53 protein-coding genes (2 of these 53 only partly in view) are annotated in these 57,237 nt (G+C 61.9%); 31 read left to right on the forward strand and 22 right to left on the reverse strand.

All coding sequences use genetic code 11. The features are described from left to right. Nucleotides 1-172: the start of a zinc-binding dehydrogenase gene (locus PQR40_RS00985; protein WP_408508233.1), read on the reverse strand. 248 nt of this gene lie to the left of the window's left edge; 172 of the gene's 420 nt are visible here — the first part of the coding sequence; the start codon lies at nt 170-172; the stop codon falls past the left edge of the window. 39 nt (nt 173-211) lie between these two features. On the opposite strand from PQR40_RS00985, the gene PQR40_RS00990 reads away from it, so the two are divergent. From PQR40_RS00990 to PQR40_RS01040, 11 genes are all read left to right on the forward strand, one after another. Continuing rightward, on the forward strand, nt 212-751 hold the full coding sequence (locus tag PQR40_RS00990) for a LysR substrate-binding domain-containing protein (protein WP_408508234.1): 540 nt from the start codon (nt 212-214) through the stop codon (nt 749-751). Nucleotides 752-1,083: 332 nt separating this feature from the next. Further along, nucleotides 1,084-3,333, forward strand: coding sequence for a TonB-dependent receptor (locus PQR40_RS00995; protein WP_408508235.1), 2,250 nt, complete (start codon nt 1,084-1,086; stop codon nt 3,331-3,333). A 10-nt stretch (nt 3,334-3,343) separates the two neighbouring features. Continuing rightward, a complete protein-coding gene (locus PQR40_RS01000) occupies nt 3,344-4,099 on the forward strand; it encodes a tetratricopeptide repeat protein (protein WP_408508336.1) in 756 nt (251 codons plus the stop codon). After that, nucleotides 4,096-4,779, forward strand: coding sequence for a Fe2+-dependent dioxygenase (locus PQR40_RS01005; RefSeq protein ID WP_408393871.1), 684 nt, complete (start codon nt 4,096-4,098; stop codon nt 4,777-4,779). The genes PQR40_RS01000 and PQR40_RS01005 overlap by 4 nt, the downstream gene beginning before the upstream one ends. Nucleotides 4,780-5,177: 398 nt before the next feature. Continuing rightward, on the forward strand, nt 5,178-5,927 hold the full coding sequence (locus PQR40_RS01010; protein ID WP_408393873.1) for a 2Fe-2S iron-sulfur cluster-binding protein: 750 nt from the start codon (nt 5,178-5,180) through the stop codon (nt 5,925-5,927). Nucleotides 5,928-5,940: 13 nt separating this feature from the next. Then, the gene (locus tag PQR40_RS01015; protein ID WP_408339927.1) at nt 5,941-6,942 is read left to right on the forward strand and encodes an FAD binding domain-containing protein; all 1,002 of its coding nucleotides are present in this window, start codon (nt 5,941-5,943) and stop codon (nt 6,940-6,942) included. Then, nucleotides 6,939-9,161, forward strand: a complete 2,223-nt coding sequence (locus PQR40_RS01020) for a xanthine dehydrogenase family protein molybdopterin-binding subunit (RefSeq protein ID WP_408508236.1) — start codon at nt 6,939-6,941, stop codon at nt 9,159-9,161. The genes PQR40_RS01015 and PQR40_RS01020 overlap by 4 nt, the downstream gene beginning before the upstream one ends. 162 nt (nt 9,162-9,323) lie before the next feature. Beyond that, the gene (locus PQR40_RS01025; RefSeq protein ID WP_408237205.1) at nt 9,324-9,911 is read left to right on the forward strand and encodes a nucleotidyltransferase family protein; all 588 of its coding nucleotides are present in this window, start codon (nt 9,324-9,326) and stop codon (nt 9,909-9,911) included. A 143-nt stretch (nt 9,912-10,054) separates the two neighbouring features. Further along, nucleotides 10,055-11,635, forward strand: a complete 1,581-nt coding sequence (locus PQR40_RS01030) for a UdgX family uracil-DNA binding protein (protein WP_408508237.1) — start codon at nt 10,055-10,057, stop codon at nt 11,633-11,635. Between the two features lie 185 nt (nt 11,636-11,820). Beyond that, entirely contained in the window at nt 11,821-12,525 is a 705-nt protein-coding gene (locus PQR40_RS01035; protein ID WP_408237211.1) for a PIG-L deacetylase family protein, read from the forward strand. Nucleotides 12,526-12,750: 225 nt separating this feature from the next. Next, nucleotides 12,751-12,891: a hypothetical protein gene (locus tag PQR40_RS01040; protein WP_408508339.1), complete on the forward strand. Its 141-nt coding sequence runs from the start codon at nt 12,751-12,753 to the stop codon at nt 12,889-12,891. A 42-nt stretch (nt 12,892-12,933) separates the two neighbouring features. On the opposite strand, the gene PQR40_RS01045 is transcribed toward PQR40_RS01040, so the two are convergent. The 3 genes from PQR40_RS01045 to aepX are packed head-to-tail and all read right to left on the reverse strand — an operon-like array spanning nt 12,934 to nt 16,898. Next, entirely contained in the window at nt 12,934-14,001 is a 1,068-nt protein-coding gene (locus tag PQR40_RS01045) for a 2-aminoethylphosphonate aminotransferase (protein ID WP_408508238.1), read from the reverse strand. 12 nt (nt 14,002-14,013) lie between these two features. After that, entirely contained in the window at nt 14,014-15,180 is a 1,167-nt protein-coding gene (aepY, locus tag PQR40_RS01050) for a phosphonopyruvate decarboxylase (RefSeq protein WP_408508239.1), read from the reverse strand. After that, nucleotides 15,177-16,898: a phosphoenolpyruvate mutase gene (gene aepX / locus PQR40_RS01055; protein ID WP_408508240.1), complete on the reverse strand. Its 1,722-nt coding sequence runs from the start codon at nt 16,896-16,898 to the stop codon at nt 15,177-15,179. The genes aepY and aepX overlap by 4 nt, the downstream gene beginning before the upstream one ends. An 89-nt stretch (nt 16,899-16,987) precedes the next feature. Between aepX and PQR40_RS01060 the strand changes: the two genes are divergently transcribed. The 4 genes from PQR40_RS01060 to PQR40_RS01075 all read left to right on the forward strand — a co-directional run bounded on the left by PQR40_RS01060 (nt 16,988) and on the right by PQR40_RS01075 (nt 22,241). Next, nucleotides 16,988-17,377 (forward strand): hypothetical protein, encoded by a 390-nt coding sequence (locus PQR40_RS01060; RefSeq protein WP_408508241.1) that lies wholly within the window; start codon nt 16,988-16,990, stop codon nt 17,375-17,377. Nucleotides 17,378-18,272: 895 nt separating this feature from the next. Further along, nucleotides 18,273-19,814, forward strand: a complete 1,542-nt coding sequence (locus PQR40_RS01065) for a methyl-accepting chemotaxis protein (protein ID WP_408237226.1) — start codon at nt 18,273-18,275, stop codon at nt 19,812-19,814. A gap of 540 nt (nt 19,815-20,354) precedes the next feature. After that, on the forward strand, nt 20,355-22,103 hold the full coding sequence (locus tag PQR40_RS01070; protein ID WP_408237229.1) for a peptidoglycan D,D-transpeptidase FtsI family protein: 1,749 nt from the start codon (nt 20,355-20,357) through the stop codon (nt 22,101-22,103). Nucleotides 22,104-22,109: 6 nt separating this feature from the next. Then, nucleotides 22,110-22,241, forward strand: coding sequence for a hypothetical protein (locus tag PQR40_RS01075; protein WP_408237232.1), 132 nt, complete (start codon nt 22,110-22,112; stop codon nt 22,239-22,241). A 59-nt stretch (nt 22,242-22,300) separates the two neighbouring features. Here PQR40_RS01075 and PQR40_RS01080 read toward each other — a convergent pair whose 3' ends face one another. Beyond that, nucleotides 22,301-23,416 (reverse strand): GGDEF domain-containing protein, encoded by a 1,116-nt coding sequence (locus PQR40_RS01080; RefSeq protein WP_408237235.1) that lies wholly within the window; start codon nt 23,414-23,416, stop codon nt 22,301-22,303. Nucleotides 23,417-23,729: 313 nt separating this feature from the next. Between PQR40_RS01080 and PQR40_RS01085 the strand changes: the two genes are divergently transcribed. After that, the gene (locus PQR40_RS01085; protein WP_120347438.1) at nt 23,730-23,987 is read left to right on the forward strand and encodes a DUF2866 domain-containing protein; all 258 of its coding nucleotides are present in this window, start codon (nt 23,730-23,732) and stop codon (nt 23,985-23,987) included. 22 nt (nt 23,988-24,009) lie between these two features. On the opposite strand, the gene PQR40_RS01090 is transcribed toward PQR40_RS01085, so the two are convergent. Continuing rightward, the gene (locus PQR40_RS01090) at nt 24,010-24,648 is read right to left on the reverse strand and encodes a glutathione binding-like protein (RefSeq protein WP_408237239.1); all 639 of its coding nucleotides are present in this window, start codon (nt 24,646-24,648) and stop codon (nt 24,010-24,012) included. A gap of 65 nt (nt 24,649-24,713) precedes the next feature. On the opposite strand from PQR40_RS01090, the gene PQR40_RS01095 reads away from it, so the two are divergent. Next, nucleotides 24,714-25,394, forward strand: a complete 681-nt coding sequence (locus PQR40_RS01095) for a TetR/AcrR family transcriptional regulator (protein WP_408237242.1) — start codon at nt 24,714-24,716, stop codon at nt 25,392-25,394. 336 nt (nt 25,395-25,730) lie between these two features. Then, nucleotides 25,731-26,099, forward strand: coding sequence for a hypothetical protein (locus tag PQR40_RS01100; RefSeq protein WP_408237244.1), 369 nt, complete (start codon nt 25,731-25,733; stop codon nt 26,097-26,099). A 64-nt stretch (nt 26,100-26,163) separates the two neighbouring features. Here the strand turns inward: PQR40_RS01100 and PQR40_RS01105 are convergent, their stop codons facing one another. Further along, nucleotides 26,164-26,790 (reverse strand): LysE family translocator, encoded by a 627-nt coding sequence (locus PQR40_RS01105; RefSeq protein ID WP_408237247.1) that lies wholly within the window; start codon nt 26,788-26,790, stop codon nt 26,164-26,166. Between the two features lie 157 nt (nt 26,791-26,947). Here PQR40_RS01105 and PQR40_RS01110 point away from each other — a divergent pair, with 157 nt between their 5' ends. From PQR40_RS01110 to PQR40_RS01125, 4 genes are all read left to right on the forward strand, one after another. Then, on the forward strand, nt 26,948-27,532 hold the full coding sequence (locus tag PQR40_RS01110; protein ID WP_408340529.1) for an IMPACT family protein: 585 nt from the start codon (nt 26,948-26,950) through the stop codon (nt 27,530-27,532). A 213-nt stretch (nt 27,533-27,745) separates the two neighbouring features. Beyond that, on the forward strand, nt 27,746-28,252 hold the full coding sequence (locus PQR40_RS01115) for a hypothetical protein (RefSeq protein ID WP_408237306.1): 507 nt from the start codon (nt 27,746-27,748) through the stop codon (nt 28,250-28,252). A 148-nt stretch (nt 28,253-28,400) separates the two neighbouring features. Further along, nucleotides 28,401-29,021: a LysE family translocator gene (locus PQR40_RS01120; RefSeq protein WP_408508242.1), complete on the forward strand. Its 621-nt coding sequence runs from the start codon at nt 28,401-28,403 to the stop codon at nt 29,019-29,021. A 266-nt stretch (nt 29,022-29,287) separates the two neighbouring features. Then, a complete protein-coding gene (locus tag PQR40_RS01125) occupies nt 29,288-30,265 on the forward strand; it encodes a 2-dehydropantoate 2-reductase (protein ID WP_408237256.1) in 978 nt (325 codons plus the stop codon). An 89-nt stretch (nt 30,266-30,354) separates the two neighbouring features. Here PQR40_RS01125 and PQR40_RS01130 read toward each other — a convergent pair whose 3' ends face one another. The 3 genes from PQR40_RS01130 to oxlT are packed head-to-tail and all read right to left on the reverse strand — an operon-like array spanning nt 30,355 to nt 34,111. Further along, entirely contained in the window at nt 30,355-31,806 is a 1,452-nt protein-coding gene (locus PQR40_RS01130; protein ID WP_408237308.1) for an aldehyde dehydrogenase family protein, read from the reverse strand. Further along, complete coding sequence (locus PQR40_RS01135) at nt 31,796-32,740, reverse strand: LysR family transcriptional regulator (protein ID WP_408237259.1); 945 nt, start codon at nt 32,738-32,740, stop codon at nt 31,796-31,798. The genes PQR40_RS01130 and PQR40_RS01135 overlap by 11 nt, the downstream gene beginning before the upstream one ends. A 30-nt stretch (nt 32,741-32,770) precedes the next feature. Continuing rightward, nucleotides 32,771-34,111: an oxalate/formate MFS antiporter gene (gene oxlT, locus PQR40_RS01140; protein WP_408340525.1), complete on the reverse strand. Its 1,341-nt coding sequence runs from the start codon at nt 34,109-34,111 to the stop codon at nt 32,771-32,773. 385 nt (nt 34,112-34,496) lie between these two features. Between oxlT and PQR40_RS01145 the strand changes: the two genes are divergently transcribed. Together PQR40_RS01145 and PQR40_RS01150 are read left to right on the forward strand one after the other, a co-directional pair. Then, nucleotides 34,497-35,444 carry a LysR family transcriptional regulator gene (locus PQR40_RS01145; protein ID WP_408237265.1) on the forward strand — a complete coding sequence of 316 codons (948 nt, stop codon included), beginning with the start codon at nt 34,497-34,499 and terminating at the stop codon, nt 35,442-35,444. 96 nt (nt 35,445-35,540) lie between these two features. Then, complete coding sequence (locus tag PQR40_RS01150; protein WP_408508243.1) at nt 35,541-35,846, forward strand: HAD family hydrolase; 306 nt, start codon at nt 35,541-35,543, stop codon at nt 35,844-35,846. A gap of 59 nt (nt 35,847-35,905) precedes the next feature. On the opposite strand, the gene PQR40_RS01155 is transcribed toward PQR40_RS01150, so the two are convergent. The 5 genes from PQR40_RS01155 to PQR40_RS01175 all read right to left on the reverse strand — a co-directional run bounded on the left by PQR40_RS01155 (nt 35,906) and on the right by PQR40_RS01175 (nt 40,111). Next, nucleotides 35,906-36,577 carry an NAD(P)(+) transhydrogenase (Re/Si-specific) subunit beta gene (locus PQR40_RS01155; protein WP_408508244.1) on the reverse strand — a complete coding sequence of 224 codons (672 nt, stop codon included), beginning with the start codon at nt 36,575-36,577 and terminating at the stop codon, nt 35,906-35,908. Further along, nucleotides 36,574-37,359 carry a fumarylacetoacetate hydrolase family protein gene (locus tag PQR40_RS01160; protein ID WP_408237274.1) on the reverse strand — a complete coding sequence of 262 codons (786 nt, stop codon included), beginning with the start codon at nt 37,357-37,359 and terminating at the stop codon, nt 36,574-36,576. The genes PQR40_RS01155 and PQR40_RS01160 overlap by 4 nt, the downstream gene beginning before the upstream one ends. A gap of 31 nt (nt 37,360-37,390) precedes the next feature. Next, entirely contained in the window at nt 37,391-38,638 is a 1,248-nt protein-coding gene (frc, locus tag PQR40_RS01165; protein ID WP_408237277.1) for a formyl-CoA transferase, read from the reverse strand. A 551-nt stretch (nt 38,639-39,189) separates the two neighbouring features. Further along, on the reverse strand, nt 39,190-39,909 hold the full coding sequence (locus PQR40_RS01170) for a GntR family transcriptional regulator (RefSeq protein ID WP_408340519.1): 720 nt from the start codon (nt 39,907-39,909) through the stop codon (nt 39,190-39,192). Next, nucleotides 39,887-40,111: a hypothetical protein gene (locus tag PQR40_RS01175; protein ID WP_408508245.1), complete on the reverse strand. Its 225-nt coding sequence runs from the start codon at nt 40,109-40,111 to the stop codon at nt 39,887-39,889. The genes PQR40_RS01170 and PQR40_RS01175 overlap by 23 nt, the downstream gene beginning before the upstream one ends. A gap of 365 nt (nt 40,112-40,476) precedes the next feature. Between PQR40_RS01175 and shiA the strand changes: the two genes are divergently transcribed. From shiA to PQR40_RS01190, 3 genes are all read left to right on the forward strand, one after another. Continuing rightward, nucleotides 40,477-41,805 carry a shikimate transporter gene (gene shiA, locus PQR40_RS01180; RefSeq protein WP_408237286.1) on the forward strand — a complete coding sequence of 443 codons (1,329 nt, stop codon included), beginning with the start codon at nt 40,477-40,479 and terminating at the stop codon, nt 41,803-41,805. 418 nt (nt 41,806-42,223) lie between these two features. Beyond that, nucleotides 42,224-43,627, forward strand: a complete 1,404-nt coding sequence (locus PQR40_RS01185) for an L-lactate MFS transporter (protein WP_408237289.1) — start codon at nt 42,224-42,226, stop codon at nt 43,625-43,627. Between the two features lie 10 nt (nt 43,628-43,637). Further along, nucleotides 43,638-43,766 carry an MFS transporter small subunit gene (locus PQR40_RS01190; RefSeq protein WP_408392432.1) on the forward strand — a complete coding sequence of 43 codons (129 nt, stop codon included), beginning with the start codon at nt 43,638-43,640 and terminating at the stop codon, nt 43,764-43,766. Nucleotides 43,767-43,864: 98 nt separating this feature from the next. Here the strand turns inward: PQR40_RS01190 and PQR40_RS01195 are convergent, their stop codons facing one another. The 3 genes from PQR40_RS01195 to PQR40_RS01205 form a co-directional block, all read right to left on the reverse strand. Further along, complete coding sequence (locus PQR40_RS01195; protein WP_408340513.1) at nt 43,865-46,684, reverse strand: YadA-like family protein; 2,820 nt, start codon at nt 46,682-46,684, stop codon at nt 43,865-43,867. A gap of 758 nt (nt 46,685-47,442) precedes the next feature. Then, nucleotides 47,443-47,868, reverse strand: coding sequence for a DUF3830 family protein (locus PQR40_RS01200; RefSeq protein WP_054042606.1), 426 nt, complete (start codon nt 47,866-47,868; stop codon nt 47,443-47,445). 589 nt (nt 47,869-48,457) lie between these two features. Next, the gene (locus PQR40_RS01205) at nt 48,458-49,369 is read right to left on the reverse strand and encodes a helix-turn-helix domain-containing protein (protein ID WP_408228063.1); all 912 of its coding nucleotides are present in this window, start codon (nt 49,367-49,369) and stop codon (nt 48,458-48,460) included. A 184-nt stretch (nt 49,370-49,553) separates the two neighbouring features. Between PQR40_RS01205 and PQR40_RS01210 the strand changes: the two genes are divergently transcribed. Continuing rightward, the gene (locus PQR40_RS01210; protein ID WP_408340511.1) at nt 49,554-50,555 is read left to right on the forward strand and encodes a helix-turn-helix transcriptional regulator; all 1,002 of its coding nucleotides are present in this window, start codon (nt 49,554-49,556) and stop codon (nt 50,553-50,555) included. Nucleotides 50,556-50,639: 84 nt separating this feature from the next. Here the strand turns inward: PQR40_RS01210 and PQR40_RS01215 are convergent, their stop codons facing one another. The 4 genes from PQR40_RS01215 to PQR40_RS01230 all read right to left on the reverse strand — a co-directional run bounded on the left by PQR40_RS01215 (nt 50,640) and on the right by PQR40_RS01230 (nt 53,294). Next, on the reverse strand, nt 50,640-51,161 hold the full coding sequence (locus tag PQR40_RS01215; protein ID WP_408508246.1) for an LbetaH domain-containing protein: 522 nt from the start codon (nt 51,159-51,161) through the stop codon (nt 50,640-50,642). Nucleotides 51,162-51,178: 17 nt separating this feature from the next. Then, entirely contained in the window at nt 51,179-51,571 is a 393-nt protein-coding gene (locus PQR40_RS01220) for a nuclear transport factor 2 family protein (protein WP_408228054.1), read from the reverse strand. Between the two features lie 8 nt (nt 51,572-51,579). After that, nucleotides 51,580-52,365, reverse strand: a complete 786-nt coding sequence (locus PQR40_RS01225; protein WP_408228051.1) for an SDR family NAD(P)-dependent oxidoreductase — start codon at nt 52,363-52,365, stop codon at nt 51,580-51,582. A gap of 104 nt (nt 52,366-52,469) precedes the next feature. Beyond that, nucleotides 52,470-53,294, reverse strand: coding sequence for an alpha/beta fold hydrolase (locus PQR40_RS01230; RefSeq protein WP_408340535.1), 825 nt, complete (start codon nt 53,292-53,294; stop codon nt 52,470-52,472). A 243-nt stretch (nt 53,295-53,537) separates the two neighbouring features. Here PQR40_RS01230 and PQR40_RS01235 point away from each other — a divergent pair, with 243 nt between their 5' ends. From PQR40_RS01235 to PQR40_RS01245, 3 genes are all read left to right on the forward strand, one after another. Beyond that, entirely contained in the window at nt 53,538-54,422 is an 885-nt protein-coding gene (locus tag PQR40_RS01235) for an SDR family oxidoreductase (RefSeq protein ID WP_408340507.1), read from the forward strand. A gap of 129 nt (nt 54,423-54,551) precedes the next feature. Continuing rightward, the gene (locus PQR40_RS01240) at nt 54,552-56,141 is read left to right on the forward strand and encodes a DUF1302 domain-containing protein (RefSeq protein ID WP_408508247.1); all 1,590 of its coding nucleotides are present in this window, start codon (nt 54,552-54,554) and stop codon (nt 56,139-56,141) included. Nucleotides 56,142-56,241: 100 nt separating this feature from the next. Further along, a protein-coding gene (locus tag PQR40_RS01245; protein WP_408508248.1) for a DUF1329 domain-containing protein crosses the window boundary here: on the forward strand, nt 56,242-57,237 show its 5' portion. It continues 396 nt past the right edge of the window; the window shows 996 of its 1,392 coding nt (coding positions 1-996); its start codon is at nt 56,242-56,244; its stop codon lies off the right edge, out of view.

Below are 57,237 nucleotides of genomic sequence, written 5' to 3' on the forward strand. Positions count from 1 at the left end.
CTTGCATGCTGCCCATCAGCACGAGCCGCCCGCCGCGGCGCAGGCTGCGCAATGCGACGAGGGTCGCGTTCGCGTCGGTGGCCTGCCCGACCATGTCGAACGCGAGGTCCGCGCCGCCACCGCTTGCGGTGCGAATCGCCGCAGTATCTTGCGCGGCGTCGCCGCTCAGCACGACGGGCACCACACGCCCGCACCCCTGCTCGACCAACGCTTGCAGCGGTTCCAGGCGCGCGTGGCGTTTGTGATCGGCGACCAGCCCACCGCCGCGTCACGGCTCGAAAGCGGCGAAATCGACCTGCTGCTAGGTTCCGACCGGATGATTCCGCCGTCGATGAAAGCCCGCAAGCTCTACGACGAGCATTTCGTGTTCGTGCAGCGCAAGGGCCACCTGCGCGGCACTGCGCCACTCGATCTCGACACCTACTGCGCGCTCGACCACGTACTCGTGTCGACCAGCGGCGGCAGCTTTCACGGCTTCATGGATGAGCATCTCGACGAACTCGGCCGCGAGCGACGCGTCGCGCTGTCGGTCCAGCACTTCACACTGGTGCCTGATCTGTTGTCGAACACCGACTATGTTTCCACACTGCCGTCGCGCTTCGCGGCCCGCTACGTCGATCGGCTCGATATCTTCGCGCTGCCGTTCGACGCGCGCGGCTTCACGTTGTACGCGGGATGGCATCCGCGTAACCAGGCCGATCCGGCGCTGGTGTGGCTGCGGGAGACGCTGGCCGGGTTGGCGGCACAGTAAGAAATCAAGGCGGATACAGTCCGCCCTTCAATCAGAAGCGGCGTATCACGTACAACAAAAGCCGCTCGCGCGACGGACGTAAATTCGTCGCCATGTCTCCGCAGTCGCCAAACCCACGCCTTCCCCGCCCATCCTCGTCGATCACCCTGCCAACTTCATGCGGCGGCTCATGGTTCAAATCTCACATTCTGAATTTTTATGATGAGAACGCTTCTCAATTACAAGCATATTGCATAGAATGCTCGCCGAAAACACTTTGTAATAAATATGGAATGTTCGGGTAAGGAATGCATTGCTCACCCGGGCACCAGCACTCAACGATGGGGATAAAAATGAAGTTGCGGTCCGACGAACCGAAGCTCGGCAAAATCAGCACGACCCTGTGCGGCATGTTGGCGGCCGGTCCCGCTCTCGCGCAGGGCACGGCCGTCACGGCGCCGCCCGACAAGGAGAGCCAGCTTGCGCCGATCGCCGTACAAGGCCAGGCGGACGACGGCTTCAAGACCGATCATTCGGCCTCGGTCAAATTCACCGCCCCGCTGGTCGATACGCCGAAGTCCGTGACCGTGATTCCGCAGGAGTTGATCAGGAGCACCGGTGCGTCGACACTGACCGAAGCGCTGCGCACGGTGCCGGGCATTACCTTCGGTGCCGGCGAAGGCGGCAATCCGCTCGGCGACCGGCCCTTCATTCGCGGCTACGACGCGCAGGGCAGCACCTTCGTCGACGGCATGCGTGACATCGGCGCGACCACCCGTGAAGTGTTCAATATCGAAAGCGTCGAGGTGACCAAGGGTTCGGACGGCGCCTATGGCGGCCGCGGCGGCGCCGGCGGCAGCATCAACCTGATCACCAAGACCCCGCATCTGGGCAATTCCGCCGACGGCAGCGCGGGCCTCGGCACCGACCGCTACCGCCGCTTCACCGCGGACGGCAACTGGCAAATGGCCGATCACGCGGCGTTCCGCCTGAACGTGATGAGCCACAACAACGACGTGGCCGGCCGCGACGCAGTCAACAACGAGCGCTGGGGCATCGCGCCGTCGTTCACCTACGGCCTCGGCACGCCGACCCGCGTCACGGCGAGCTACTACCATCTCTCGACCGACGACCTGCCCGACAGTGGTATTCCGTACTTCTACACGACCACCAACAAGCCGGCCAACGTCGACACGATCTATCCGGCCAACGTGGATCGTCACAACTTTTACGGCCTGATCGACCGCGATTTCCGCAAGACGACCTCGGACGTCGGCACGGTGCGCATCGAACACGACATCAACAGCAACCTGACGATCCGCAACACCACGCGTTATACGAAGTCCACCCAGGACTACATCTGGACCCAGCCGGACGACAGCCAGGGCAACGTCGTCAACGGTATGGTGTGGCGCCGCGCGAATACGCGTGCCAGCGACGTCTACAGCCTCGCGAACCAGACCGAACTGTTCGGCGAGTTCAGGACCGGGTTCCTGAAGCACAGCTTCACCACCGGCCTCGAACTGTCGCGCGAAACCAGCGTGAACGATTCGTACGCCGTGGCTGCGGCCACCGGCGCGATCTGCAAAACCAGGGGCATCGGCGCGGCGTCGGGTTATAACTGCACCAGCCTGTGGTCGCCGAATCCGAACGATCCGTGGGCCGGTTCGGTTAGTAAAGCGAATGATCCGAGCGAGCAGCGCACCACTACCAAATCGCTGTACGCATTCGATACGATCGAACTCACGAAACGTTGGCAGGCCAACGTCGGATTGCGCGTCGACGATTACTCGACCGATTTCCGCAACACGGTTGCCAACGGCGGCAAGCGCACCTCGCGCGACGACACGCTGTTCAACTACCAGTTCGGCCTCGTCTTCAAACCGGCTTCCAATGGCAGCGTGTATGCATCGATCGCGACGTCGTCGACGCCGGCCGGCGCCCTGCTCGGCCAGGGCAGCGAAACGCAATCGCTAACGCCGGGCCGTGGCGGTGTCGGTGCGAACGCGGATCAGCTTGCGCCGGAAAAGAACCGCAGCGTCGAACTCGGCACCAAGTGGAATGTGCTGAACAACCACCTCTCGCTGACGGGCGCGCTGTTCCAGATCGACACGACCAACGCCCGCGTCACGCTGCCGAACAACGAATACGCGATGGTCGGCAACAAGCGCGTACAAGGTTTCGAATTCGGCGTGGCCGGGCAATTGACGAACAAGTGGCAGGTGTTCGGCGGTTACACGTATATGAAGAGCCAGTTGCGCGACAACGGCAAGACCACCTCGGACAACGGCCATCAGTTCCCGAACACGCCGAAGAACAGCATCAGCCTGTGGACCAACTACGACGTGCTGCCGAAGTTCACGATCGGCGGCGGCGCGTTCTACATGTCGCAGGTGTACGGCGACACGGCGAATCTGCGTGCAGTGCCCTCGTACTGGCGCTTCGACGGCATGGCGACGTACCGGATCAACAAGAAGGTCGATCTGCAACTGAACGTGCAGAACATCTTCAACCGGACGTACTACGATCAGGCCTATCCCGCGCACTACGCGTCGATCGCAGCCGGCCGTTCCGCCTTTCTGACGCTCAACGCGCATTACTAGGCACGGCATGATGGAACAGGTGACGCTGAAGGCGCTGGCGAACGTCTCGCATGACGAGCTCGCCGCGATTCTCTCCGGGCCGCCCGCTCAGGCCGCCGCGTGGGTAGCAGCGGCCGCGCATAACGGCATCGTCGAAGCGCAGGCGGTATATGGCCAGTATCTGCTCGACGGTCACGGCGTGGAACGCAATGCTGAAGAAGCGGTGACGTGGTTCAAGCACGCGGCCCGGCGGGATCATCCGATGGCGATGAACATGCTGGGCCGATGCTACGAACACGGCTGGGGAACCATCGCGTGCGCGCCAGTGGCAGTCTACTGGTACCGGCTCGCGGCGCAGGCGGGACTCGATTGGGGCATGTATAACTATGCGTCCGCATTGGCGCTCGGCAATGGTCTGGAGTGCGATCGCGCGCAGGCACTGCAATGGTTCCGGCGCGCCGCCGAAATGGGTCACGTAAAGTCGCTCAACTTTATCGGCAGCTTTTACGAAGACGGCTGGGAAGTCGAAGCCGACCTAAGCATCGCGCTCGACTATTACCATCGCGCGGCAGTGGGCGGTGACTTCCGCGGCCAGTTCAACTATGCGCGGCTACTGGCCGGTCGCGGTGAGATCGAAGCCGCGCTGACATGGTTGCGGCGTGTGCCGCACACGGCAACAACCGCGTTCGTTGCGAAGATGCAGGCGTGGCTTGCCGCTTCGCCGGTCAGCGCATTTCGTGCGCTGGCTAAAGGCATCTATGCAGATATGCGTGCGGACATCACATGATGCTGCATCTGCAAGGCGTACTCAGCAAACAACAGGTCGCGCAATGCCGCGAAATCCTCGACGCGGCCCAATGGATCGACGGCAATGCGACTTCCGGCGCACAGTCCGCGCAGGCCAAGCGCAACCAGCAGTTGCCCGAAGGCTCCCCCGCCGCGCGCGCGGTGGGCGATGCGATTCAGGACGCACTCGGCTGCAATCCGCGTTTCTTTTCCGCCGCATTGCCGCTGAAAGTCTTTCCACCGCTCTTTAACCGCTACGCAGGCGGCGACGGTTTCGGCACGCATGTGGACAACGCGATCCGCCAGTTGCGTGGCACCGACTTCCGTATCCGCAGCGATCTATCGGCCACGCTATTTCTCGCTGAGCCGGATACCTACGACGGCGGCGAACTCTGCGTCGAAGACACCTACGGTGTGCATCGCTCGAAGCTGCCGGCCGGCGACATGGTGCTCTACCCCGCTTCGAGCCTGCATCACGTGAGTCCCGTCACGCGTGGCGTGCGGGTCGCGTCTTTCTTCTGGATCCAGAGCATGGTGCGCGACGACGGCGAACGCGCCATGCTGTTTCAACTCGACAACGACGTGCAACGTCTGGCTGCCGAAAAAGGTTCGAACGACGCAACCGTAGTAAGTCTCACCGGCATCTATCACAATCTGCTGCGCCGCTGGGCCGACGCCTGATTGAGCGGACTCCTCGTCCCGCACAAAACAGTCTTTCTTTTTGCACCCAGAAAGAAGGCACGTCCGTGTATTTACTTTCCAGTTAGTTAAGCGCAACGTGCGTGGTTGGTGCGCGACACTGCATTTTTAGCGGCGCTTCCACGCTTCGATCCGGTTCACCATGGCTCACTAGCGGGTTATGGCGGAAGCAACTGCGCCGCGCCGACATACCGTCGCATTCGCGACGGCACCGAAATTGCTGAGTGATGAGTTAGACCGCGACGCTTCGGATGCCGACATACGGGTATCCGAAGCATCGGATACCCGCACGTCGGTTACCCGCATGTCGGTTACCCGCACGTCGGATAGCCGCATCTCGCCAGCCTGCATTGACCTTTCAATGGAGCCAGCAGACCGTCATGTCCACGACAAACAAACGTCAGGATTCGGGCGACGAGCCCGCCGCCACGCCACCCCAACCGTCTCGCCGCCGCTTTCTGCAATCGGCTGCCGCTGCTGCCACAGTCGGGGTGGCGCCGCATTTGCGCGCGCAAACACAAACTCCGGCCGCGCCGCCGCCCGCCGAAGTCCGTGCACCTGTGCCGGGCCGCCCGGTCACGCTGACCGTCAACGGCCGCGCTTACACGCTGCAACTCGAGCCGCGCGTGACCTTGCTCGATGCGCTGCGCGAATACGCGGGCCTGATGGGTACGAAGAAAGGCTGTGACCGTGGACAATGCGGCGCATGCACGGTGATCGCCGACGGCCGCCGCATCAATTCCTGCCTGACGCTCGCCGTGATGCATGAAGGCGAGACCATCACGACGGTTGAAGGACTCGCCAGCAACGGCGTGCTGAGTCCGATGCAACGAGCCTTCATCGAACACGATGCGTTCCAGTGCGGCTACTGTACGCCCGGGCAGTTGTGTTCCGCGACTGCCCTGCTCAACGAATTCCGTAACGGCACGGCCAGCACCGTGACCGCCGATGTCCGCAGCCGTCCGCCGCAACTTTCCGACGACGAGATCCGCGAACGCATGAGCGGCAACATCTGCCGCTGCGGTGCGTACGCGAATATCGTCGCGGCGGTGCGCGCCGTGCATGAGGGCAGCGGGCAGAACAGCGCAAGCGCCAGCCGCAACGGCGGCGATAACAGCGTCAACGCCTGACGGAGCGACCAGCATGGATGCGATCTCTTACGAACGCGCTAGCGATGTCGCCGGTGCCGTGCGCGCGGCGCAGCAACCGGGTGCAGTGTTCATCGGCGGCGGCACGAATCTGCTCGACCTGATGAAAGGCGGCGTGGCGCGGCCGATGCGCCTGATCGATATCACGCACATCAGCGGGCTCGATACGGTCACCACGCTACCGAACGGCGGCATCCGCATCGGCGCTCTGGTGCGCAATAGCGATGCGGCCAATCATGCGCTGGTGCGCGAGCAGTATCCGCTGCTGTCGCAGGCATTCCTGGCGGGCGCCTCGTCGCAACTGCGCAATATGGCGACGGTGGGGGGCAATCTGTTGCAACGCACCCGCTGCGGCTACTTTTACGACACCGCCTTCACACAGTGCAACAAGCGCATACCCGGCAGCGGTTGTGCGGCGCTCGAAGGCCACAATCGCACGCACGCGATTCTCGGTGCGAGTCCGCAATGCATCGCCGTGAATCCATCGGATATGAGCGTGGCGCTTGCCGCGCTCGACGCCGTCGTGCGCGTAAATGGCCCCGCAGGCGAACGGACCATTCCGTTTGCTGACTTTCATCGGCTCCCCGGTGACCGGCCCGATGTCGATACGACATTGCAGGCGGGTGAGTTGATTACCGCTGTCGATTTACCGCCACCTTTGTTCAGCACGCACGCCCACTACCTGAAAGTACGTGACCGCGCCAGTTACGCATTTGCGCTGGTCTCGGTGGCCGCCGCTTTGCAGATGGACGGCAACCACGTGACAACCGCGCGCATCGCATTAGGCGGCGTCGCGCACAAACCGTGGCGCGCGAGCGCCGCCGAGCAGATGCTCAATGGCCAGCCGCTCACGCAGGCGACGCTGCATAACGCTGCTGCCGCCGCGCTACGCGATGCCAGACCACAGCACGACAATCGTTTCAAGGTGCAGCTCGCGCAACGCGCGATTGTGCGCGCAGTGAACCAGGCCGCGGGCCGCACCGGAGGTGTCGCATGAATCTGATCGGTCAACCGCTCGACCGCATCGACGGTCTGCTGAAAGTCACCGGCGAAGCGCGCTATGCCGGCGAGTTTCCCGAAGCACGGCTCGCGCATGCGGTGCTCGTCACGAGCACGATTGCGCGTGGCACGATTGCATCGATCGATGCGAGCCGTTCGCAGGCGCTGCCCGGCGTGCTGCTGGTGATGACGTACCAGAACGCGCCGCGCCTGCCGAACGGCGGCAAACCCGCGTTGGCGCCGCCGGCCGGCCGCCGTTTGTCACTGCTGCAGGACAACCAGATTAACTACAACAACGAGCCGGTCGCGGTGGTGGTCGCCGATACGCTCGAACATGCCACCGATGCAGCGCGCCAACTGCGCATCACCTATCAAGGCACGGCCGCGACACTCGACTTCACGCTGGCCAAGCCGAACGGACACGCGCCGGACAAACCGCAGGGCCGCACAACCGACACGCAGCGCGGCAGCTTCGAAGACGGCATGCGCAGCGGCGCGGTACACATCGATGCTGTTTACACGACGCCAATGGAACACCACAACCCCATGGAGCCCCACGCGACGATGGCGCGCTGGGACGGTCCGCAACTCACGCTCTATGACTCGACGCAAGGCGTCAGCAACGCGGCGCAGGCGGTCGCCAGGACATTCGGCATGCCGGCCGGCGATGTACGCGTAATCTCGCCGTTTATCGGCGGCGGCTTCGGCTGCAAGGGCTCATCGTGGTCGCATGTGGCCTTGTGCGCGATGGCGGCGAAACAGACCGGGCGTCCGGTGCGGCTCGTCCTGGAGCGGCCGCAGATGTTCGGCCCGGTTGGCGGACGTCCGCGTACCGAGCAACATTTCGTCCTCGCCGCGCGCCACGACGGTACGTTGACCGCGATGCGCCACGACAGCATCTCGAACACGTCGATGATCGAAGACTGGACCGAGACCTGCTGCATGGTCACCCGCATGCTGTACGCGGTGCCCAATCAGGTCACCACGCACCGTATCGTGCCGCTCAATGTCGGCACGCCGACCTTCATGCGCGCACCCGGCGAGGCAACCGGCTCGTTCGCGATCGAATCGGCGATGGACGAACTCGCGGTCGCGTTGAAAATGGACCCGCTCGCGCTGCGCATCAAGAACTACGCCGACGCCGATCCGCAGGAAAACAAGCCCTGGTCGAGCAAGTCGCTGCGCGAGTGTTATCAGATCGGCGCCGAGAAATTCGGCTGGTCGCGACGCACACCCACGCCGCGTTCGATGCGCGCCGGCAACACCTTGATCGGCATGGGCATGGCGACGGCGACCTATCCGGCCAATCGCAGCGAAGCCGCGGCCATCGCGCGGATTCTGCCGGACGGCACCGCGATGGTTGCCTCCGGCACCCAGGACCTCGGGACCGGCACCTACACGGTGATGACCCAGGTGGCTGCCGATGCACTCGGCTTCGCACCGGAAAATATCCACTTCGCGCTCGGTGATTCGTCGCTGCCGAAAGCGCCGGGGTCAGGCGGCTCGCAATCGGCGGCCAGCGTCTCGCCGGCCGTGCGCGATGCCGCGATTCAGGCGCGCAATCAGTTGATCGCGCTAGCGCTTGCCGACGCGGCCTCACCGGTGCACGGCATCGCACTCGACGACATCACGGTGGAAAACGGCTGGGTCATGAGCCGCTCGCAACCCACGAAGCGCGATCCGGCGGCGGCGATCATCGCGCGCTCAGGCGGCAAGCCGATCGAAGCCACCGTGACGGTCAAACCGGGTGACGAGAAGCAGAAGTACTCGCTCCATTCGTTCGGCGCGGTGTTCGCCGAAGTCCACGTCGATGCGGACCTCGGCACGATCCGCGTGGCACGCGTGGTCGGTGTGTATGACGTGGGACGCGTGCTGAATCAGAAGACCGCGCACAGCCAGTTGATGGGTGGCATCGTATGGGGCGTGGGGGCGGCGCTCCAGGAGGAAACTTCGCTCGATACACGCTATGGGCGCTTCACCAACGCGAATCTCGCCGAGTATCACGTGCCGGTGAATGCCGATATCGGCTCGCTCGATATCACCTTCATCGATCGGCCCGATCCGTATATCAACTCGCTCGGCGTACGCGGCATCGGCGAGATCGGCATCACCGGCGTGTCGGCGGCGATTGCGAATGCGGTGTATCACGCGACCGGCGTACGCGTGCGCGATCTGCCGGTGACGCTCGATAAGGTGATGGAGACGATGCAGGTATGAGGTGGAGTCGGGGCCCTGCGCATGCACGGCCCTGGTGCCTACGCACTCCCTCGCGACCTGTCTGATCGAGCATGACGGCACACGCCGGCTTATGTATTGCCGCTTGCCTGACGATGCGTTGCAACGCACAATCGGTCTCATTCTGTCTACCGGTGCCCGTCCATGGCCTATGCCTCGCTCGCCACTGGCGTGTTGCTCGCCGCCGGCTTCGGCTCACGCTTCGACCCGGACGGCCGGCATAACAAACTGCTCGCGCACATGCCCGACGGTACGCCGGTCGCGCACGAAGCCGCGCATCGACTGCTGCGGGTTGTCAGCCGCGTGCTGGCCGTCGTGCGACCGGGTTCGGACGCGCTCGCCCGTCTCCTGAACGACGCCGGTTGCGACGTGGTGTTCACCGCCAATGCCGAACGTGGCATGGGCGCAAGCCTCGCCGCCGGCATCGAAGCCAGCGACGATGCCGAGGGCTGGCTCGTCGCGCTCGCCGACATGCCACGCATTGCCACTACGACGATCGAAGCAGTCGCGCGTTCGCTCGACGGCGGCGCTTCAATCGTCGCGCCGTTTTATCAGGGACAGCGCGGCCACCCGGTCGGCTTCGGCGTCGAACATCGGGACGCACTGATAACGCTCGACGGCGACACCGGCGCGCGCTCGCTGCTGATGTCGCAGCATGTGGTGCGGCTGGACGTCGACGACCCCGGGATTCTGCGCGACGTGGATACGCCTGACGATCTGCGCAACGTTTAGCTTGAGCGCAAGCTCGGCGCCTGCCAACCGGCGGGCTTGATCCAGGCTGGCGTTTGGGCGCATACTGTATATCCATACAGTACTATGGACGCATGGATTGGCGCATGGCGGCACCGCGCTGCGTGCATCCACGGCGCGTCAGCATGAAACGCATTCCGATTGAACCGTCTTTCGCCGCATGGCGGCGCGCCGCGCGAGCGCTGCTGCGGCAAGGTGTCGAGCCGTCGCAGATCGTGTGGCTTGAGTCCGGGAATGAAGCACCGGCCGAAAGTGATGGGGATCGCCATGGTTCGGGGCAAATTGCGCAATCTTCGGCAACGTCCGTAGCTGAAAGGATCTCCAGCACGATCGCTGTCGAGGTGCCTGTCGACGTACCAAACACGGAGCCCGCTTGCACTGGGCCAGGTGTCTCAGCCGCGCCCGCGATTCGGCGCGAACTGCTCTCCTGGCTCAACACCGCTGCATGCTTCCGCGCGCCGGACCGCTGGGCGCTGCTGTACCGCGTCCTGTGGCGCTGGACACGCGCCGAGCGCAACGTCCTCGATCTCGACGACCCCGACGGCGCGTTGCTCGATCAACGCATCAAGGCGGTCGAACACGAAACCGCCGATCTGCTGCTACTCACGCGGTTCAGACGGCGTGATCCGTCGATGGGGCTACCCGAGTTCGTCGGCTGGTACGAGCCGCATCATGACCTGCTGGAGCGCGCCGCCGCGCTATTCGCCACGCCCATGGGCGATTCCACGTGGATGCTCGCCACACCGTACGGAGCGGCGTTCTGGAATGGCATGCTGCTGCGCATCGACCGGCCGCCAGCGGAGGAACATCAGCAGACCACGCTGGCGCTACCAGAAAGCGCCATGACCGGCGAAGCCCTCACCAGCATGCCCACGGAAGCGCTCTGGCTCGCGTATTACGCCAGCGCCTTCAATGATCAGCCCTCTCCCGTGCCATTGCGTTACTGGAGAACACCGCCCGCGGGTCCACCGTTGCCCGCACACCTCGCGCGCGCGCGCAGCCGTCTCGGCGCGCAAAGCACCGCCGTTACCGTCCCGCCCGCGCCACCGGTCGAATATTCAGCGGTGACGCCCCCCTTACGGGAGCCCACAGGCCCGCTCGCCACCTGCCGCCGTTGCGCGTTGTGGCGCAATGCGAAGCAGGCGGTTGCGGGCGCCGGGCCCGCCCATGCGGCGATCATGGTGGTCGGCGAACAGCCAGGCGAGTACGAGAACCAGCAGGGCGAGCCCTTCACCGGCCCGGCCGGTCAACTGCTGGACGCCGTGCTTGCGCGCGCCGGTCTGAAACGGGAGGCGCTGTATCTGACCTACGCCGTCAAGCATTACAAATGGGAAACGCTCGACCAGGAGCGCATCCATCGAACGCCCGCGCGGCGCGAAGTCGAGGCTTGCCAGTACTGGCTGGAAAAAGAACTGACGCGGATAGCGCCGCGTGTGGTGGTCACGCTAGGCGCAACCGCGCTGAAAGCGCTGACCGGGGCGCACGTCAGTCTGTCCGAATACCTCGGCCAAACCATCGCTCATGACGGGCGCCTGATCGTACCGGCCTGGCATCCGTCGTATGCGCTACGAACGGCCGACACCAGGTTGCGCGACGATATCGTGGCGACCATTGCGACGGCATTCGGCAGCGCGGCAGCGCTGGCGGTCGACAGCGCACCCATTAAAGGTGAGCAGGTTCGGGATATGCCAAATGCACAAAGGTGAGCTTCTGCGGGAAGCCCCCACAGAATCAGCCCAGTCGGGCATGCGGCTTGCGGCGGCCACAACGTTTACACAAGCCGCGCCGATTCCGCCTAAGCTGATGTGACGCCGCACATCCAGCAAGCTTGTCTCGCGCAATATTGAAGCTTCGAATGCGGCCCCGCGCGCTTCGAAACCACCACACATCCATGAGCGAAACCAGCCCACGCCTTTTTATCGTCTCGCCCCATTTCGACGACGCCGTCTTCAGTTGCGGCGCATTACTCGCCGCCCATCCTGACGCCGCGGTCTGCACGGTGTTTGCCGCGCCCCCCGAGCAGGAGATGCATACTGAATGGGATGAAAAGTCAGGTTTCACGAGCGCCCATCAGGCCATCCACGCCCGCACGCGCGAAGACAACCTCGCGCTGGAGGTGCTCGACGCGATTCCGCTGCGCATGCCGTTTCGCGACGGCCAATACATGGACTCGCCGTCGATCAGCAAATTGGCGGCGGTGCTTGAAGAGACCATCTACCGCACGACCGCGAACACGCTGCTAATGCCGCTCGGCCTGTATCACGACGATCACGTAAGGGTGTTCGAAGCCTGCTGCGAAATCCTGCCGCGCCTGTCGCATCTCACGTGGTTCGCCTATGAGGAAGCGATTCACCGCCGCACGCCAGGTGTCGTGCAGGCGCGGCTCGCCGACCTCGCGCAACGCGGCATCGTCGCAACGCCGGCCTATCCGAGCGTAGGCCATACGATTGATCTCCAGCGCCGCACCCAGCTCAAACGCGAAGCGGTCAACGCCTACGAAAGTCAGCTGCGCGCTTTCGGTGCGGGCATTTATGACGATGTTTTCGCCGCCGAACGTTACTGGCAATTGAGCGTGGGCCGCCGCACGCGAAAGTAAGGACCGCGCCGCGTGCCGGATCGCCTACGCTTGAAGAGAATGACCGGGGCTTATGCGCATTCGACCGGCTGGACCGCCTGCTTTTCAGCTCGCTGTTCAGCCGGCGTCCCGGGCCACTTTCCGGCCCGCTTCGAAAGCCGCTTCCAAGCCCGCTTTCAGGCCCGCTTTCAGGCCCTCTTCCAGGCCCTCTTCCCAACTAAAAGAGGTGATGCAATGAGCTACGACATGCATACCAGTCCGATTCCCGACCCGAACGCCGATCCGAACCGCGACCCGGAAAGCGATTCACTGGTGCCCCCATCGCCCGGCCATCACACCGAGGAGCCGCAGCGGCCCGATGGGCCACCGGACAAAGACCCGGTGTGACGCCGTGCCGGTTGTTACCGGGCGCGTGCGTGAACGCGCGCTTTAGCGCGTCAGCTCGCTAAAGCCTTGCAAGAGACGGTCGATGTCGGCGGCGTGGATATTGCCCATCGTCGAGATACGGAATAGCTCGGCCGACAACCCGCCTTGACCGGCATAGATGACGAAACCGCGCGTTTTCAGCGCGTCGTGCAGTTGCGGATACGCCACGCCATCCGGCAAGCGGTACGCGCGCAGCACCACCGACGACTGCTCCGGCGGCAACGCACTGCCCACGCCCCGCTCGGCCAGGCCCGCGCGAGCCTGCTCGGCGAGCGCTGCATAACGTGCGTGGCGCGCCTGCCAACCGCCTTCGTCGGCGAGTTCGCGCAATGCTTCGACCAGCGCGTAGTACGCATGGACCGACGGCGTGAACGGCGTATTGCGCTGATCCTGCAAACGCGCGAGGCGCCCGAGGTCCAGGTAATACGTGCGGCTCGCCGCCTGTTCGAGCGCCGCGCGCCGCACCAGCACGAACGACGCGCCCGGCACGCCGTGCAGACACTTGTTCGCGGTCGCCGCCACGGCGTCGAGACTGGCGTCGGCGAAATCGATCGCTTCCGCGCCGAAGCTGCTGACGCCATCCACCAGCAGACGCAGACCGCGTTCGCGGCACAACGCCCCGAGCGCTTGCAGATCGTTCAGACGCCCCGTCGTGGTTTCGTGATGAATCACGGCGACGTGGGTGAACCCTTTGTCCGCGTCGAGGCGCTCGGCGATTTTCGCGAGATCCGGCGCCTGCATCCAGTCGTGTTTCAACGACTCGTGCGCGATGCCGTATTGCGCGGCAATCTGCGAAATACGCTCGCCGTACACGCCGTTTTCCACGACCAGCAGCTTGCCGTGTTGCGGCACCAGCGCGGCGGTCATGCTTTCAACAGCAGCTGTGCCGGAACCGGTCATCAGCACCGCTTGCCATTCGCCTGCGTCGAGACCATACAGTTCGACCAGACGTGTGCGCGCCTCTTCCTGCAAGTCGAAAAACTCGCTTTCACGATGGCACAAATCCGTTTGCAACAGGCTATTGCGGACACGTTCGGTGAGCGTCACCGGGCCGGGGTTGAGCAGCAACATGAGTGACACTCCTTAAACGGCGCCGATGTGGCGCATCAGGCGCGTCTTCACATCGGGCGGGGTGATAGTGGGACGCGGGAGGCCATCGGGCGTACCGCGGCGAATCGCCAGGCGCGCGAAGCGCGGGCCATGGGGCGACGGTGCTGTTTCGAACAGCTCGTCGATCACGTTGAGGTCGTCGCTTTCAACCGCCGACGCATAACCACAAGCCGCGGCGACACCCGCAAACGACACCTGCGACGATACCGTCGCCTGACCACCGGTCGAATCGTGCGCGCCGTTATCGAGCAGCACGTGCGTGAGATTCGACGGACCGTACGCACCGAGCGTCGCGAACGCGCCCATGCGCATCAGCGCGGCGCCGTCGCCGTCGAGCGCGACCACGTGCAGGTCAGGACGCGCGAGGGCAAGCCCCAACGCAAACGGCGTCACGCAACCCATCGAGCCGACCATGTACAACTGATTGGGACGGTCGTCGATGGCATAGAGTTCGCGGCCGCAAAATCCGGTCGACGCGAGCACAACCGTCGATTCGAGCGGCGTATGCGCAATGACCTTCTGCAGCGCGTCGTGACGTGAAGCCAGTTCATTTTCGGCCACGTTCCCGAATTGCGAACGCGACACAACCGGCACGCGGCGAGCGCCCGCATGGCCTTCTTTCAACTCGTACGGCGCCACGCTGCCCTTTTGCATCACGAGCGCGTACGGGCGGCCGGTTTCATCCATGTGCGCAATGGCGCGATCCAGCGCCGGGCCGATCGCGTTGGCTTCGGTCGGGAAGGTCTCCCACGGAATCTCCATCGTATCGAGCATCGCGGGCGTGACCGGGCCCATCAGCGCGTGCTGCGGTTCGTCCGCGACGCCGGGTTGCCCGCGCCACGTCACGATCAGCAATTGCGGCAGACGGAAAGTCCACGTGAGCGAGGTCAACGGGCTCACCGCATTGCCGAGGCCGGAGTTCTGCATCATGGTGATGCCACGCCGGCCGTTCTGCGCGCCGAGCGTGACACCCGCGATCAGCGCGACCGCATCGCCTTCGTTGGCCGCCGAGACGTAATGCAGCGACTCGTCCTGCAACACGTAGTTGATGAACGGCGTCAGATACGAGCACGGCACGCCTGCATACCAGTCGAAGCCACGCTCGCGAGCCGCCTCGACGAACTGTACTGCCTCGATCATTGCGCGGCTCCGCTGGCTTCGTTCGTCTTGCCGCCGACCGCTGCCGCGAACGGCGCTTGCGCATGCGCGAAATCGCCTGCACGGCGGAAGTCTTCGAGATCGTTCACGCCGCGCCAGTGGCCATGCACGTATTGCACTTCGATCGCTTCACCCGCTTCGATCAGCGCATTCAGCAGCGCGGGCATGTCGAGCGAATCGAAATCCGGGCGCGCCTGCAATTTGCTGAGTACCGCTTGCAGACGCTCACGGCCCTCTCCACGTACATTCAGCAGACCGACCCAGCGACCGTGCGGCGTTTGCGAAGCGATGGCGGAGCTTGCTTCCTGCCCGCTCGACACGTGACGCAGTGTGACCTTGCTGCCGAACAGGCCGCGATCGTCACCCGCCGAGCACCACGCGAAGTCGCGCACGCTGGCGTTTTCCGCATCGGTCAGCGACGAATCGACCACCACGCTGAACGCCGCTTCGCTCTCGACCAGGTCGCGCAGGATGTAGCTGCGGAACAGCAGATCGCCGTACGAGATGACGGTGTCGCCTGCAAGCTTGTCGGCTGCGCAGGCGAGCGACGCCAGCTCGCCGGTTTGCGCATGACGTTCGTTGACGACCAGCTTGATACCCGCCGTATCGATCGCATCGGCGCGATAACCGCCGACCACGGTGATGTCATTGACGCTCTGTTTTTTGAACGCGTCGACGAGCCAGCGCAACAGCGGCTTGCCCGCGATCGGCAGCATGACTTTCGGACGATCTTCGGTGACGGCTTCGAGCCCTTTGCCGCGGCTTGCCGCGAGCACGACGGCCGCACCGGCCGCGCGTCCACTCGACAGATAGCGGTCTTCGGCTTCCGAGTATTCGTCGGCGTCTTGCAGACGGAAGATTTCGTTGACTGCGGCGATGCTGTCTTCGACGTTGACGAGCGTTTCGCTCGAGTGAATTTCCTTGGCGACGGCCTGCATGGCCGAGGTCGCTGCGCGAATCAGATGATTCGCCCAGATGACCGTGCTGATGCCGGCTTCGCGGAACACTTCGGTGGGCGTGCTGTAGTACTTGGTCGGCACGATGACGAGCGGTCCGCGGCCAGCCCATTCGCGCGCGAACTCGAGGATTTCGTCGGGACGCGAGAGCTTGCTGTGAATCAGGATCGCATCGGCGCCCGCTTGCCGATAGGCTTCCGCGCGACGCAGCGCTTCGTCCATGCCCCAGCCGGCGATGAGTGCTTCGACGCGTGCGACGATCGAGAAGTTTTCATCCGACTGCGAGTCTTTACCGGCTTTGATCTTGCCGCAGAACTCGTCCATATCCGCGAGCGGCTGGGCTTCGCCATTGATGAAGCTATTCGTTTTCGGGAATTGTTTGTCTTCGATACAGACGCCGGCGATGCCGCGTTGTTCGAGTTTGCGCACGAGACGGCGCACGTTGTTGAAGTTGCCGTAGCCGGTATCGCCATCGAGGAGGATGGGCAGATCGCTGGCATCGGCCATGAATTCGAGGTTATCGACGACTTGCGTCCAGCTGGCTTCGTTGTTGTCGCGCACGCCGAATTGGGCGGATATCGCGAGACCCGAACCCCAGATCGCCTTGAAGCCAGCTTCGCGGACGATACGGGCGGAGAGGCCGTTGTGGGCCTCCATCATGAATTCGAGTTCGGTGCTGACGAGCATCTGACGCAGACGCGCGCTGCGGGACGCGGAGATGAATGCGGGTTCGCGGGCGTTCATTTTCTTTACTCCTGGTGGCGGGCTTATTGGTGCTCTTTTTTGCCCGGCTGGCGACTGGAAAATGGCGACTATAGCTGAAATCGTTTTTATTGGTTGTCCGGGTTGTATTCGGTTTTTATGATGTTGTTGTTAAGTGGGGAAATGTGCTGTTTTTTGCTTTTTATACAATGTGGTTGTGGGTTGGATTTTTTTGGCGTTGTGTGGAGGAATGTGATTTTGGCCCTGCGGGGCTTGGGTTTGTGGGTTTTTTTGTTATCTGGTTTGGGTTTTATATTTGGGTGTGGTTATTCGATTTATGGATTAATTTCGTTAATGGTCTATTAGTGTTGCCCCTGTGCGGGGCGGCACTTACTTTCTTTGCCGCCGCAAAGAAAGATAAGCAAAGAAAGCGGCTCACCCCGCCAGCTTATAAGCGGGTCCCTCGCACAGTTGCGGTAGTGGTGCATCTGGAATCTGTGCTCTCGCACACTCCGCGTTAATGACACAGCACTCGTCAGCTCCCACTCCGCACTACGTGCGTCGCGGATGGGTTTGCATGGGAAACCATCGGCTTCGTTTGGAGGCGGTGGGGGCCATCGGCTCCGCCGCGGCGAGGCACCTAAATTTCAAATGACAAGTTCCGCCAGTGAATGAAAGCACGAACTCGCAGGCCGAATTAAACGCCGGATATAGCTGTAGCTGTAGCTGTAGCTGTAGCTGTAGCTGTAGCTGTAGCTGTAGCTGTAGCTGTAGCTGTAGCTGTAGCTGTGGCTGTGGCTGTGGCTGTGGCTGTGGCTGTGGCTGTGGAAACACTATTGCGAGCCACGGTACTGAGCAAAACGCGGGTGAGAAAACGTAGTAGTTGGTTTTAAGAACTACGCTTCGGCGCGCGCAGCGCCGTCGGACGTATGACGCCCTTGTCACTCACGCCGAATGTGCGAGGGCACCGACTCCAGATGCACCACTACCGCGACTGTGCGAGGGACCCGCTTAAGAATTAGCGGTTTGAGCCGCTTTCTTTGCTTATCTTTCTTTGCGGCGGCAAAGAAAGTAAGTGCCTGCCCCGCACAGGGGCGAACGCTAATAGACCAATAACAATTCAAGGAAAGGCCAAAGAAGCCAGATCAAGGAAAGACCAAAACCGCAGGCAAACAGACAAACAGACAGACAAACAAAGCGCCGCGCCGGCAAAAAAACCAGCCAAACCAAAACCCCAATTAATCAGACAAAAAGAAACAGCGGGTTTCCCCTCCCCTGCAGAGCAAAGAACAACAAGCCGTAAACACAGTAAGCGAAAAGCCAACCGCTGCAAGCGAAAGAGCAAAAGAGCAAAAGAGCAACACCCCTGACCGACCACCTCGCGAAAGCGAAAGCAAAAAAGCAAACCCCATTGCTATGACTCTGAACAAAAAACTAGCCTCAATGATCGCAGTCCTCTGGACCGGCCTGATCCTGATCGGCGGCTTCGGCGCATGGCAAAACCGCGCGTCGATGATCTCGGACCGTCGCGATCAACTCACCTCGCTGATTGATCAGGCCAATCACATCGTCAATCGCTACTACACCCTCGCGCAACAGCACACGATCACCGAAGACGAAGCCAAAAAACAGGCGCTCGAAACACTCGCCGCCATGCGTTACGGCAAAGACGGCTACATCTCCGTCAACGACTCGCAACCGGTCATGCTGATGCATCCGATCAAGAAAGAAATGGTCGGCAAGAACATGGCGCAGTTCGCCGACCCGGCCGGCAACCATCTGTTCGTCGATATCGTCAACGCAGGCAATCACGACGGCGGCGGTTTCGTCGACTATCTGTGGGCCAAGCCGGGCAGCGACAAACCCGTGGCGAAAACCAGCTTCGCGAGCCACTTCGCGCCGTGGGACTGGTATCTCGTCACCGGCATGTACATGGACGACGTGCAGCACGCGTTCTACGCCAATCTGCTGCGCTGGCTCGTCATCACGGTAACGCTCGGCGCGATCGCCACAGCCGTCATGCTGCTGGTGTTACGCAGCATCCACCGCACGCTCGGGGGCGATCTCGAAGTCGCCGTCGAAGCCGCGCAACTCATGGCGCGCGGCAATCTCGCCACGCGCGTGCCGGTGCACACGAACGACACCGGCAGTCTGCTGCACGCCCTCCACACCATGCAGGCCGGTCTCGTCGATACGGTTTCGCGCGTGCGGCTCGGCACCGAAAACATCAATATCGGCGCAACCGAAATCGCCGCCGGCAACACGGATCTGTCGCAGCGCACCGAGGAGCAGGCCGCGGCGCTCGTCGAAACGGCGTCGAGCATGGATCAGATGACGGTCAACGTGAAGCAGAACGCGGACAGCGCACTGCAAGCGGCACAACTCGCCGGTCAGGCCGCGGACGTGGCCACGCGCGGCAGCCGCGTGGTCGACGACGTGGTCCGCACCATGGGCGAAATCACCAGCAGCTCACGGCAGATCGGCGACATCATCGGCGTGATCGACGGCATCGCGTTCCAGACCAACATCCTCGCGCTCAATGCCGCCGTCGAAGCAGCCCGCGCGGGCGAACAGGGGCGCGGCTTCGCGGTGGTCGCAGCAGAGGTGCGTAGTCTCGCGCAGCGCTCGGCCACGGCCGCGAAGGAAATCAAGGCGTTGATCGAGACATCCACCCATACTGTCGAAGCGGGCGCATCGCTGGTCGCCAATGCCGGTTCGACCATGGGCGAGATCGTGCAGTCCGTGCGACGCGTCAACGAAATCCTGGAAGAGATCAGCAACGCGTCGCGGGAACAGAGCGCGGGTATCGAACAGGTCAATCGCGCAGTCGGCGAAATGGATCAGGTCACGCAGCAAAATGCCGCGCTCGTCGAAGAAGCCGCCGCTGCAGCCCATTCGTTAAAGGACCAGGTGGGCGTGCTTCGCGAGGCAATCTCGAGCTTCGCTTTGCCGGCCTGAGTCCGCCGGCGCTTTTCTGACGGCGGGACGTCAGGGGAAGAGAGGCAAAAAAGAAGGCGCTCGACAGGCAGGGAGCGCCTCTTTAACACGCCGCGTCGGAGTCGACGCATCAATCGAACGAACCAGCCGCGCGGATTTTTCAAGTCCGCGCGGCTTTTTTGTGGCCGTCTGCGTCTGCGTCTGCGTCTGCGTCTGTGCCTGTGCCTGTGCCTGCGTCTGTGCCTGCCGTCTGCGTCTGCAGCGGCAGCACGGTGCGCGACGTGCTGCCCCGCCACTCTCCGCTTGCATGGCCCTCGCATCAAGATTACGTTCTGTTTACAATCTGGGCAGCGCCAGCTTCGCGGTGCACATACCGGCCATGCGGTTTCATCGGCAACTCAAGGTATTCACCGCCGCCGATCCGGGCGGCGCAAGCTAATCCCGCTGCACGCCACGCGCGTGTGGCTTTCACTCGAGGAGCACGCTCAACAGTCACGCGCAACAAGCCGCCGGCATTGCCGGTTTCAGCTCGCCACGCACCACTGTTCGTTACCCGTACTCATGATCCAAAAGAAGAAATCGCAGTCGCACGATCCATACGCGCCCGTCGCGAAGAACCAGTTGCTGACCGCGCGCCTGCCGATGTGGCGCTCGAAACTTGTCGTCCTGCTGGTGTTTGGCGCGTTCGCGTCGCTGGCGGGGCGCGCGTTCTGGGTGCAGGTGGTCAATCAGGATTTCTACGTCGATCAGGGGCAAAAACGCTATCAGCGCACCATCGAACTGGATGCAACGCGCGGGCGCATCGTCGACCGCAATGGCTCGCTGCTCGCCGTCAGTCTCGCGACTTACGAGATCTGGGCCTCCCCAAAGCTGCTCGATGAAGGCGCGTTCGCGCCGCTTTCGAAGCTGCTCGACCTGCCGCTAGCAGAACTGCGCCGGCGTCTGAACGGCGACAAAACCTTCGTGCTGCTCAAGCGTCAGGTGGATGCCGACACCGCCGATCACCTCAATAAACTGGGCCTCGCCGGCATCACGCAGATCGCGGATTCGAAGCGCTTTTACCCAGAAGGAGAATCGGCGGCGCACGTGGTCGGCTTCACGGATATCGAGGACAACGGCCAGGAAGGCGTCGAACTCGCCGCCAACGAGCAGCTACTCGGCGTGCCGGGCCAGCGCGAAGTGATCCGCGACCGCCTGGGCCGGGTGGTGTCCGAAACCCGGCCGCTCGTGCCCGCGCAGAACGGCGACACCATTCATCTAACGATCGACCGCCGCATTCAGCAACTCGCCTACGCGCAACTGAAGGACGCCATTGCCAAACATCACGCCGAAGCCGGCAGCGTGGTCGTGCTCGATGCGCGCAACGGCGAGATTCTCGCGCTCGCCAACTATCCGAGCTTCGATCCGAACGACCGCGCCCGTCTCACCGGGCGGCAACTGCGCAATCGCGCGGTAGTCGACACCTTCGAGCCGGGCTCGACGATCAAGCCGGTGGTCGTCGCATTGTCGATCGACGAAGGCAAGGTGCGGCCGCAAAGCGTCATCAATACCGCGCCAGGCTGGTACAAGATCGGCCCGGCCGTGATTCACGACACGTCGAATCACGGCGCGATGACTGTTGCCGAAGCCGTGCAGAAGTCGAGCAATATCGCGCTCGCCAAGCTCGCACTGAATCTGCCCGCCGAAACGATCTGGAACAAGTATCAGGAATACGGGCTCGGGTTGCGACCCGAACTGACCTTTCCGGGTGTCGCGTCGGGCAAGGTGCGCCCGTACAAACGCTGGCGTCCGATCGAACAGGCCACCATGGCGTACGGCTACGGCCTGTCGACTTCGCTGCTGCAAATGGCGCAGGTGTACACGGCCTACGCAGGCGACGGCACCCTGCATCCCGTGAGTTTGTTGCACAAAGACAGAGATGCGGACGGGAATGCCGGTGCGGGTGGCGCGGCACAGGCCACCCGCAAAGGCCATGCGGTCACGACACCCGCCACCGCGCGCGCGATCCGCTCGATGCTCGAAATGGCCACCGGCCCTGGCGGCACAGGGCGTGCAGCAGCGGTGGAAGGCTACCGGATCGGCGGCAAAACCGGCACAGCGCGCAAGCAGGTCGGCGCGACTTACGCGAAAAACCGTTACCGCGCCCTGTTCGTCGGCATGGCGCCAATGAGCGACCCGCGGCTGATCGTCGCCGTCATGATCGACGACCCGGCCGGCAAGGCGTTCTATGGAGGGACGGTAGCCGGCCCGGTGTTCGGTGCGGTGACGGGTGGCGCACTGCAATTACTCGGGGTGCCGCCGGATGCGTGAGAGGCCGTGGCGGGGGCGCCGAAAGAGATCGTCGACCGGCAACTGGCGCTGTTCGAAAAGGTCGATCCGAGTTACGCGGAAGGTGTGAAGAAAGAACTCGGCAAGACGCCGCCGGTTTCGGAAACGGCGCTGCCTTAAACACCTGCAATGCGCCCTGCCGGTTGCGCATGCCACTGGTTGGGCGAGGCCGGTAAGCGTTAGCGTGACACCTTATCGCTGTCCGCTTTCGCCAGCGCCTCGATGCGGTTGCGGCCATTGCGTTTGGCCTGGTACATCGCCCGATCGGCTTCTTCCATTATCGCGTGGCCATTCGCGGCCGCCTCGGCCGGCGCACCGGTAATGGTGCGCGCCGCCACGCCGATCGATACGGTCAACGCAATGCGTTCGCCGTGATCGTCCTGCAAATCCAGCCTTTCGACAGCCAGCCGCACGCGCTCGGCGACCGTCAATGCATCAGAGCGATCGCCTTGCAGCAGCGCGGTGAACTCTTCGCCGCCGTAGCGCGCCACGGTGTCGCCCAACCGTACCTGCTGTCGCACGCAGGCCGCCACCGCCGCGAGGGCCCGGTCACCGGTCCGATGTCCGTAGGTGTCGTTGATGCGCTTGAAGCTGTCGATATCGATGAAAAGACACGCCACCGGCACGCCATAACGGACGGCGCGCATGATCTCCTCACGCAAGCGTTCGTCGAAGTAGCGGCGATTGGCGAGGCCGGTCAGCGAATCGGTCATGCCGAGTTGCTTGAGCCGCTCGCGATGCGCGACATTGTCGAGACTCGCCGTGACGATGCTCGCGAACCGCTCAAGAATGTCCGTGGCCATGCCTTCGCCGAAACGCACCGGGTCGTCGCTGCACAGGCACAGATAGCCGCTGACGGTGTCGCCGGCGGCCAGCGGCAGCAAGATCGCGCTCGCCGGCGTGTCGGCATCGCCGAAGAATGCGCGGCGCGCCGTTTCATCCAGCTCGCCCGGTTTGCCCAGCCATGGCCGTCCCTCGTCGCACAGACCAAGGCCTGCGAGGCCGCCTTCGCGTGAGGTTTTCAGATTGGGCTGGTCGAGCGCATGCAAGGCGCTCTGCTCGAGGAGTTCGAGCAACATGGGCGCGCGGTCATCGAGCCACAACGTCACGCTCGCCAGCGAGAATTCCTGCGGCAGATGACTGAACAGCGTGTCGAGAAACGACGGAAAACTCTGCGCGCCGATCAACCTCAACTCGACGTTCTGGAAGCGGCGCAGCGTACGTTCGTTGTGCTGCACGGTATCGACGAGCGAGCGAAGCCGGTCTGAAAGCGGCGTTTGAGCGAGATTCGTCACGTTATCAATGATGCAGGCCCGGAAGCGAAGCGGGGGCGGCGGCCCCAACCGCTGTAATAACGGCCAATTCCGCGAGGTCTTGAGGGTTGGATCAACGCGTACGCAAAAACAGCGCTTGAGCGGCGCGATCGGGCAGAGGGATCGAGCGTGGAAATTTTGAGCGCGATCTTAAGTTTGGCTTAATTCTTACCTGTAACTATGGCGCACAACATCCCCTGTTGAGCCGCCAGAACATCGGCGGCGCTTTTTTATCGAGGGATGTCGCCGAGGCACCGATAGATGGACAGCATGCCTGCGAAGAAGGAGTCAAACGATGGTGGAAGACACGGTATTCGAGCATTTGCGCGCGATGCCCGGCAACGAATGGGTGCGCCAGATCCACTCGTGCAAGGTCTCAGACCCCTTGCAACCCCCTTGGGGACGCTCGTACAGACTCGTTGAATGGACCATGAAGCACAACCCCGAATCGAGTCGCCGCGTGGTGCCAGCCGAAAGCACGCCACTCGAAATCGCACAGGCAGTGGTGTCGCACATTCCGGGGCGCCGCTTCTGCCAGCACAGCGACGACTAATCGCTTAGCTGGCAACCTCCCCTCAGTTTTTTGCGCGCCTCGCCACTTCTTCCTGAAACAGCGCGACTTCTTCCGCAGCGGCTTTTGCGACACTCGGGCGCTGCATCAAGCGCTTGTAGTAATCGGCAACTGCCGGCCATTGCGATAGATCGACGCCGCCAAACGACGCCCAGTTCAGCACGGTGACCAGATAGGCGTCGCCCACGCTGAACGCGTCGAGCAGAAACTCGTTTTGCGCCAGATGATCTTGCAGAACACCCAGCCGCAACGCGGCCTTCTCGCGCGCGTAGCGCTTCACGTCTTCCGGCGCGCGCGCATCGAGTAGCGGCACGAACACCGCCTTGTGCAACTCCGTACTGATAAAACCCAACCATTGTTGCAGCCGCGCGCGCTGTGCCGTGCCCGCGGCGGGCGCAAGCCGTGCAGCCGGAAAATGATCGGCTACATACGGCAGGATCGCGGTGTTTTCACTCAACAGCCAGCCTTCATCCGTGCGCAGCACCGGCACCTGCCCGAGCGGACTGATCGGATAAAAGTCCGAGCCGTCCGACAACTGTTTCGACTTCGTATCGACCTGAATGTACCCAGCCTGCGCCCCCGCCTCATACAGGGAAATTCGGGTGGCCAGTGAGCACGCTAGCGGAGAGAAGTACAGATCCATGGGGAATCCTCTGTCGTTGGAGTTTTTGTACTATATTGCATATAAATCACTTACGCCATATTTTTATGCCGACCAGTACAAAAAAAGAAGTGCGCCCCCGTGGACGTCCGCGTGCCTATGATTCCGACCAGGCGCTCGCCGATGCAAGAAACGTGTTCTGGCGCAGCGGCTATGCGGGCACCTCGCTGGATCAACTGAGCGCCGCGACCGGCATGAACCGCCCAAGCCTGTACGGCGCATTCGGCGATAAACATGCGTTGTATCTGACCACGCTCGAACGTTATATCGAGGCCGGCCGACTCGCGATGGTTGATGCGCTCGGCGAGGACCTGCCATTGCCGCAAGCACTGCTGCGCGTTTATGACGGCGCGCTCGCGTGGTACCTGCCCGCCGACGGCGATCCGCTCGGCTGCTTCATGATCGGCACTGCCGCGGTCGAGGCAGTAGATGACACCGAGGTTCGCGCAGCCCTTGCCGAGGGACTGCGCACCTATGACAAGGCCTTCGAGAAACGCTTCAAGCTCGCGCAGGCTGCGGGCGAACTGAGCGCCGAAGCGCAACCACCCCTCCTCGCGAAGATCGCGTCGGCGATTTTGCACAGCCTCGCGTTGCGCGCCCGCGCAGGCGATTCGCGCGCGTCGCTGCGGGCGACGGCGGTTGCGGGCGTGACATTGATATGCGGCAGTGCGGGCGAATCACCTGTGCCGGCAACGGGCAAAACCGCAGTGAAGAGACGTGGACGCTAGGCGGAAGGTGTTTCGCCCACGTCGTTCAGTTTGCGCCCGGATCATAGGCAGCCGGATAGCCGCGCCTTTGCAATGCTTGACAGTCACGGGGAACGGTTATGCCTATGATGGGCGCTTCCGCCCGACACATTATGGTTTCGACATGAGCTATCCGTACGACATACTGACCGCTGCCTGTCTTTTCATCATTGTGGTCTCCACCTCCATCATGCTCGCGCTCACCTGAGCGTTGTAACGCCCTATTGCAGGGGTTGCGCGCCGCACAACACGCGTTACGCACTTTCGTAAAAAAGACGGGATATACTGTACATATATACAGTATTTTTCGTCTGAGCAATGCGCCTTCCTCCCTTCAACCCTCCCACGCTCGCCGAACTGCGCACCTGGTGGCGCACGCGTGACGAGCAGGCCATCCAGCGGCTCATCCTCGAGATCCAACGCCAGCGGCTCACGTTGCTGGAATTGCGCCACCTGATCGACAGCGGTGTCCAGCAGGCGCGCGCAGCCGACCGCACGCTAGTCGAACGCGGCGAGCCATTAATGACATTACGCATACGGATCGCGCAGGAAGTGCTGCGCGTCGGTGACATCGACGATACCCGGCTAATGAGCCGCGCCGAACAGGAGAAGCTCGCCGTGCGAACAGAGGGTCAGATGGAATACGCACGCGAGGGCCGCTTGAGGCGGCAGCGCCGGAATATCTAGTGCGAGCGTGGCTGCACATTTGCGCGCGCCCGAACGAAACGGCGCGCGGCGGCAAGCAGATTCGTTAGCGCGTTTGCGTGGCGACGCGCAGACCGAGCGAAATGAACAGCACGCCGATGATCTTGTTTTGCCAGCGGCTCAGCCATGTCAGGCGCTTGACGAGCTTGCCCAGCGGACGAATGGTCAGCACGATCAGCGTTGTATAAAGCGCGCTCATGCCGACGAAGATCAGCCCGAGCGTCGCGAACTGCAGGAATGAGGAGCCATGCTCAGGGCGAACGAACTGCGGCAGGAACGCGAGGAAAAACAGCGCGGTCTTGGGGTTCAACACTTCGGCAGGAATCGCCTGAAAAAAGGCCTTGGAAGCGGATACCTGCGCGACTGCCGGCAAATGCGCGCCCCCTTGCTTTTCGCGCAAGGCGCGAATGCCCAGATAGATGAGATACGCGGCGCCAACGAATTTCACCGCATTGAAAGCGAGTGCCGAAGTCATCAGCAGCGCCGACAGGCCGACCGATGCGCCTAACGTATGGATGAAATCGCCAACTGCGACGCCAAGACCGGTGAGAATGCCGGCCTTGCGGCCGCCGTGCACCGTGCGAGTCAAAACCAGCAGCACGGCCGGCCCCGGAATCAGAAAGAGCCCCAGTACAACTGCAACGAACGTTCCTAGCGTAGAAAAATCGAACATGTGGTCTCCTTGGTGGCGCTCCCGCTTCAGCAGAGGGGCACGCGTTCAGCGGACGATTGTAGACGAATATCCATCGACGATCCGTTACCATGGCGGGCACAAGGCCGCATAAGATTCACATGCGGTCTGCATCTTTCCATCCATCGAAGTCTTTGCCTTGCCCACCTATACCTTGCCCGCGCCGCTGTCCGCGGAACTCGAGATTCGCAAGAGCCGTTTCATCGCGCATGCGATACCGGTCGCCGACCGCGACGCGGCGATGACCGAGTTGCGTCGTCTGCGCGACGAGCATCCAGGCGCAACGCATGTGTGCTGGGCGCTGCTGGCAGGTGGCCAGTCAGGCATGTCCGACGACGGCGAACCGTCCGGAACCGCGGGCCGGCCCATTCTCGAAGTCCTGCGGCATCATGATCTGGACGGCGTGCTGGCAGCCGTCGTGCGGTACTACGGTGGTGTAAAGCTGGGTGCCGGCGGCCTGGTGCGGGCGTATACCGATGCGATTGCATCGGCTCTACTGGATGCGCCCCGCGTAGAGAGGATTGCTCAGGTTACGCTGATCGTCGAAGTGAGTTACGCCGACGAAGCGAAAGTGCGCAGATGGATCGAGGCTGAAGGTTATGCACTCATGGACAGTGCCTACGGGATGCTGGTGAAAATGACTGTCCGGCTGCCCGTCAACGCGGTGGACGATGCCCGGCTAGCCCTGGTGGATATGACTCAGGGCAAAGCCGGTTTTTTTTGATCGTTTACCTTCCCGCCTCACTGTTACCATGCTGCTCTGTCCCGGGATGACTCAACCTAAAAGGCAACTCCTCTGACCCCGACTGCCGCTTCTTCCAGCACAGCGTCCGAGTCGCCGCCACAGAGTCAGTCTCTGCGGCCATCGCTCGGCCCCACGCGTGCAGCCCTGCGATCGACTGTACTCAAGGGTTGCGGCGTCGTCGCACTGCCGTTGATGCTGTCCGCCTGCTCGTGGTCGTGGTTCGGTCTGAATAATCCACCGCGCGCCGCGGCCGCGCATTCAACCGGCTGGCTCAGCATCGCCCCTGCCCGTGATTTCGTCTACATGCCGGCTCGCAACGGCCAGGTTTCGCCGAACCGGATCGAAAATACGGCGATGACCGGCATCGTGCTAAAGAACGATATCAACGAGGCCGTGCGCAACGGCATCGCCAGCAGTTTGCGGATCGCCGGTTTTCATCTCACCGGGGGCCGGAAGGTTCTGAGCGGCAGCATCGAGCAGTTCACGGTAGACGACTCGCGCTCGCCAACATTCTGGACACTGAAAATGCGCTATGTCGTGACCGATGCCGCGACCCAGAATGTTGTGTTCTCAACCATCAAGACGGTCCGGCAGAAATCGCCTAAATTCACCAGCAATACCATCGCCATCGAAGACACCGTCAGGCTGAGCGTCGATGCGTTGATCAGCGACCCAGGCTTCGTTAAATCAGTAAATTGAGCATGTGAACTGAATCGGCGCGATCCGCCGATTCGCTACAATCGGGAGATAGCGGAAAAAGCAGAATCAGGGCTTTAATGCCGCTTGCGCATCGCGCACACCCGATTCGATTCGCTGCCGTCCCGTCTCCCTCTCCGTGCGAGCCGTCATGTCTATCACCGCCTGGCTGTTCTTCCTGCCCGCCTGCTTCGCGATCAACCTCGCGCCCGGCCCGAACAATCTTCTCTCGATCAACGTCGCCGCACGTCACGGCTTCATGACGGCGTTCGTCGGCGGCACCGGCCGGCTTGTCGCGTTCGCGGCGATGCTGGTGTTGGCGGCGACAGGCCTCGCCGTCGTGCTGCACGCATCCGAGTGGTTCTTTCTTGCGATCAAACTGGCCGGCGCCGCGTATCTGATCTGGCTTGCCATCCAATTGTGGCGCAGTGACGCTCGGGCCATCGACACGACTCAGCAGGACGACGCGTCGCTCTGGCGGATTGCGCGGCGGGAATGTCTCGTGGCGGCAGGTAATCCGAAGGCGATCCTTGTTTTTACCGCATTTTTGCCGCAGTTTGTCGATATCGCCAAACCGATGCTGCCGCAGTTCGCCGTGCTCGGCGCGAGCTTTCTGGTACTCGAATGGGTGGCGATCGCGCTTTATTCCTGGGCTGGCATGCACCTCGGCAAGTGGCTGGTTCGCGCCAAGGTTCGCCGGTGGTTCAATCGCTGCTGCGGCGCGTTTCTGGCGACGATCGGCGTGAGCTTTCTGCTGGTTCGGCGGACATAAACCTCTGCTCAAAACCAAAAATATCAAGCTGGCCGAACGGTCCCGCTGGTCACGCCTCGGTTTTGTACTACACCCTCTGCTGCCGTTGAAATCTGCAAGGTAATCGGCCGTTAACGCACATATAAACGATAGCTAATGCATGACAGCATAAACTTTAACTGTCAGTAATCGTCCGGCGCCCCTATGCTCGAAGAATGACCCGGCGCCGCGGTAAGACGATTGGCGGCTACGGGCAAGAGACTTCTCATAGTCACAGGGGCGGCATCATGAAGATCTGTATCTTCGGAGCAGGAGCAATTGGCGGTTTGATGGGCGTGCAACTGGCACGTGCCGGCGCGGATGTGAGTTTCGTCGCGCGCGGCGCGCATCTCGCCGCGATGCGCGAACACGGCGCACGCCTGATCATGGACGGCCAAACGTACAGCGCGCCGGTACGCTGTACGTCCGATCCGCGCGAACTCGGCGTGCAGGACTTTGTGATCATCACACTGAAAGCGCACTCGCTACCCGGCGTGGTCGATGCGATGCAGCCGCTCCTCGGCAAACACACGGCCATCGTCACTGGCGTCAACGGCATTCCCTATTGGTACTTTTATCAGCACGGCGGAAAATTCGCCGGCACGCGCCTCGCCAGCATCGACCCAGACGGCAGCCAATGGACGAAGCTCGGGCCCGAACGCGCGATCGGTTGCGTGTTGTATCCCGCCGCGGAGATCGTCGAGCCGGGCGTCATCAAGCACGTGTACGGCAAAAAATTCCCGATCGGCGAGCCGAGCGGCGAACGCACGCCACGCATTCAACAGTTGCACGAGATCATGCAAGCGGCAGGTTTCGACGCACCGATCCGCGACAATATCCGTGACGAAATCTGGCTCAAGCTGTGGGGAAATCTGTGCTTCAATCCGATCAGCGCATTGACCCACGCCACGCTCGATGTCCTCACCAGCGACCCCGGCACGCGTGCGGTGTCACGCACGATGATGCTCGAAGCCAAGCGGATAGCGGATCAGTTCGGCGTGCATTTTCGCGTCGATGTGGAAAAACGTATTGACGGTGCGGGCGCGGTCGGCGCGCATAAGACCTCGACGCTGGTCGATCTGGAAAACCGCCGTCCGATGGAGATCGATCCGCTATTGACGGTGGTACAGGAGATGGGTCGTCTCGTCGCCGAACCCACGCCGACTATCGACGTTGTGCTCGCGCTGGTCAAGCTGCGCGAACGGATGGCATTGCAGGACGATTAAGCACCCGTTCGCACTGCGACCCGTCTCACAAGCTTCCGTTCAGGAAAGGAAAGGATCGAACGCCATGCGTTCGATCCTTTTTTACATCGTTATTGATCGATTGCCAGCCACACCGCCTTCGGTTCCGTGAAGTTTTCAATCGCCACGTCACCGTGTTCGCGACCAAAACCGGAATCGCCTGAGCCACCCCAAGGCAAGCGCACATCGGTATAGCCGTAGGTATTGATCCATACGGTGCCCGCTCTCAGATCGCGCGCGACCCGATGTACGCGACCGATATCCGCGCTCCATACGCCGGCCGCGAGGCTATACAACGTGCCATTGGCAATACGGATCGCATCGGCTTCGTCGTTGAAACGGATCACAGTCGCCACCGGCCCGAAGATCTCCTCCTGCGAAATGCGCATTTCATGCTCGACATTGGCGAACACCGTCGGTTCGACGAAGAAACCCCGCTCGCCCACTCGCGCGCCACCGGTCACGAGCGACGCCCCTTCGGACCGACCCGTCTCGACATAGCCGAGCACGGTCTTCATCTGCGCGGCGGAGATAAGCGGTCCCATCGAGGTTTCGCGCGCCGCCGGGTCGCCAACCTTGATCGCCTTCGCACGCGCCGCGAGACGCTCGACAACTTCGTCGTAGACGTCGCGATGAGCCAGAATGCGCGAGCCCGCCGAACATACCTGGCCGGTATTGAAGAAGATACCCGACGCCGCGGCTCGCACCGCATTGTCGAGATTCGCATCCGGGAAGATCAGGTTCGCCGATTTGCCGCCAAGCTCCAGCGTAACGCGCTTGAAGTTGCTGGCCGCGCCTTGCAGAATGCCGCGCCCCACAGAAGGCGAGCCCGTGAAAGTCACTTTGTCGATGCCGGGATGCGCCACCAGTGCATCGCCCACCACCCGCCCCTTGCCGGTGACGATATTCAGCACGCCCGGCGGCACGCCCGCTTCGAGCGCGAGTTCGCCGATGCGCAACGCGGTCAGCGGCGTAATTTCCGCGGGCTTGACGATCAGCGTGCAACCGCACGCCAGCGCGGGCGCAATTTTCCACATGCCGATCATCAGCGGGAAGTTCCACGGCACGATTGCGGCGACCACGCCGACCGGCTCACGCAATGTGTACGTCAATGCGTCGGGACGCACCGGCACTACCTGCCCATTGATCTTGTCGCACCAGCCTGCGTAGTATTCGAGCGTATCGATCGCTGCCGGAATATCCTGGCGCATCACAGCGGAAATCGGCTTGCCGGCGTCGATACTTTCGAGCGCGGCGAGTTCTTCCAGATTCGCGCGCATCAGGCCGGCGAGACGCATCAGGATACGGCCTCGCTCGGCTGCCCGGATCGCGTTCCACACTTTCAATGCGGCACGCGCAGCATGTACCGCGGTGTCGACATCGGCGGCGCTGCCTTGTGCCACCAGCGCAATCGGCTCTTCTGTCGCCGGGTTGATATCGATGGAATATTCGCCGGTGCCGGGCGGTAAACGCTTGCCGTCGATCAGCAGATCATGGCGCCTGAGGTCGGTGTCAGTTTCCATCATGAAGCTCCTTGCGGGGAATGTTGCATGGGTTGATTGGCAACGGATCGGCCAGGGCGGCGAACTGTGCCCATGCGGCCGCGGCGTTGGGCCTGAGGGAGCGGTTACGGCGATGCACGAGCAGCGTCGTCAGATTCATCTCCGGAATGAGGGGCCGGCTGACCAGTGAGGCGCCGTATGGGGGCCAATGGTCATCGATGGGTAAAACACCGATGCCAATACCTAGCTCGACCATGCGCGACACCGCCGCGACGTGTCCGAGTTCCTGCACCGGCCGTCGCTTCAGGCCGTGCGCGCTGAAGGCAAGCTCGAGCGCCGCGCGCATGCCCGCATCGGCATTCAGTGTGACGAGCGCGCATTCCTGCAAGGCGCTCCATGCAACGCCGGTTTGCCGCGCCAGCGGATGCGCAGACGGCATCACCACATGCAGCGGCGTTGTGAACACCACCTGCGCATGCAACTGATCGCTGACCAGAGGCTCGGCCACCGAAACCACGCCGAAGTCCACTTCCCCCTGTTCGACGCTCGCGAGCACACTGCTTTGCGGCTGATCCTTGACGGACACGATCAACTCGGGAAACGCCGACGCGCAACGGGCCAGCCCCTGGGCCACCCAACTCGACGACAACACGGGATTGCTAGCCAGCACGACCACGCCGGTGTGTCCGTCGTAAGCGGCACGCTCCTCGCGCAGCGTCAATTCGATTTCATCGAGCAGGCGCCCGATTCGGCGCTCCAGACTCGCGCCCGCATGAGTCAGTTCTACCTGGCGCGTGGTGCGGTCGAACAGTTTCAATTCGACCGCGTCTTCAAGTTCGCGCACACAACGGCTCACTGCCGACTGCGTCAGATCGAACTCGCGCGCCGCGCGCGTAAAGCTCCGTTCACGTGCAACGGCGACGAACACCTTGAGTTGCTGCAGTGAGACATTCATGGCGTAACCGCCGGGTGTGGACTCCGCACCCTATTCCCCTGATTGCTCAGGCCAGTGGCTAAGCCGCGAGGGCTTGCTGCCGGCCACGGCCAGCACGCCCTCGGGCTGATTGTGCGTTTCGATCCAGCGCGAGCGCATTGGCGCGAGAATGAATTTCGCCGAGATGCCCGCGGCGATCGTGACGACGGCGGAGACGATAAAAACGAGATTCCAGCCACCGGTAGCCGATAGTACCGATGCAATCGGCACCAGCAGCGACGCCGTTCCCTTCGCGGTGTAAAGCGTGCCCGCATTGGCCGCCGCATATTTGCTGCCGAAGGTATCAGCGCAGATTGCCGGGAAGATCGAGAAAATTTCGCCCCAGAACAGGAAGATCAGCGCGGCGAACGTCATGAACGCATAGGGGTTGCTGCCGTATTGCATCAGGCCGAGCAATGCGAGGCCCTCGCCGATAAAGATCACGAACATCGTGTTCTCACGGCCGATTTTGTCGGAAATAAACCCGCACAGCGGACGGGTAAAGCCGTTGCAGATATTGTCGATAGAGAGCGTGGCCGTGAGCAGCGGCAGGGTCATGCCGAAGATCGTCATCGGGATGCGTGCGAGCCCCCAGTCTTTCGCGATCGGACCGAGTTGCGCAGTCGCCATCAGGCCACCCGCTGCCACCGCGACAAAGGACACGTAGATCACCCAGAACACCGGTGTCTTGATCATCTGACCCGGCGTGTAATCGACCTTGGTGACCGCAAACTTCCTCTTCGGTGCGGCTTGCAGTTGCAAGTTCGGCTTCTTCAACAACAACGCGAGCGCGAGTATGCAAACACCCTGCAGGATGCCGAAGACAAAGAAGGTGTGTTCGTAGCCCGTGCGCGTGATCATGTTGGCGATCGGAATGACGGTGACGGCCGCGCCCGCGCCAAAACCTGCCGCAGTCAGGCCGGCCGCAAGACCGCGGCGGTCCGGAAACCACTTCAACGCATTGCCGACACACGTACCGTACACACCGCCCGCGCCGATCCCGGCAATGACCGCCGACACATACAGCATCGGCAAGGTCGTCGCATACGAATTGATGACCCATGCGAGGCCGGCGCATACCGCACCGCCGGCAACCACGGGCCGCGGTCCAAACTTGTCGACCAGCCAGCCCTCCACCGGCACGAGCCACGTTTCAGTGAGGATGAAAATAGCGAAGGCGAGCTGAATGGATGCTTCACCCCAGTGATGCCGCGCATTCATCGGCGTAACGAACAACGTCCATGCATATTGCAGATTGGCCACCAACGCCATGCACATCATGCCGATGACGAGTTGCCACCAACGGTTCGCCCAGAATACGCGCGCCGTGGCCTGCTGATTGGTATCGCCCATGAGCCTTGTCTCCGCTATTTATTCAGTGCAGCCCGCCGTCACGCCGCACTGTATACGTCTCACCTTATCGTTATGACCCGAACAGCCTTGCCATTCGGGAATATTTAATATTTGCATCTTTAATCAGCATTCTTTAAAGAACCGCGCTACCTGAATTATCGTTTTTCGGGTCGGTTCTTTATTCCGATCAATTAGGCATCGGTACTGCATCAATCTTTCGCTGTTGCCCCGCCGCACCTCGAATTCACGCGTTAACCCGAACACACCCCGAATATTGCACCGGCAATTCCGCTTTTCTTATACAGACCCATGCTAGGGTCATTGCTGAATTACGAATAATTAAAGTTTGTTATTATGTTGATTCACGATTGCTTATACATTGGCCATGACGATGCGCAATGCGACTCTGCGGCAATTGAAGGTCTTTGAAACGGTAGCGCGCCACCTGAGCTTCTCGCGTGCTGCGGAAGAATTGCATCTGACGCAGCCCGCCGTCTCCACCCAGGTCCGGCAGCTCGAGGAACACGCTGGGCTGCCGCTGTTCGAACAACTCGGCAAAAAAATCTATCTGACGCCGGCCGGCACCGAGATGCTTCACTACAGCCGCGCGATCATTCAGCAGTTCCATGAAGTCGACGAGGCGATGAGTCAGCTCAAGGGCGTCTCCGGCGGCAAGCTGAACGTCGCGGTGATCAGCGCCGGCGACTATTTCTTTCCCCGCCTGCTGGCTGAATTCACACGACGCTACTCCGGCGTCGTGCTCAATCTCGCCGTGCACAATCGCGAACAACTGTTGCATCAACTTGCGACCAATCAGACCGATCTCGCGGTGATGGTGCGTCCGCCGCACGAAACCGACGCGACCAACGAACCGTTCGCGCCGCACCCTTACGTGATCGTGGCGGCGCCCACGCATCCGCTCGCGCACAAACGCAACATCAAGATGAGCCAGTTGGCGAACGAGGCCTTCATCGTGCGCGAACGCGGCTCGGACACATGGAATTCGATGGAAGAAGGCTTCGCCGGCCGTCTCTCCAATCTCAAGATCGCGATGGAGATCAAGAGCACCGAGACGATCAAGCAGGCCGTCATTGCCGGCATGGGGATCGCATTCCTGTCCGCGCACACGATCAGTCTCGAGTTGCAGCTCGGCCATCTGGTCGTACTCGACGTCGAGACCTTTCCGGTCATGCTCAACTGGTACGTCGTGCATCGCAAGAACAAGCGTCTGCCGCCGGTTGCCGTCGCCTTCAAACGCTTCCTGATGGAAGAAGGCGCGAACCTCATCGAGAAAATCACGCGTGTGAAGGAATTGAGCGTCTATAAGCAGTAGGTTATGGAGAACCAATAAAACTTTAACTATTTCAAATTGATCGGTATCCCTATCCTGCAAGTGAGTTCCCTTACTTGTCAGCCCAGGAGGCCGATCATGAATCACGCTTCGGTTGAGTCTCATACCAGCACGCTTACCGCACGCGTTACCGTGGACGGCCCCGACGACGCCCATCTGAGCGCGTACAACGCTGCCTTCAGCGACCTTGGCCTGCGGTTCCGCTGGGACCAGACCACGCTCGACGTGCTGAAGGAATTCAACAGTGAAGCAGCGCGTATCACTGCCTACATCGAGCGATTTCACGCGCATCTTCACCGGGCGTACGATGCCGAGTTTCTTGCCCAGATGATCCTGAGCAAGAAGGCCAGGTACTACAGCGAGTTCTCGGCAGCCGGCGAATAAGGGCTTCTGCGGGGCAATCCCGCCAATCGCTCTGCTTGCCACCCGGCGCTTCTGTATATTCATCTTTGACGGTACATCGCGCGATGAGTGGAACGTTGGCGGACGGGCCCGCGCTTTTGTACACTCATGTTCCCACTGACATGCCAGCCGCGGCGGTGCCGGAATGCTGCCGCGCGCACCATGCCTGGCGCTGTCGTCTCAGTCTCACGCAGCACCCACGCCTGTTCTTCGCCTCCGTGCCATTCGATGCGCGCCAGCAACCCGTGCGGCTCCAACTGCTCCAACCGTTCCAACGTTAACGCGTGGTGATGACGGCGTCCGGTGAATGCATGAGCGCGAGGATTGCTGGAATAGGCGCGGCTCGCCATCAGATGCACGCCTAGTGCAACGGCCAGCGCGCTCATCGCAAGCAACGCGGGGAGTCCAAACGGTTGCACGCGTTCAGTGACAAAGCCGTAGCCGAGCCATCCGCATAGCAGCAGCGTCAGCACATTGACAATGCGATGGCCCGGGTGTGCCGTCACGCTCAACGCCAACGCGCCACGCAGTTTGCAGAATTCGATTGCGGACGTGGCGAAAATAAGCGCGCCGATGAACACCGCTGCATAGAGTTCGATGCGCTCGCCATCCGCCTGGGCCGCCGCCGAGAGATAACACGCAAATGCGCCCGACATGACAGCTAGCCCCCCGACGCTACCGAGCAGCGCAACGAGCCGCGGCCGTCGCGTCATAGGGTTACCTCATGCGCGACAGTCAACGTATTGCTTAGCGTGCCGATCCCGTCGATCGAGATCGTCACCGTCGCACCGTCCTTGATCGAACCCACACCCACCGACGTACCGCAAGCAATGACATCGCCCGGCTCGAGCGTCATGTCCTGTGAAATCAGACGCACCTGCTCGGCAGGTGAAAACACCATATCGGCGAGCGGATAATTCTGCCGCTCCACACCGTCGAGCATCGTCACGAGACGCGCCGCATGCCAGTCGAAACCGGAGACAATCGAGGGTCCGATGCAGCAGAACGTATCGAAGCCCTTTGCGCGGCACCACTGCGGAAAGTGCGGATTCTCGTTCAACAGATCGGCTGCGGTCACGTCGTTGATGAGCGTGTAGCCGAAGATCGATTCCGCAGCCTCTCCGGCACTCGCATCGCGGCAGCGCCGCCCGATCACGATACCGAGTTCGCCTTCGTAGACGATCTTCCCCGCGTAACTGAGCGGCCGGCGGATCGGCTCACCCGAGCCGATCACCGAATCCGCCGGCTTCAACAGAAATAGCGGATGCGCCGGCACAGGCTTATCGAGCTTCGCCGCGAGCGCGTGATAGTTATTCCACAACGCGACGATCTTGCCGGGTGCACACGGCGCGAGCGGCCTGAGTGCACGTGTCGACAACACCGCACCGGTCGGTACCGGCTGATCGAGACTTTCGTACTCGTGCAGATATCCGCCTTCCACCCGGCCGAACACGACGCCGCCGTCGCTCGACATGAAACGCATCCATGTTTCCATACGTCACTCCTTGAGCCTTCAGATTGAGCGTTCAGATTGCGCCGGCGGTCCGCAATGCGCTGATCTGCTCGGGTGAATAGCCGAGTTCCGTCATGACCTCGTCGGTATGCTCGCCCAGCAGCGGCGAGCGCGTGACTTCGGTCGGGCTGTCCGACAGTTTGATAGGATTACCAACCGTCAGATACTTGCCGCGAGTCGGATGATCCACTTCGACAATCGTGCCGGTTTTGCGCAGTGACGGCTCTTCGGCGATTTCCTTCATGGACAGGATCGGCCCGCAAGGGATATCGTATTTGTTGAGGATCTGCATGGCCTCGAACTTGGTCTTGGTCATGGTCCAGCGCTCGATCTCGGCAAAGATGTCCTTCAGATGCGGCAAGCGCGCGGCAGGCGTCGCGTAGTCCGGGTCGGTGGCCCATTCTTCCTTGCCGATCACGTTGCAGATCTTCGCCCACACCGGCGCCTGCGTGATGAAGTAGATATACGCATTGGGATCCGTCTCCCAGCCCTTGCACTTCAGAATCCAGCCTGGCTGACCACCGCCCGAAGCATTCCCCGCACGCGGCACCGCTTCACCGAACTTCCCATTCGGATATTGCGGATACTCTTTCATCGTACCGGTGCGGTCGAGCCGTTGCTGATCGCGCAGCTTCACGCGGCACAGGTTGAGCACGCCGTCCTGCATCGCGGCGAGCACCTTCTGACCGCGCCCGGTTTGCGTGCGCTGATACAGCGCCGTGACAATGCCTAGCGCCAGATGCAAACCCGTGCCGCTGTCGCCGATCTGCGCGCCGCTCACCACCGGCGGACCATCATCGAAACCGGTGGTCGAGGCCGCGCCGCCCGCGCATTGCGCGACGTTCTCATACACCTTGCAATCTTCGTAAGGGCCAGGGCCGAATCCCTTCACCGACGCCACGATCATGCGTGGATTCAATTCCTGAATTCGCTCCCACGTGAAACCCATCCGGTCCAGCGCACCCGGTGCAAAATTCTCTACCAGCACGTCGCATTTCTGGATCAGCGTCTCGAGAACCTGTTTGCCTTCCGGGTTCTTGGTGTCGATCGTGATCGAGCGTTTGTTGTGATTGAGCATCGTGAAGTACAAGCTATCCACATCGGGGATATCGCGTAACTGCTCACGCGTGATGTCGCCGGCACCGGCCCGCTCCACCTTGATCACGTCCGCGCCGAACCACGCGAGCAACTGCGTGCAGGTCGGGCCCGATTGCACATGCGTGAAATCGAGAATGCGCACACCGTCGAGTGCTTTGCTCATGTCAAGTCTCCTGTCCTGATCAGTCAGTTGTATGCAACGGTTATCGACCGACACGCCCGCTTCGATAACGTCCGCTCGCGCGGATGTCTGGTACGTCTCGGCACATACGGTATGTGATATATCACGTTCAATCAAGTGCGATCTCAAAATACGACTGTTTTGAGATTTCTGCCTCAAATACCTGTCTGGCCTGCATTTCAGCGAGATGACGCTGCTCCGGTCAGCTCGATTCGAGGGAAAACACCGAGGGGTTACTGTCTCGATCGCCTTTGATATATCACATACTATATTTCAACGACCGTCAAGCCAGGCTTATCCTCACTGCGAGGCGGCGACTAGCAAAGAAAGAAATGGTGAACGCTCATGAACATGAGCCGAAGAGGCCAGGTGAATGCGGCGTCGGAGAGATGATTCCGGTGGCGCGGTGTTGACGCTATTTCCTTATCCGACCGCGGCGCACACGTGCGGATCGGAAAAGCAAAAGGCCCGCGGTGATGACATCACCGTGGGCCTTTTTCATTCGTTGCGCCGATCAGGCACCTAAGCAGCCGTCAATCCAGAAAATCGCAATTCGCTTCCACAAACGCCGCCAGATCGAGCGAATGCTGGCGCGTCAGTCGTTCAGCCAGTTCGGTATCGCGCTTCTCCAACGCCTCGATAATGCGCAGATGGTCGACGATCGAACGCGACGCGCGATCGCTCTGCGAAATGGTCATGCGGCGAATCGCTCGCACGTGGATAAAGATGTTCTTGATCGTGTCGAGAATGATCTGCGACTTCGACAGCTCGACGATCGCCTGATGAAACGCGATGTTGGCGTCGGAATACTCAATGATGTGCTCGGCCGGCGTGGCGTCGCGGAAATTGTCGAACATGTGGCGCAGGCGGGCGATTTCTTTGTCCGTGGCATGCAGTGTGGCAAGACGCGCCGCCATACTTTCAAGCGCGGCCCACATCTGGATCATTTCGACGATCTCGCGCTTGCTCTTGCGCACGATGTAGATGCCGCGCCGCGGCACCATGCGTAGAAAACCTTCCTGTTCGAGCAGCGTCATCGCCTCACGCACCGGCGTGCGGCTCACGCCCAGCGATTCGCTCAGCACGCGCTCGTCGAGGCGGATTTCTTCGCGGGTCTGGTAGATATCCGCGTCGGCAATGGCCTGGCGCAGCATTACATACGCCTGATCGCGCAAGCTCGCACTCGCGCCGATGGGTTGCAACGACAACGTCAAGGGTGTGGCCACTGCTTCAGTTTGAAGTTCTGACGACATTCATCGCCTCTTGTTGAACATGCGCACGATGCGGCGGCGCCGCAACCATTCCGCCATCTTCCGCAACCAGGCCGATGAACCGGCCATGTTGTGCGGCGAGCTGCGCAACCGGCTGCGGGATCCAGCGGGTCAACAGGACGGTGGCGGCAGAACCTAAACCCACGACAGCAACGGTAAGCAGCGCGAGAGGAACAAATTCCATTTGTAGCTCCGAATGATTGAGTGAACAGAGGGCTCAATCATATGCTGCAGCGCCGCAAAAATCAATATTCCGTATGTAGTATATCAGTCGATGTTGTTTTTAGGATTGCATGTTCAAGGTAGCACGGGTAGATAGCGGCTGGCTCCTATGCTCGCGTAAACAGGCGAAGCTCCGTGTAAACGCGCAAAACGCGCGCTATGCGCGCAGCCGCGTTCGATGATCGCGCAATTTCTTCTCAATGCGGATTGTGGGAACCGCTCCTCATCATTAACCTTCGGGGAATCTGTGATGAGCCCGCGGCGGCCACTGCCTGCACCTGTCGCGCGCTCCCAGACAGCACCCCAGAATCCCAAGGAGACACCGTCATGAGTACCACCATCCCAAAGCCGCCGAAAGCGGCCGTCGCCGACAACCGTACTGCGCGCAGCCGGGCACGCAAGGCGGCGCTTGGCAGCTTCGTCGGCGCCGTGGTCGACTGGTACGATTTTCTGCTGTATGGCATTGTCGCCGCGCTCGTCTTCAACGCCGAGTTCTTCCCGAAGGTCAGCCCGGCGATGGGCACACTCGCCGCATTCGCGACCTTCGGCGTCGGCTTTCTGTTCCGGCCGCTCGGCGGCTTCGTGTTCGGCCACTACGGCGACCGGCTTGGACGCAAGCGCATGCTGGTCCTCACGGTGATGATGATGGGCCTTTCCACTGCGGCAATCGGCCTGTTGCCGGCCTTCTCCAGTATCGGCTGGTGGGCGCCGGTGCTGCTCGTGACCTTGCGCGCGATCCAGGGCTTCGCGGTCGGCGGCGAATGGGGCGGCGCGGCCTTGATGGCCGTCGAAAGCGCGCCGGAGAAGAAGAAGGCGTTTTACAGCAGCGGCGTGCAGGTCGGCTATGGCGTGGGTCTCGTGCTCTCGACCGGCCTGGTCGCGATCATCAGCCGCTCGATGGACAATGCGTCGTTCCTGAGCTGGGGCTGGCGCCTACCCTTCCTGTTCAGCGTGGTGCTGGTGCTGATCGCGCTGTGGATCCGCTCGAGCATGGAAGAATCGAAGGAGTTCGTCGAGAAAGTCGGCGAGCACGGTGAACGCAGCGTACGGCTGCCGATCGTCGAGGCATTGCTGAAGCACCCCAAGGCTTTCCTGCTGATCATCGCGCTACGGCTTGCCGAGTTGTTCACGATGTATATCGTGACCGCGTTCGCACTGAACTACTCGACCGCAAATCTTCACATGCCGCGCGAGTTCTTCCTCTCGATCGGCCTGCTGGTCGGCGCGGTGAGCTGCGTGACGATCCCTTGCTTCGCGTGGCTTGCGGACCGTTTCGGCCGCCGGCGTATCTATATCATCGGCGCGCTGATCGGCATGTTCAGCGCGGTGCCGTTCTTTCTCGCGCTCGAAGCCCGCTCGACGGTGTGGATCGTGATCTTCGCCGTCATGCTTGCCAACGTTGCCCACGACATGGTCGTGAGCGTGCAGCAACCGATGTTCACCGAACTGTTCGGCACCGAGTACCGCTACAGCGGCGCGGGCGTCGGTTATCAGGTGGCGAGCGTGGTGGGCGGTGGCTTCACGCCGTTTATCGCGGTGGCGCTGGTCGGCCTTGCCGGCGGCTCCTGGCATCCGGTGGCAGCCTATCTGGCAATCGGCTGCCTGATCTCGGTACTCGTGGCGGCGAGGATGAAGACCGGGCGCACGGTCGCCTGATTCTTGCTGATGACTGTTGCAGCGGGCCGGCCTGGCGTGGATGCCAATGCCGGCCCGTTTGTTTTCGGAGGGGTGAATTTTTGTGCTTCCCCCCATCTCCGCCTTCGCGCCAATTCCGTCGTCCAGCCCCCCCTGCATTCGGTAGTCCATTCCACGTGTTCATGTCGCATTGCCGCAATTCGGCAAATTACGGTCGCATTTCACCAGGCTAATGCCTTATGCATTTTCATCTCATATTGCAAAGGCTAAGTTCGCGTCCTATCGTTCGTCGCAGCAAGTTCCATATCAAAATTGCGCACGCGATATGAAATCAAAATACATATATCGCCGAAGCATGGATCTGCAATTTTTACGCCGCGGCACTCAAGCATTGAGTATGAAACGCCGATAACAAAGAATTCGTCACGGGAGACCGACCATGAGTAGTATCACCGAGCCGAATGACCAGTCAGGCTCTGCGCCATTCTTTTCCAAACAGGCCACCGTTGCGAAACCGGGCTTTTCGCGCTGGATGGTCCCGCCCGCGGCGCTCGCCGTCCACCTCTGTATCGGCCAGGCGTACGCCTTCTCAGTGTTCAACGGTCCGTTGACCAAAGTCATTGGCATTACGCAATCCGCCCCTGACGACTGGTCGCTGACGTCGCTCGGCTGGATCTTTTCGCTGGCGATCGTGTTCCTGGGTTTGTCGGCGGCGTTTGCCGGCAAATGGCTCGAACATGTCGGCCCGCGTCGCACGATGTTCACTGCGGCATGCTGCTTCGGCGGCGGCTTCCTGGTCTCCGCGCTTGGCGTGTATCTGCATCAGATCGTGCTGCTGTATCTCGGCTACGGCGTGATTGGCGGGATCGGACTCGGCCTCGGTTATGTGTCGCCAGTGTCGACGCTGATCCGCTGGTTCCCGGACCGTCGCGGCATGGCAACCGGCATGGCGATCATGGGCTTCGGCGGCGGCGCGATGATTGCAGCGCCTTTGTCGGTGGCGCTGATGAACCACTTCCGCAGCGCGACCAGCATCGGCGTAGCCGAGACGTTCGTCGTGCTCGGTATCGCGTACTTCATCTCGATGTCGATCGGCTCGCTCGCGATTCGCGTGCCGCCGGCGGACTGGAAGCCCGCCGGCTGGACGCCGCCCGCGACCAATCAGAAGAAAATGATTTCGCGTAATCATGTGGACATCGATCAGGCGTTGAAGACGCCGCAGTTCTATCTGATCTGGCTGGTGCTGTTCCTGAACGTGACGGCTGGCATCGGCATTCTCGGCCAGGCCTCGGTGATGATCCAGGAGAGCTTCAAGGACACCGTGACGGCTGCCGCAGCGGCTGGTTTCGTCGGTCTTCTGTCGCTGTTCAACATGGGCGGCCGTTTCGTATGGGCCTCGGCTTCGGACTGGATCGGCCGCAAGAACACCTACTTCATCTTCTTCGCGCTCGGCGCGGTGCTGTACTACCTCGTGCCCGGCTTCGCCGCATCCGGCCAGATCGCCCTGTTCGTGCTCGCGTACTGCGTGATCCTGTCGATGTACGGCGGTGGTTTCGCGACCGTGCCCGCCTACCTCGCGGACATGTTCGGCACTGCGTTCGTCGGCGGCATTCACGGCCGGCTGCTGACCGCCTGGGCAGCGGCAGGTGTCGCGGGTCCTGTGCTGGTGAATTACATCCGTGCGTACGAAGTGGCGCACGGCGTGGCAAAGGCGGATGCCTACACGATGACGATCCACATCATGGTTGTGCTGCTGGTGATCGGCTTCGTCTGCAACCTGCTGGTCAAGCGTGTCGACGACAAGCACCACATGACCGACGCACAACTCGCCAAAGGCGCCTAAGGAGACTCGCATGTCGACCGCTCAAGCCGTTCATCCGACCAACAAGGTCAAGCTCGCCGTCTTCTGGCTGTATGTGACGCTGCCGCTTGCATGGGGCGTGGTCAATACGCTCACGCAAGCGATGAAGCTGTTCAAGTAAGTGTTGCGCCACACCCCAACACGCGCGAACGTGCGGGGTGTGGGAAAAGCGTGTCGGCGCGCGCGAACTGCGCGCGCCCTCCTACCCTCCTTGCCCCGCTACCACTGGTACGCCGCACCGGCGCCGACTGTCGTCGTGGCAGAACTGATGCCTGCCCCGAGCTTCACCTTGAGGCTCTGCGTAACGCGCGCCGACAAACCGACCGCGACCGCCTGATACCCTCTATAGCCAGCCGTCCCGACACCGATCGCGAGATTCTTGTTCGCATCGACCTCAGGAACCATCGTCAACGCAATAGCGGACGCCGTGCCCGAATACGCGTTGCGCGCGATTTCATTCATGCCGCCCTGGAACTGCTGCATATTCACGGCGTCGCCGGGCGCCTGTCCCACCGCGACGTTCGTGATGCGGCGCTCGTTGCCGGACGAACCGACCGAAACCGTGTTCGACTGATCGGCAATCGAGCCCTCGCCAATCGCAACCGAGTTCGGCGCGCTCGCTCGTGCGCCACCACCGATCGCCACCGTACCGTTGCCGATCGCCTGCGCCGCATTGCCTGTACTGTTCACGGCGACATATGAGCTGCCGGTGACCTGACTATTCTTCACGGCCTGACCGAGGTTGCCGATCTGCTGATTGGTGTTCCAAAGTTGCGCGCCGGTCACCGCATCGCTACTGGTAGCCGAGACTTCGCCGTCCTGCAAGTTGGTAAGCGTGACCTTGGGCGCATTGGCTGCCGCGCCGCCGAGCGTCACCTTGTCGTGCGCGGAACTGTCGTACTGGACAGCGTTCGCCACCGACCCGCTAATGTTGCTGATCGTGGTTTGCAGTCCGGCAATATCGCTGGTGTTCTGTGTCACGCGACCGTCCAGATTGCTGATCGCGCTGCCAACGTTGTTCACGACCGTGCCACCCACGCTGTACGACGGCGCCGTCACCGAGCCGTCCGGATTGACCGTCGAGCCGCCGCCAAGCGCCACCGCCGTGCTCGCCGCGTGCGTATAGAGCTGCGCCCCGTTGATCGCATCGGTACTGCCAGCATTGACCGCACCAGGCGCCACACCGGTGAGCACCCGGTTGCCCGCGGTGCCGGCTATGTTGATCAGACTGCCGTCCGTCGTCGCGCCGACGTTGATGATGCGCGACACCGGATCTTGCGTGACGATGCCGATCCCGCCGGTCTCCATGTTTTGCTGCAAGGTGGTGAGCCCGCTGTCGAGCGAGCCGAGCGCGTCGCCGACGGTGGTCTGCGTGCTGCCCTGCATGTGATAGGTGGGACCGGTCAGCGAACCGTCGGCGTTGATCTGCGCGCCGCCGCCGAGCGCAGCCACGATCGGTTTGACCTGCCCGACATTGACCGCAGACGTATCCGTGGTGCCCGCGGCGATACCTGTCAGTTCGCGTGCGCCGCCCGTGCCGGTGAAATCGACACTGGCGCCGTCTGCGTCTTTAGCCACCGTGAGATTGCGCGACACCTGATCCTGCTGGACAAGGCCGATCTCGCCATTCGTGATCTGATTCGTGATGTTGCTCACGTCTCCCTCGATCGTCGTGGTGCGCCCGTCGAGGTTGGTGATCTGCGTGGTGTTATTCGTGACGCGCTGATCGAGGTCGGTGATGCTGCCGGTGTTGGCGGCGATGTCGCTGGCGTTCTGCGCCACCGCCTGATTGGTCGCGAACAGTTGCGAGCCGTTCACGGCGTCCAGACTGTCGGCTGCAAGCGTCCCGGCCTGTATGTTGGTGATCCGCACCGGGGTGCCGGGTTGACCGAAGGTCACGCTATCGTGCGCCGCCGAATCGTACTGGACCGCGTCCGCCGTAGCCGCTGCGCCCGTGATGGCCAGTGCGGACAGCGCCGAACCAACGTCGCTATAGGTTGCGCCTCCAACGGTGTACGTGGGCTTGGTGATCTGCCCGTCATCCGCAACGTCCGCGCCGCCGCCGATCCCGGCCAGCGCGCCTTTCAATTGCGCGATATTGACGGCGTCATGGCTCTGGATGCCGGCAGCGACGTTCACAATCTGACGTTGCAGCGTGCCGTTGCCTACCGAAATTACATTAGCGCGAGTAGCCGAGGAATCGGCGCCCAGCGCCACGGAGTCCGCGGCCGTGGCGCTCGCGCCGGAACCGAGCGCAATCGCCCTGCTCGCCTCTGTGGCAATGAACGCATTACTGCCCGCTGCGATGGAATCTTCCGCGTTGGTCTGAACGTTCGTGCCGATGGCCAGCGCGTTGGCATTCTGCACCTTCGCGAGATAACCGATCGCCACGCCATTGTCAGCGAAGTAATTGGTCGTAGCGTTTGCGCCCACAACCGTTGAATTCACCGCCAGCGCCCCTGCCCCGGAGCCCACCGCGGTGGCGCTATTCAATGCCGCTCCCGAACTCGCACCAACCGCCAGCGAGCCGTCACCCAAGGCGGTCGCCCCGACACCGACCGCCATGGCGTTCTCCCCATATAGCGCTGTCGTTGTCAAACCTGGCGTAATCACCGGACTAACGGCGATGTACTGGGTGACCGGTTCGTCGTCTGCTGAAGCCACAGCGCCCGCCCTCAGTAATGAGGCACTGTTCACCGTGGATGCAAGTGACTGCGGGGCGGACGCCAGCAAGCTGGCCGCCGCCCCGGCAGTCCCGTTCATAATCAAATTGAGCGGCGTCTTCGACGCGTTGTCATTCAGCGCGGACGCCGGACTCAACGTTCCAGCCAACGCCGCACAATCGCCATTGCTCACCCCGCATTCTTCAGCGCCCGCCGGCAGCGAAAACGTCAATGCACTCAATAATCCGGCGCCAGCGGCCACCATCACCCCCCGTGCCGACGCGCCCTTCGCGCCACGGCTCTTCGCCACCTCGGACGCAGCGACGTGCGTGCGGGTCGTTCTGTTCCAAACAGTCTTGTAGGTTTTATTCAACATTCCTCCCAGTCTTTCTTATCGACATGCGGTTACCAAGATTTTTCTTAAGATATCCTAAATATTTAACTCAACTGCAGAGAAACTTAAGAATGCATCGCACATTCACGGACGGACAAACGTGTCGCATCCAGTTTGCCGCCAGTTCAAGAAACAACGGATATACGTATGTAACTCAAAGGCCAAAAATTTAAGAATGCATCGCGCTTTCACCTGGTCAATAAACGCGACGTTCATAGTGTGCCGTCAGCTTTCAACGCGACGAATACGAAAACTCCTAAAAGCGATTTTTTAGCCTGAATAAGTACAAACGGCATACCCTGTTTAGGACGCAAAGTGCCAAACATCTTAGATAAGCCGAGATATTTTTAGGCCGTGTCAAGACACGCTCCTAACGTTTCTCAAGCCTCGAGGGCAGGCGTTAAGCCCACGGTGTGGCATTGTGCGTGACAGGGCTATCGAACGAGAAAAGTCAGCGTGCGGTCTGATGCCGCTCGCGGAGGGAGGCCGCCTAAGTGCCGAGGCGCATCGGAAACGTAATTCCGAAAATCGTTTCCTCGACTTGCTGCGTGAGCGGCGAAAGCAAGGTACTGCGCGCCACACTCAACGCGCCTGGAGTTGACTGAAAATCCTGCTCCGGAGGCAGGCCGTGAGCGGTTAGATCCGCCCCGGGCGCCTCCAGCGTGCTCGATTTATGCAGAGGAAATTAACCAGCGGCATGACGCGGCCCCTGCGGGCCATGCAGACACTGCATCGCCACCTTAGATCTTCTCGAACAGCACCTCTTGTGCGCCTTCCCACAACACCTTGGTGCCGAGTTCGCGCAGCTTTTCCTTGCCTTCGACGATGGTCAGGAAGTGATTGCCCGCGAGCTGGCCCAGCTTGCTTGCGAAGCAGCACGAACCGTACGCGAGAATAATCTCCGTTTCGCTATAACCGCCCGGATAGAACAGGATGTCACCAACCGACGGATGGCTCGTATGATTTTCGAAGCCGACCGCCACGCCGTCGTTTTCGAGTTTGAAGTCGCCAAGCGGAACCCAGCAGCCTTCGCCGCTCCAGCGCACGTGAATGATCTTCTGACGGTACGGCAGGAGCTTCAGAAAGGCTGCTACCGTTTGCGGCGCGTCAGGATGAGTTTCGGCGGTAAAAACATGGCCGCAGGAGGTGATTCGAAGTCGGGTCATCGCTAGGTATCCGGTGTGGCGGGTTGAGTGGAATGGTCGGTCAGACGCCGGCTAAAGCCAAGCCGTAGGCCCAATATTCTGTCGGCCGATGCAATGCTTCGACAGATACAATTGCCGCACAACTGGTCAGGCCAGTTGACCCAGTGGCCGCGGCTACCGCGCATCGAGCAGGCCACCGTTCGCCCACGGCAACCCGCCGCGACCCACCGCTGCCCCAGCAGGCACAACGATTTTCCGTTGCTCCAACTGCCCACATATTGAACCCGGCGATTCCAGGCGTGGTCGGAACAGCATCGAGGCCCGTGCGTGCCAGGTCGATCCCCCAGCGCGCCACGAAAGTTCGTAGTTTGCAAGGCGCGCAATGCACAGCAAACTGCGAAAAGTGCGTGATTCCCGTTTCGGCGATTCAATAAACTTTGCCCTCGACGACCCACCGCGACCGGCCTCGATACACTATGCCACGCGGCGGCCAGGCATTCCCGCGCTGCTCAGCGTCGACGCTGGCGAACGCCCGCGTGCCGTCAACCGTCTGTCGCCTGGGCATCGCAGCTGCGAGCCGCCCGCACGATCCAGCCGCGCAACCCGACTCTCAGCCGCGCAGGCGGTAGGCAAGCGGCGTCACGCCGTAGCCACGCTTGAACTGCACGGAAAAATGACTGGCGTTCTCGAAACCAACCGCAATGGCGATTTGCAGCACCGGCTGATCGGTGGCGCGCAGCAGCCTCGCGGCTTCCTCGAGCCGCAAGCGCGTGACAAGCTGGTGGGGCGTTTCACCGGTCTCGCGGCGGAACACACGAGCAAAATGAAAGCTGCTTAACCCGGCATGCGCGGCCAGTTCGCTAATGGCCAGATCGGCGGCAAGATTGGCGCGAATGTAATCGGTTACACGGCGAATGCGGCGCGGCACCAGGCGCTCGGGCTGCGGCGGCAGGCCGGTCCTCGCTTGACGGCCACGCGAGTAATGTTGCAGCAGATGAGCGGCGAGCGCGTGCGCCAGCGAGTCGACATACAGCCGCGAGTCGGCGGGGTCGCCCGCGGCGCGATGCAAGGCGCCGAGCATCGCGACGATCAGTGGATCGTGAAACTGCATCGCGTCGCCAAGCGACAGCTCGCGTGAGCCGCCCAGCTCCATCTGGTCGGCAACGCTGTCGATCAGGCTGCGCTCCAGGTGCAAATGGACGGTCGATAGCGGCTCATCGCTGATCGAATGCCAGCGCCACGAGATCGGTACGGGCGGCACGAACCAGACGTCGCCCACGCGCAGGTCGGCGCTCTCCCAGTGCCCGTTCAGGTTGCGCTCGAGGTGTTCGGCACCGCTGCCGAGCGTCATCAGCGTGACGTCCTGCAGGCCGGGCGCCTCCAGCAGTTCCTGCTCGGCCGGTTCGAGGTACGAGCGCAGCACCAGGTGCCGCCACGGGCGATCCACGCTCGACACCAGTTTCTGGCCCGCCATGTAGCGGTCGTAGGCGAGCGTCGTTGTCAGCTTTGGAATTTTTGCCATCACGTCTCTTTCTGGGAGGTCCCGTATGCACATGAACAAACCCTGTCACACCCGCGTCGCCGGTTAGAGGTCAGCGCAAGATCTCAAAAATGATAGCAAGGAACCGGCTACCGTAATATTTGGAAATAGTTAATCATCCAGGTTGTCGTCCATCACGCGTTTCGAACGCCGGAGCTACCGTTTCATGGAACACGAATGCGATACGCTGCCGCATTGGCTGACGGGTTCGCCGCAAGGCGAAGCCAGCCACGTGTCGGCGGCTTACAACTCAGTGGTTACTGCACAACCGGCTTACCCGGCCGGCACGCGGCAACCCGAGAAATCAGCCCACGCGGCTGAAGCATCCAGGGCATCCACCCGCACTGCATCAGGCATCGTGCCCGCGGGTTTCCTCACGCTCTTCACAGAAGAGGAGATTGGCACGCCCTCGCCCGCCGCGCGGCGGGCCGCACCAATAATCAGTCCGCTGGTGCGATTTGGCAGCGCGCAGGACCGCATCGAATTCGTGCGGCGGCGCATCAAGCAACTGGGCTTCGACTCGTTCAGCTATTCAGCCACGCGCACCACGGCGCATCACAAGACGATGTTCGTGCTGACCAGCTACGAGTCGCAGACATGGCTCACGCGCTATTTCCGCGAGCGTTATTTCGAGCTCGATCCGCGCGTTGCGCTGGCGTCGCCGACCGGCATGCCGCTCCTGTGGAACACCGCCGACATGCGCGCCGACCTGCCACGCGCGCAGATGCGTAGCGAGCGGCTCGGCGGGCTGATCGACATGCTGGAGGCCAACGGCCGCAAAAGCGGGATTCTTACGCAGATGCCGCTGCCCGAGCCGGAGCTGAGCGCGAGCCTGTGCTTCAACTCGGAGATCGGCAATCCGCGCTGGATGACGGAATCGATCGTGGCCGAAACACTGATGTTCGCGCACACGATCCACGAATTCATCTGGACGCACGCGAAAAGCGTGATCGGGATCGCGCCCGCGCAGCAGCAGCGCGTCACGCTGAGCGAATTGCAGCATGCGGTGCTGAAGGCAGTGGTGCAGGGGCAGCGCGACAAGGAAATCGCTTACTTCCTCGGGCTGTCGCCGCATAACGTCGACTACCACCTGCGGCGCCTGCGGCAGTTGTTTAACGTGCGCAACCGCGTGCAGTTGATCAATGTGGCACAGGGGTATGTGACGTAGGCGGGGTATCAAAGAGCGCTGCGGCCGGTGCGCATGTCGAGCCGGCCGGCCGCAGCAATGCCGCATCATGCGCGGCGTCGAACCTCAAACACTGCGCATGGTGCGCAGGCAATCCGCCGCGAGTTGCTGGTAAATCCGGGTTCCGGACGATTTCGCCACGATCTCGTCTTCGCTCAGGGCACGCACCACGCGCCCGGGCACCCCGGCCACCAGCATGCCCGCGGGCACCCGCCAGTCCTTCTTGACGAATGCGCAAGCGGCCACGATGCTCGCCGCGCCGAGCACGACGCCGTCCATCACAACAGCATGCATGCCGACCATCGTGTTCGGCTCCAAAGTCGCGCCGTGAATGATCGCGCTGTGCCCAATATGACTGTCGACGCCAAGCCAGCAGCTATTCGCCACGCCGGTATGCAGCACACAACTGTCCTGCACGTTGCTGCCGCACTCCACCACTACCGCACCGAAATCCCCACGCAAGCTCGCATGCGGGCCGATGTAACAGCAGGCGTCCACCGTCACGTCACCGATCAGCACAGCGCTCGGATGAACATAAGCCGACGGGTCGACGCGCGGCCGCTTGCCGTTGAACTCGTAGAACGCCATCGCGCTGCCGTCCCGGTTCAGTTCGCGTCTGCAAGCACGTGGTAGTCGTCCGCGCCCCAGTACGCGCGCATGCGCAGAATCTTCCCGGCGGCGTCGAAGTCCATCACGTCGGTCACGTCGATATGCGTGGGCCGGCCGTCTTGCGCCGCGATATGCACGCGAAAGCTGATCGACGCGCTATTGCCGTGCGAGCCGCGTGGCGGCGCCATCAACTCTAGCCGGGCGCCAAGCGACGTCGCATACGTATAGAAGGTTTCGATCTCGCTTTTACCCTCTTTTAGCGGCGTGCCGACCGGGTCTTCGACGCTCGCGTTATCGGCAAACAACGCCACGACACGTGCAGCGTCGGCCGCATTGAATGCCTCGATATAGTCGACGAGGCGCGCCTTCATGTTTTCACTGGTGTTCATCCTTCCTCCTAGCGCGCGGTATAGCCGCCGTCGATCACCAGCTCCGTGCCCGTCACATAGCGGCCGGCCGGCGACACCAGATAGAGAATGCCTGCCGCGATATCCTGCGGATCGCCGATCTTCGCGAGCGGCACCAGCGTTTTCATATGCGCGAAAATCTGCTCCGGGTCGCCGAGTTTTTCGAATGCCTCTTCCAGCAACGGCGTGCGGATGAAGCCGGGATGCACGGAATTCGCACGGATATTCTGCGTGGCGTACAGCATTGCGTCGGTCTTCGCCATCAGCCGCACCGCACCCTTCGAGGCGTGATACGCCGGCACGTCCGGCCCACCGACCAGCCCATACATCGACGACAGATTCACGATTGAGCCGCCGCCCGCCGTCAGCAGGTGCGGAATCGCGTACTTGGTGCAGAGGAATACGCCCGTCACATTGACGTCGATGACCTTCTGCCATTGCTGCAGCGTCATTTCGTGCGTGGGCAGATTCGCGCCTTCGATACCCGCGTTGTTCACCAGCGCGTCGAGCCGTCCAAAGCGCGTGGCGATTTCGCCGAACACGCGCTGCACGTTGTCTTCCTGCGTGACGTCCATCTTCCAGAACGCCGCGCGGCCACCCGATTCATTGATTTCGGCGACCAGTTGCTCGCCCTGTTCGGTCAGCACGTCGAGCACCGCGATCGCGGAACCGGCCGCCGCCAGGGTGCGCGCTGTCTGCGCTCCAATGCCGCGCGCGCCGCCCGTGATGGCGGTCACTTTGCCGCTCATGTCGAACAGTTGATGGGGAAATGTCATACCGTCTCCGTAATGTTGTAGTTGGGGTTTCTGCGCCGCGCGGCCTTGCGTCTGCCGCGCCCGACACGCCGATCATGCCCGGCGCGCCGCACCCGAAGCATGCCTCAAGCGGCGCGCCGCTCCGCGAGAAATTCCAGACATTCGCGATTGAAATACCGCCGATGCTCGACCATCACCCAGTGGCCACAGCGATTCATCAGTACAAAGCGCGCGTCGGCGCAGTGTTCGAGAAAACGCATCGCGCCGCTGACCGGATTGAAGCGGTCGTCCGTGCCCCAGAAACCCAGCACGGGGCATTTGAGTTCGCCGAGCCGTTCCGTCAGGTTGGGTACGCGCATTGTCGAAAGCACTTCCGGCGGCTGCTGCTCGCACACGGAGAGACGCTCTTCAACCAGCGCGTCGGTGACGAGGCTGCGATCGAACACCAGCAGTTCGAGCAATTGCCGCATCGTCAGGCGGTTCATCTGACGGTTCGTGAAGAGCGACACCATCTTCTGGATGCCCTCCATCTTGAAGTAGGTCTCGCGCTCCTCGACGCCGCCCGGCGCCATCATGATCAGGCTGTCGACGTCGTCGGGATAGTCGAGCGCGTATTGCAACGCGATCGCGCCACCGAGCGAATTGCCGAGCAAGGTTGCCCGGCCGATGCCGTTCGCAGTGAGCTGCGCGCGCAGCGCGCTAACGAAGAAGTCGAGCGTGTAATTCACGTCCGCGGGTTTCGACGATGCGCCGTAACCCGGCAGATCGACCACGATCGCCCGGTGACCCGCTGCGGCGAACTGCGGATAGTTATGCCTGAAGTTGCTGAAGCCGCTCGCGCCAGGGCCGCTGCCATGAATGAATACAACAGGCGCGCCGCTGCCGGCTTCAAAGTGATGCAGTGTCAGGCCGCCGGGGACTTCCGTGAAAACCCCCTTGGGCGCCTGCATGGTCGGCGGCGCGCTGCCGGACTTACTATGCGCGTCGGCGTGTTGGGATTCGGTGGGCGTTGCGTTCATGCGCGCTTGTCTCCTGTCTCGCGCCGCGCTCTTCGGCGCGGCAGATTGTGTGAGGGTCGCCAGCGAAAACATCATCGCTTCGAATCCACAGCGGGACATCGTCTTTTCAGACTACGAGGCAAAGCTGCATTTCTCCTACCATCGGCCCCACATGAACAGAGAGAGATAGCGGCAATGACAGGGTTCGATTTCAGCGGCAAGGTGGTGCTGGTAACGGGCGGCACCAAAGGGATCGGCGCGGCTATCGCGCAAGCGTTCAACGATGCTGGGGCAACGGTGTACGTGTGCGGACGCACGCCGCCTGCGAGCGTGGCGGCAGGCTCCGAGGCGGGTTTGCATGATGGCTTCCGCGCGGGTTCGTCTACGGGTTCGCGCAAGGACTTGCACAAAGGTCTTCCTGAGAAAGCCCCCCGCTTCATTGCCGCGGATGTGCGCGACATCGACGCAATCGACGCCCTCCTCGCGCAGATCGAACGCGAAGCCGGCCGGCTCGATGTGCTTGTCAGCAACGCGGGGGGCGCCCCGTTCGCGCTCGCCGCGCAAGCTTCGCCGCGCTTCACCGAAGCGGTCATCCGTCTGAACCTGCTGGCGCCGCTGCAAATCGCACAACGTGCGAATGCGCTGATGCAACAGCAACCGGAAGGTGGCGTCTTGCTGTTCATCGGCAGCGTGAGCGGTTTGCGGGCGTCGCCGGGAACCGCAGCTTATGGCGCAGCGAAAGCCGGCCTGCTGAATGCCGTGCGCTCGCTCGCGGTGGAATGGGCGCCCAAAGTTCGCGTGTGCGCGGTGAGCCCAAGTCTCGTCGAAACCGAAGCGGCCACTAGCGGCCACACGGGCACATCCCCGGCAGAAGAACACGCTGCACTCGACAACATCGCCGCGACCATTCCCGCAGGCCGTCTTGCCAAACCCGGCGATATCGCGTCCGCGTGCCTGTTCCTCGCCTCATCGCACGCCGCCTATGCATCGGGCAGCAACCTGATCCTCGAAGGCGGTGGCGAAGTGCCCGCCTTTCTCGCGGCCACCGGTCTGCACAAGGCGTTCGCCACGAAGTCCTAGACACTTTCGCACGCGCACACCTCGCTTCCCTGGGGCAAGCGACTAGTCCGTTTTGACGATTCTCGCGCCGCACGTGCCCCCTAACCTCTGATCACAACAAATTTCAGACGTGACCACAGAGGAGACAGGATGCAGATCAACAGAACACAAGAGCGCGCACCAGCGCTGCGCGCGGTGTGCGCGGCATGCAGACTCGCCGTGCTGACAGCGGCGTCGGCAGCAACGATGACGACGTTCGCCACGCCGGCTTACGCGGGCGACACCGTCAATCTCGGCGTGGACACCACGCTCGATTACACCTTCACGCTCGGCTACGGCCTGGGGATGCGCACGCGCGCGCCGAGTGGCAATCTGCTGACGCCGGAGAACATCAACGGCGATGACGGCGACCGCAACTTCGCGAAGAACAAGCTGATCGAGAATCAGGTGAGCCTGCTCGGCGAAGTGAACCTCAAGCACGACGACTGGGGTGTTTTCGTGCGAGCCGACACGTTCTACGACCAGGCGTATCAGCACTCGAACTACAACGACGCACCCGGCACGGTGAATCACAGCGGCGTCTACAACAACTTCACCGAACAGGCGAATTACTGGGCTGGCGGGCGCACCCAACTGCTCGCGGCTTACGTCTACAACACGTTCAGGCTGGGTGGCACCAGTCTGAACGTGAAGGTTGGCGATCAGGTGGTGGCCTGGGGCGAGAGCGTGTTCTTCCCCAACATTGCCGGTGCGCAGGGCCCCGCAGACGCCACCAAATCGTTCGTCGCCGGCGCCGAGGTGAAAGACGTCCTGTTGCCGGTTCCGCAAATTTCGACGCAGTGGCAGATCGCGCCGAACTTCAGCCTGCTCGGCTACTACCAGTTTTCCTTCCAGCCGAATCAGCTGAGCGCGCCGGGCAGCTATATGAGCTACTCGGACGTGGTCGGCCCCGGTGCCGAATACATTATCGGACCGGGCGGCATGCAGATCCCGCGCGGTCCCGACATTCGCCCGGGTAACAGCGGTCAATGGGGTCTCGGCGCACGCTGGCGCGTATTCGGCGACACCGAAATCGGCGCGTACTACCTGCACTACAACGACATGAATCCGAGTGTCGTGACGACCTACTTCCCCACGCTTGAGTACCAGCAGAAGTACTTCGACAACATCAAACTCACCGGCCTGAGTTTTTCAACCGACCTGAACGGCGTGAACGTGGCCGGCGAAACGTCCTATCGGCAAGGCGCCGCCGTGCTGGTGAACACCCCTGCCGGTGCGCAATCGACACGTGGTGACGTCTGGCAGTCGAATCTCTCCGCGATCTATTCGATCGGACCGACGTTCCTCGCCGCCTCGCAAACCCTGGTCGGCGAAGTCTCGTATGTGCACGCCGGCAACATCACGCCGCTACTCGGCTCGTCGACGATCGCCAACACGCGTAATTCCGCCGCCTTCGAAGTGGCATGGACGCTCAGCTACAAGAACGTCTTCAACGGCTGGGACGTCGACGTGCCGATCACCTATGCCGACGATTTCACCGGCAAGTCGGCGCTTGCCGGCGCGCTCGGTTCGATGACCGGCGTGGGCGACCACCGCGTCACCGTCGGCGTGAACTTCACGCGTCTGAGCAACCTGAAACTCGCCCTCGTCTACGCGAAATTCCTCGGCAGCCCGGACCCGACCAATCGCCCGCTCGCGGATCGCGACTACGTGCTCGCTACCGCGACTTACTCGTTCTGATGCTGCGCACCGAGCTTGTTGAGCGCCTTGTGCTTCAGGCGCTTTGCAGCATGCATCACCCTTTGAATCAGCCGTCTTTTTACTGCAAGAGGATTTGGTCATGAGTCGAATTTTCAATCCCGTATTGCGTGTCTGCGTGCTCGCGGCAGGTGCCGCGCTCGCCGCCGCACAAGGCGCTCCGTCGTTCGCCAAAACCAGCCCGGAAGATCTCGCCAAGCTCGAAGGCCCGCTCACGCCGATGGGCGCCGAGCGCGCGGGCAACGCCGACGGCACGATCCCCGCCTGGAGCGGCAAATGGGTCGGCACGCCGCCGGGCGTCGACTACAAGCCGGGCCAGCGCTTCCCCGATCCGTATGCGAACGAGAAGCCGCTGTTCGTGATCACCGCACAAAACATGCAGCAATACGACGCGCGTCTCACCGACGGCGAGAAGGCCCTGCTCAAGAAGTATCCGGACAGCTTCAAGATTCCCGTCTATCCGAGCCACCGCGATTTCAGCTATGGCGACGCCGTGTACAAGAACATCCGCCTGTACGCGCTCAACACCACGATGACGAAAGACCAGAACGGCCTGAAGGATTTCCCGCCAGTCACGCCGTTCCCGGTGCCGAAAAACGGCGTCGAGGCGATGTGGGATCTGCGTTTTGCATCAGCGATCGAAGGCGAAACCGCGACTTACGACCAGGCCGTGGTCTACCCGGACGGCAATATCGCATGGGGCAAGGTGCAATACGCGATTTACGGACCGCGCAGCGCGGAGCATTTCGATCCGAAGAACGCACTGAACGCGAAGAGCTTCTTCCGTCAGACCACCATGCTGCCGCTTTCCGATCGCGGCACGATCATCACCGGCTATGAGATGTGGGATCAGGAGGGCTCCGACACCCGCCGCACCTGGTCGTATAACCCGGGCACGCGACGCGTGCGCCAGGCGCCTGAGTTCGGCTTCGACCAGCCCGAAGGGCCTGGTGGCTTTCGCACCGTCGACGATGATCGCCTCTTCAACGGTTCGGGCGAGCGTTACGACTGGAAGATCATCGGCAAACGCGAAGTGTATGTGCCGTACGACAACTACAAGCTGATGGACCCGTCGATC

Origin of the sequence: Paraburkholderia sediminicola (genome assembly GCF_046026855.1) — a bacterium.
Classification (GTDB): Bacteria; Pseudomonadota; Gammaproteobacteria; order Burkholderiales; family Burkholderiaceae; genus Paraburkholderia; species Paraburkholderia sediminicola_A.

Excerpts from the sequence above, each read along its gene's own strand:
- PQR40_RS01065 (WP_408237226.1), top strand. The coding sequence starts at position 18,273 with ATGACTCTGAACAAAAAACTAGCCTCAATGATCGCAGTCCTCTGGACC.
- PQR40_RS01125 (WP_408237256.1), top strand. The coding sequence starts at position 29,288 with ATGAAGATCTGTATCTTCGGAGCAGGAGCAATTGGCGGTTTGATGGGC.
- PQR40_RS01025 (WP_408237205.1), top strand. The coding sequence starts at position 9,324 with ATGGCCTATGCCTCGCTCGCCACTGGCGTGTTGCTCGCCGCCGGCTTC.
- PQR40_RS01115 (WP_408237306.1), top strand. The coding sequence starts at position 27,746 with ATGCTGTCCGCCTGCTCGTGGTCGTGGTTCGGTCTGAATAATCCACCG.
- PQR40_RS01085 (WP_120347438.1), top strand. The coding sequence starts at position 23,730 with ATGGTGGAAGACACGGTATTCGAGCATTTGCGCGCGATGCCCGGCAAC.
- PQR40_RS01215 (WP_408508246.1), bottom strand. The coding sequence starts at position 51,161 with ATGGCGTTCTACGAGTTCAACGGCAAGCGGCCGCGCGTCGACCCGTCG.
- PQR40_RS01035 (WP_408237211.1), top strand. The coding sequence starts at position 11,821 with ATGAGCGAAACCAGCCCACGCCTTTTTATCGTCTCGCCCCATTTCGAC.
- PQR40_RS01010 (WP_408393873.1), top strand. The coding sequence starts at position 5,178 with ATGTCCACGACAAACAAACGTCAGGATTCGGGCGACGAGCCCGCCGCC.
- aepY (WP_408508239.1), bottom strand. The coding sequence starts at position 15,180 with ATGATCGAGGCAGTACAGTTCGTCGAGGCGGCTCGCGAGCGTGGCTTC.
- PQR40_RS01020 (WP_408508236.1), top strand. The coding sequence starts at position 6,939 with ATGAATCTGATCGGTCAACCGCTCGACCGCATCGACGGTCTGCTGAAA.
- PQR40_RS01005 (WP_408393871.1), top strand. The coding sequence starts at position 4,096 with ATGATGCTGCATCTGCAAGGCGTACTCAGCAAACAACAGGTCGCGCAA.
- PQR40_RS01240 (WP_408508247.1), top strand. The coding sequence starts at position 54,552 with ATGCAGATCAACAGAACACAAGAGCGCGCACCAGCGCTGCGCGCGGTG.
- PQR40_RS01105 (WP_408237247.1), bottom strand. The coding sequence starts at position 26,790 with ATGTTCGATTTTTCTACGCTAGGAACGTTCGTTGCAGTTGTACTGGGG.
- PQR40_RS01195 (WP_408340513.1), bottom strand. The coding sequence starts at position 46,684 with ATGTTGAATAAAACCTACAAGACTGTTTGGAACAGAACGACCCGCACG.
- aepX (WP_408508240.1), bottom strand. The coding sequence starts at position 16,898 with ATGAACGCCCGCGAACCCGCATTCATCTCCGCGTCCCGCAGCGCGCGT.
- PQR40_RS01225 (WP_408228051.1), bottom strand. The coding sequence starts at position 52,365 with ATGACATTTCCCCATCAACTGTTCGACATGAGCGGCAAAGTGACCGCC.
- PQR40_RS01145 (WP_408237265.1), top strand. The coding sequence starts at position 34,497 with ATGACGATGCGCAATGCGACTCTGCGGCAATTGAAGGTCTTTGAAACG.
- PQR40_RS01220 (WP_408228054.1), bottom strand. The coding sequence starts at position 51,571 with ATGAACACCAGTGAAAACATGAAGGCGCGCCTCGTCGACTATATCGAG.
- PQR40_RS01070 (WP_408237229.1), top strand. The coding sequence starts at position 20,355 with ATGATCCAAAAGAAGAAATCGCAGTCGCACGATCCATACGCGCCCGTC.
- PQR40_RS01235 (WP_408340507.1), top strand. The coding sequence starts at position 53,538 with ATGACAGGGTTCGATTTCAGCGGCAAGGTGGTGCTGGTAACGGGCGGC.
- PQR40_RS01170 (WP_408340519.1), bottom strand. The coding sequence starts at position 39,909 with ATGTCGTCAGAACTTCAAACTGAAGCAGTGGCCACACCCTTGACGTTG.
- PQR40_RS01095 (WP_408237242.1), top strand. The coding sequence starts at position 24,714 with ATGCCGACCAGTACAAAAAAAGAAGTGCGCCCCCGTGGACGTCCGCGT.
- oxlT (WP_408340525.1), bottom strand. The coding sequence starts at position 34,111 with ATGGGCGATACCAATCAGCAGGCCACGGCGCGCGTATTCTGGGCGAAC.
- PQR40_RS01130 (WP_408237308.1), bottom strand. The coding sequence starts at position 31,806 with ATGGAAACTGACACCGACCTCAGGCGCCATGATCTGCTGATCGACGGC.
- PQR40_RS01120 (WP_408508242.1), top strand. The coding sequence starts at position 28,401 with ATGTCTATCACCGCCTGGCTGTTCTTCCTGCCCGCCTGCTTCGCGATC.
- PQR40_RS01175 (WP_408508245.1), bottom strand. The coding sequence starts at position 40,111 with ATGGAATTTGTTCCTCTCGCGCTGCTTACCGTTGCTGTCGTGGGTTTA.
- PQR40_RS01190 (WP_408392432.1), top strand. The coding sequence starts at position 43,638 with ATGTCGACCGCTCAAGCCGTTCATCCGACCAACAAGGTCAAGCTCGCC.
- PQR40_RS01045 (WP_408508238.1), bottom strand. The coding sequence starts at position 14,001 with ATGTTGCTGCTCAACCCCGGCCCGGTGACGCTCACCGAACGTGTCCGC.
- PQR40_RS01200 (WP_054042606.1), bottom strand. The coding sequence starts at position 47,868 with ATGACCCGACTTCGAATCACCTCCTGCGGCCATGTTTTTACCGCCGAA.
- PQR40_RS01015 (WP_408339927.1), top strand. The coding sequence starts at position 5,941 with ATGGATGCGATCTCTTACGAACGCGCTAGCGATGTCGCCGGTGCCGTG.
- PQR40_RS00995 (WP_408508235.1), top strand. The coding sequence starts at position 1,084 with ATGAAGTTGCGGTCCGACGAACCGAAGCTCGGCAAAATCAGCACGACC.
- PQR40_RS01000 (WP_408508336.1), top strand. The coding sequence starts at position 3,344 with ATGGAACAGGTGACGCTGAAGGCGCTGGCGAACGTCTCGCATGACGAG.
- PQR40_RS01040 (WP_408508339.1), top strand. The coding sequence starts at position 12,751 with ATGCATACCAGTCCGATTCCCGACCCGAACGCCGATCCGAACCGCGAC.
- PQR40_RS01230 (WP_408340535.1), bottom strand. The coding sequence starts at position 53,294 with ATGCAGGCGCCCAAGGGGGTTTTCACGGAAGTCCCCGGCGGCCTGACA.
- PQR40_RS01030 (WP_408508237.1), top strand. The coding sequence starts at position 10,055 with ATGAAACGCATTCCGATTGAACCGTCTTTCGCCGCATGGCGGCGCGCC.
- PQR40_RS01090 (WP_408237239.1), bottom strand. The coding sequence starts at position 24,648 with ATGGATCTGTACTTCTCTCCGCTAGCGTGCTCACTGGCCACCCGAATT.
- PQR40_RS01155 (WP_408508244.1), bottom strand. The coding sequence starts at position 36,577 with ATGACGCGACGGCCGCGGCTCGTTGCGCTGCTCGGTAGCGTCGGGGGG.
- PQR40_RS01160 (WP_408237274.1), bottom strand. The coding sequence starts at position 37,359 with ATGGAAACATGGATGCGTTTCATGTCGAGCGACGGCGGCGTCGTGTTC.
- shiA (WP_408237286.1), top strand. The coding sequence starts at position 40,477 with ATGAGTACCACCATCCCAAAGCCGCCGAAAGCGGCCGTCGCCGACAAC.
- PQR40_RS01150 (WP_408508243.1), top strand. The coding sequence starts at position 35,541 with ATGAATCACGCTTCGGTTGAGTCTCATACCAGCACGCTTACCGCACGC.
- PQR40_RS01100 (WP_408237244.1), top strand. The coding sequence starts at position 25,731 with ATGCGCCTTCCTCCCTTCAACCCTCCCACGCTCGCCGAACTGCGCACC.
- PQR40_RS01205 (WP_408228063.1), bottom strand. The coding sequence starts at position 49,369 with ATGGCAAAAATTCCAAAGCTGACAACGACGCTCGCCTACGACCGCTAC.
- PQR40_RS01210 (WP_408340511.1), top strand. The coding sequence starts at position 49,554 with ATGGAACACGAATGCGATACGCTGCCGCATTGGCTGACGGGTTCGCCG.
- frc (WP_408237277.1), bottom strand. The coding sequence starts at position 38,638 with ATGAGCAAAGCACTCGACGGTGTGCGCATTCTCGATTTCACGCATGTG.
- PQR40_RS01185 (WP_408237289.1), top strand. The coding sequence starts at position 42,224 with ATGAGTAGTATCACCGAGCCGAATGACCAGTCAGGCTCTGCGCCATTC.
- PQR40_RS01135 (WP_408237259.1), bottom strand. The coding sequence starts at position 32,740 with ATGAATGTCTCACTGCAGCAACTCAAGGTGTTCGTCGCCGTTGCACGT.